Below are 57,671 nucleotides of genomic sequence, written 5' to 3' on the forward strand. Positions count from 1 at the left end.
TGGTTGAACACCAGCGCCGCCGCGCAGGAGCCGGCGTAGTTGACGGGATGAAACAGCGGGGTCGTGGCGTTCAGCAGCCGGGAGAATCCGGACTGCACCCCGGCCGGGCAGCGCACCAGGACGTGGACCAGCGGGATCAGCGCGCGGACTACCATGTAGCCGAAGACCATGTGGAAGAGCAGCTGCTCATTGCTCCAGCCGGTGCCGATGCTGCTCCGGCGCAGGTCGGCCCGGCTGGCGGTGCGCAGCAAGCGCCGCAGGTTTTGCGCATCCTGCCGGTAGCCCCTAACGATCCGGGACTTATTCTCCTCCATCGCAGTTCACCTCACGCAAAGAACTCGAACCGGCGGGCAACCCACCGAACTTCATTGTAGGCCCGTGCGGATTCGCTCAGCGAAGCATGCGCAATTCGATCATTTGCGGCAGCCCTGGATCCGTCTTTTCGGCCCCGTCGAATGCGAATCCGTTGCGCCGATAAAACGCCGTGGCCCGTGGATTGCCCTGGGCCACCCACAGCACCGCCGGCTCGTCTCCCAGCACCGCGTCCAAGAGCCCCTGCCCGATGCCGCTTCCATGGCATTGGGCCAGCAAGTACAGGCTGTACAGCTGCAGCCGGTCTTCGCCATCCAGTCCCGGCCCGGCGAGCGCGAAACCGACCAGTTCTCCTTGCGACTCGGCCACGACCCGGCGCAGCTTGGGGTTCTGGTCGGCGAGCAGGCGCCCCCAGAGGGTGCGCCGTGACTCCAGCTGCTCCGGGGTGAAGTAATCGGCCGGCAGCTGGTTGGCGTAGCTTTGCTTCCAGCAGCGGGTATGCAGCTGGGCAAGCGCCTCGACGTCCGCCGGTTCGGGGGCGCGCAGGGTGTAGTCCATGGGCTAGCCGGCGGTGTATTCGGCCAGGTGCTGGCCGGTGAGCGTGCCGGAGCCGGCCAGCTGCGCCGGGGTCCCTTCGAAGACGATGCTGCCGCCGTCGTGGCCGGCGCCCGGGCCCAGATCGATTACCCAGTCCGCGTGGGCGACCACGGCCAGATGGTGTTCGATCACGATCACCGTATTGCCTTCGTCCACCATTTCATCGAGCAATCCCAGCAGCCGATCCACGTCCGCCATGTGCAGGCCGGTGGTGGGTTCGTCCAGGATGTAGGTTCCCTGCCCCTTGCCCAGGTTGATCGCCAGCTTCAGGCGCTGGCGTTCGCCGCCGGAGAGGGTGTTCAGCGGTTGGCCGAGCTTGATGTAGCCCAGGCCCACCTGGTTCAGCCGTTCGAGCATCGCCTTGGCCTTGGGGACCTTGAGCTGATCGAACGCTTGTTCGATGCTCAGGTTGAGCACCTCGGCGATGTTCAGCCCGTCCAAGCGGTATTCGAGGACCTTCGCGGTGTAGCGCTTGCCTTCGCAGACCTCGCAGCGCAGTTGCACTCCGGCCATGGTGGCCAGATCGGTGTAGGTGAAGCCCACCCCGTTGCAGTTCGGGCAGGCCCCTTCCGAGTTGGCGCTGAACAGCGCCGGCTTGACGGAATTGGCCTTGGCGAAGGCCGCGCGGATCGGGTCCAGGATCGAGGTGTAGGTTGCCGGGTTGCTGCGCCGGGAGCCGCGAATGGCGGACTGGTCCACCACCGCGACGTCCTCGCGCTTGGAGATGGTGCTGTGGATGAGCGTGGACTTTCCGGAGCCGGCCACCCCGGTGATCGCGCACAGCACGCCGCGCGGGATGTCCACGTCGATATTCTTCAGGTTGTGCGTGCTGGCCGCGCGGATCTGCAGCGGATCCTTGCCGCTGCGCACATTTTGCTTCATTGGCACCCGGGCGGAGAAGTGCCTGCCGGTCACCGTGTCGCTGGCCAGCAGGCCTGCCAGGTTGCCCGCGTAGCTGATATTGCCGCCGTGCAGCCCGGCGCCGGGGCCGAGGTCGATCACATGGTCGGCGATCTTGATGACCTCGGGCTTGTGCTCGACGACCAGCACCGTATTGCCCTTGTCGCGCAGGTCGCGCAGCAGGTGGTTCATGCGCTGGATATCGTGCGGGTGCAATCCCACCGTGGGTTCGTCGAAGACGTAGGTGACATCGGAAAGCGCGCTGCCCAGATGGCGGATCATCTTCACGCGCTGCGCTGCGCCTCGCCTCCGGAGAGGGTGCCGGCCGGGCGGTCCAGGGAGATGTAGCCCAAGCCGATCTGGATCATGGACGCGAGAATCGCGCGCAGATTGGCCAGCAGCGGAGCGGCGTCCTCGATCACCAGCTTCGCGAGCTGCGCATGCAGGTCGGTAACCTGCATGGCGGTCATCTGGGCGATGCCCAGGCCCGCAATCTTCGAGGCGCGCGCCTTTTCGCTCAACCGCGAGCCGTTGCAGGCCGCGCAGGGTGCGGTGGTGGAGATCCGCTCGATCCAATCCCGGATATGCGCCTGCTTGATCTCCCGGCCCGAGTGGATGTAGTTGGACTTGATCCGGGTGATCAGCCCGGAGTAGCTCATATTCGCCCCGTTGAGCTTGACCTTGCCCGGCTCCGCGTAGAGCATCCGCTCCAGCATGTCCTTGGGCATGTCCTTGAGCTTCACCTGCAGGTCCGGCTCGGTGCCCGCGGTCAGCGTCTGCCAGAGCCAGGAATCCGGGGCGAAGTTCGGGGCCGTGATGGCGCCCTCGGCCAGCGTTTTATCCCAGTCGAGCAGTTCGTCCAGGTCGATGCTCGCCTCCGTGCCAAATCCCTCGCAGGTCGCGCAGGCCCCCTCGCCGAGGTTGAACGAGTACGCTCCGGCCCCACCGGCGCTCGGCGTGGAATAGCGCGAGTAGAGCACGCGCAGCAGCGAGTACGCGTCGGTGGCGGTGCCCACGGTGGAGCGCGAGTTCGCCCCCATGCGCTCTTGATCCACCACGATCGCCGCCGACAGGTTTTCCAGCACCTCGACATCGGGCCGAGGCATCGAGGGCATGAAGGACTGGACGAAGGAGGTGTAGGTTTCGTTGATCAGCCGTTGCGACTCCGCGGCAATGGTGCCGAAGACCAGCGAAGACTTGCCCGAACCGGAGACCCCGGTAAAAGCCGTGATGCGGCGCTTGGGGATGTCCGCATCCACACCCTGCAGATTGTTCTCCCGTGCTTGGCGGACGCGGATCAGGTCGTGGGTATCTGCAGGATGCTGGGTCATGAGCTAAATCCTACCCAGTTCCCGCAGCAGCTCCCTGGCCCGGGTGCGCAGTTCCTCGCTCAGATTGTGCAACGGGGCCGGCAGGGCGGAGTCCGAGACCATGCCGAGTTCCCGGGCCAGTCCCGCGATGGCGCGGGCGCTGCCGCCGCAGGCGGTGTAGAACTCCCACAGGCTGGCAAGCTGCCCCGATTCGGCGAGCGCACGCTCATGGTCTGACTCGCTGGCCGGCTTGGAGATCCGCAGCGCCAGCTCCGGCAGGGTCCCGGCGAGCACGCTGTACCATCCGTCGCATCCGGCGGCCAGTCCCGCGGCGGCGACGGCATCTCCCGAAATCCCCAGGGTGACCTCCGCCGGGATCACCGAACGGATGGCTGCGACGTGCTCGCGTGCTGCTTGCGGGTTGGCCGGCAGTGGCGGGATCTTGATCGACGCGACATTTGGCAGGGCGCCAATGCGCGCGTAGAGCTCCAGGCTGAAGTTGAAATGGGTGGTGCCCGGGTTGTCATAGAGGATCACCGGCAGCGTGCTCGCCGCGCAGACCGCGGCAAACAGGGCGAACACCTCATCTTCGGTCAGCGGCTGATAGCTGACCGGGGCCAGGAGCAGTCCTTGGGCCCCGGCCAGCTCGGCCGAACGCACATTCGCCAAGACCTGCGAGGTGCGCAGCGCACCGACGCCCACGGCTACCGGCGTTCCGTTGGCGGCAGGCACCGCCAGCTCGGCTGCCCGGGCGCGCTCGCCGGGATCGAGATAGGCGTACATGCCGGTGGAGCCGAGCACGGTGATCGAGTCGACGCCGCTGCCAGATAGCCGCTCGATGAGCGCGGTGAAGCGTGGCTCGTCGAGGCTGTCCTCGACCAGGGGAGTGAGGGGGAAGGCGCTGAGCCCGGAAAACATATCGAGGTGCTCCAAGTCATGGGCGGATAGGTTGGTGTCTCTCATTAAAGCCGGGGGTAGCGCCGTGGCAGAATATGACGCGGTGCAGGTAACCTGGTGTCCCTCCACGGGCTGGAGCGCTAGCGTTTAACCGTTGTTCGGAGACGGAACGCTGCGTGGATTCGCCAAAGCGCGGGATTCTCTGGACAAAAGGCGAGAGTTGGCGGCATTGAGCCACGTCTCATCCATATGACCTGGCTCATGGTTTCTAAGAACCGAGTGTAGGCCATAACATGGTGGATGCATGGCGTGCGCCACAAAACCCGTGGTCTCGACGCCCCTCGGCTCGTCACACATCATTCGTCACCATGAAAGAAGCACATGAACCTGTTGAAAAAGATCCCACTGCTTGGGTGGATCCTTGTTGCTATCGTCCTGGGTATTCTGCTTGGGCCGGTGATGCCGGTGTGGCTGGGCAGCGCGTTCCTCACCTACAACTCGATCTTCTCGGGATTCCTGAGCTTCATCGTGCCGCTGATCATCTTGGGCCTGGTGATGCCCGCGATCGCCGAGCTGGGCAAGGGTGCCGGTAAGTGGCTCGGCGTGACGGCGCTGATCGCTTACTCCTCCACCGTTCTGGCCGGCCTGCTCGCCTACTTCGTGGGCCGCTGGCTGTTCACCGCCTCGCTCAGCGGCGGCGGCGTGGAAACCCTCGGCGAGGACTCCGGATCCGGGTTCGAGGCCTACATCTCGCTGGTGACATCCGCCGGCGACGGGGCCACCGAGATCGTCTTGGAACCAGTCATCGGTGTGATGAGCGCGTTGATCCTCGCGTTCGTGATCGGCATCGGCCTGACCGCATTCCGCAGCACCGTGCTCTTCCGCGGTGCCGTCGAATTCCGCACCATCATCGAGATGGTAATCCGCCGCATTATCGTCCCGGCACTGCCGCTGTTCATCTTCGGAATCTTCCTTGACCTCTCGGCCAGCGGCTCGGCCGTGACCGTGGTGACCAAGTTCCTGCTCGTGGCCGTGGTCTCCTTCGCGCTGACCCTTGTGGTGCTGCTGGTCCAGTACACGGTGGCCGGTTCGATGACCGGGCAGAACCCGCTGAAGGCGCTGTGGAATATGCGTGACGCATACTTCACCGCCCTGGGTACCTCCTCTTCGGCGGCCACCATTCCGGTGACCCTCGCCTCGGCGAAGAAGAACGGCGTCTCCGATTCGGTGGCAGGCTTCGTGGTGCCACTGGGTGCGACCATCCACCTCTCCGGCTCGATGGTCAAAATCACCTGCTTCTCCCTGGCCGTGCTGCTGCTCACCGGCGGCAATGTCTCCTTCGGCGCATTCCTGCCATTCATCCTGATGCTCGGTGTCATGATGATCGCCGCTCCTGGCGTTCCCGGCGGTGCCATCGCGGCTGCCGCTGGCCTGCTGGCGCAGATGCTCGGCTTCGGCGAGGTCGAGGTTGGCCTGATGTTCGCCGCCTACATCGCGCTGGACAGCTTCGGCACCGCCACCAACGTGACCGGCGACGGCGCCATCGCGTTGATCATGCACAAGCTCACCCGCGGCAAGCTCGGCGCGCAGGCACAGGATCCTGCCGATGAGCAGGTCGAGGTCATCGCGGGCAGCGGCAAAGAGTCGCACACCTTGGCCGAGTAGCTTTTCGCTCCACCAAAAAGCACCTGGGACCAACGCGTATGCGTTGGTCCCAGGTGCTTTAAGCGTTCAACCGTTGTCCTTGTCGCGGTGGGGCCGCAGAAGTTGAAGGAACGTCGCTACGGGCTGGGGATGAGGACATTGTCGTGAATCCTGATCCATCCTTCGGATTCCAGCGCCCGCGTGTCAGAGTCATCCCTGACGAGGGAAGCCGCCCTGTTGCTGGGTGGAGCCGACGCGGGCACTATCACGTCGGTTGCTCCCAGCGAACCACAGCCGGAAAACCAATGGGGATCTGCGTCAGGGGGAACAACGATGATGCATCCGATCGAGGAATCAGCTGACCTCGCAGCGAAATAGCGTACCTGTTCGTGGGTAGTCAGGAGCCTTGAACTTTCCCGGTCAATGGTGTCTCCCAAATCAATCGCTGCGGGAAGTGCATCCTCGGAAGCGAATTGTTCCTCCAGTGCCTGAATTCCGCTATGCCCGGAGCACGCGGTGAGGGCCAGTACCCCACCGATGCCAATGACCGCTGCAGACATCCTACGCATACGCATTCTCGAACCTTCCGGGTGGACGTTAACGAAAGGCTACCTCAGTAAAAGGATTCAGATCCCGCGGCTAACATTCGTTGCTCAGCTTTCATACGCAGATTGGGCAAGCAGGGCGGTAGGTTTGGAGCATGACACCGATTCGCAGAGCCGTGTACGGAATTTCGGTAGGTACGCTCGCGGCATTCTTGACTGGATGCACAGTTGACAGCCTGATCTGGGGAAACGATGGGGCCGAGGTGATTCGAACGACCGAGCAGCTTGTGAGCGATTTGGCATCGGGCGAAACATCAGGCACTGTCTGCGAGGATTCCGTTGCGGATCTCGGTGCGCCCAGCGATTGGTCGGGGCTTTCCGCTGGCGAGCCGGAGGAGTTTTTCGCCGGGCATTGGGTTGATCAAGTGGCGCTCGACCCTCAGTGGAGCATCAATCTAGAGGGTCTTCCCGAAGGAGCAGTGCCCGGCACCGACTATCCGGGAGACGTCTTTTATCGCGAAACCGACGATGGGTTATGCGTGATCGACGTGTCTTGGTCGACGCTAATCTCCGTAAACTGAGCAGCTAGGCAGTTGCGCGGAAGCTCGTCTACCGTCTGGTGTCCCGGCCACTGAAGGTGGTTGGTCTCATATGCCGCTTCGGCTGCCTGCTAGCGAAACGCCTTCAGGGGCCAGATCGGGCAGTCCACTGGTTGCCATAACTTGCCGGCGCCTATTCGTGGAGCAGGTTAAATGCCGGTGGCCCGGTGCCTTGGCGCAACTGTCGCTATGCCAAGGCACCGGGCCACCGCAGGGGTCTCAGTGGGGGATCAGATCCACATCGCCGGGTCGATATACTCCGCAGGATCCACCGCGGGCTTATGCTCGTCTGGCTTGCGCGGTCGGTTCTGCGCCGGAATTCCGGTGACGATCGAACCTGCCGGTGCGTCCTTGACCACCACCGCGTTCGCGCCAACGGCCGAGTCGGCGCCGATGGTGATCGGGCCCAGGATCTTGGCGCCGGCACCGATGACCACGCGGTCTTCGATGGTCGGGTGGCGTTTGGTCTTGGCCAGCGACCGGCCGCCCAGGGTCACTCCGTGATAAAGCATCACGTCGTCGCCGATCTCGGCGGTTTCGCCGATGACGATTCCCATGCCGTGGTCGATGAAGAAGCGCCGCCCAATCGTGGCACCGGGGTGGATCTCGATGCCGGTGATTGCACGGTTCGCCTGCGAGAGCAGCCTGGCCGGCCAGCGTAGCGAGGGGTTCTGCCACATCTTATGCGCCAGCCGGTGGATCCAGATGGCATGCAATCCTGAATACACGAAGAAGTTCTCGGTATCGCTGCGTGCTGCCGGGTCATGGGAGCGGGCGTTGGCGAGGTCTTCACGTAACCGGGAGAAAAAACTCATATAAACAACCTTAGTGCGTGCTGCATGCTGAGGTGCCGCTGAATTGGGCACATGACAAATCGGCGCAAACCGCACCGCGGACCTATTAAGATCCAACGACGGGTCACGCCGATTTATTCGCGAAGAAAGAAACTATTTCTTAGCCGCGGATGTCATCGAAGAGCAGGGTGGAGATGTAGCGCTCGCCAAAGTCGGGGATCACGGTGACGATCTGCTTGCCGGCGTTCTCTTCGCGGGCCGCGATCTGCAGGGCGCCCCAGACGGCGGCACCGGCGGAAATGCCGCCGAGGATGCCTTCCTTAACGCCCAGGTCACGTGCCACCGAGACCGAATCCTCGATCGAGGCGTCGAGCACCTCGTCATACAGGTCGGTGTCGAGCACCTCGGGGATGAAGTTCGCGCCCAGACCCTGGATCTTGTGCGGGCCTGGCTTGCCGCCGTTGAGGATTGGTGAATCCTTTGGCTCGACCGCAACGATCTTGAGGTTGGGGTTCTTTTCCTTCAGGTAGCGGCCCGCACCAGTGATGGTGCCACCGGTACCGATGCCGGCCACGAGCACGTCGATCTTGCCATCGGTATCTGCCCAGATCTCCGGGCCGGTGGTGTCCGCGTGCACCTGTGGGTTCGCGGTGTTCGCGAACTGCTGGGCCCAGATGGCGTTCTCCGAGGTGGCCACGATTTCCTTGGCCTTTTCTACCGCACCGCGCATGCCGTCGGCACCCGGGGTCAGCACGATCTCGGCACCGTAGGCGCGCAGCATCACGCGACGCTCGGTGGACATGGTCTCCGGCATGGTCAGGATGACCTTGTAGCCGCGGGCCGCGCCAACCATGGCCAGTGCGATGCCGGTGTTGCCGCTGGTGCCTTCAACGATGGTGCCGCCTGGCTTCAAGCCACCAGACTTTTCGGCGGCATCGACGATGGCTACGCCGATGCGGTCCTTGACCGAGTTGGCTGGATTGTAGAACTCCAGCTTCACCGCGACGCTGCCTGGCAGCCCTTCACCTAAGCGGTTGAGCTTCACCAGGGGGGTGTTTCCGATGATCTCGGTGACGTTGTTGTAGATCTTGCCCATGTATACGCAATCCTTACGTGACTCGATGCAGGCCGCTGATGCCCGGCGAGGGTGGTTGGAGAAGGCCGTGAATACGGCGTTTCGTCCTTAAAGTTTCACTGCTAACCCTAATCGGCTCGCTCGCCGCTTAGCTCTCGTTAAGCCATTGGGCGTAATATTTCCTGACTTTTGCGAGCTTCGGGTCAATAATGACTCGGCAATACCCGACTTCTTGGTTCTCCGAGTAGTAATCTTGGTGCACTTGCTCGGCCGGGTAGAAATCTTTCGACTCCTCGATAGTCGTCACGATCGGTCCCGGGTAGAGTGCCGCGTACTTTTGCATGCTCGCCTCGAAGACCTCGCGCTGGCTTTCATCCAACGGGAACATCGCCGAACGATACTGCGTGCCCACGTCATAGCCTTGGCGGTTGAGCGTCGTCGGGTCGTGCACGGTGAAGAACATGTCCAGGATGACTTCGGCGGGAACCACCTGTGCATCAAAGATGACCGCAACCACCTCGGCGTGGCCGGAGGTGCCGGAACACACCTGCCGGTAATCCGGATTGCTGGTATGTCCGCCCTGGTACCCGGAGAGCACCGCGTGCACGCCACGAGTGCGCTGGTACACGGCGTCGAGGCACCAAAAGCAGCCTCCGGCAAGGACAAAGGTCGTCAGTTCGGTGTCCGCCACGGTCATTCGGGCAGAGAAACGATGGGGCGTGTCTAATCTGAGAATACTCACAGAGTCCATAACGTCGCGGCGTTGCATTATGTTCCTGAGCGGGCTGCACCGCGTAGGGTGGAAGCATGCAGAGCAAGGCTAATACCCCGCAGGATCCGGAGCAGAAGAACCCTGCTTCCCCGTCCGCCAACCTGTCTTCCGTGAGCGATGAAGCGGCAGAGAACGTCGAGGCCGACGCGAGAACCGGTGCCACGACCCTGGGCGAAGTGCTTGAGGCCGCGGAAGAGCTGTGGCCGCAGTCGCTGGCCGAAGATTGGGATGCCGTAGGCCTGGTCACCGGCCGCACCACCGCCAAGGTGACGAAGATCGTCCTAGCGGTGGACCCGACCTTGGAGGTCATCAACGATGCGATTGCACGCGACGCCGATCTGCTGATCACCCACCACCCGCTGTTATTGCGCGGAGTGACCCAGGTGGCGGGCACCAGCTTCAAGGGCGAGGCAATTCACCGGCTGATCGAAACAGGCACCGCCTTGTTGACCGCCCACACCAACGCCGACAATGCGATCGGTGGCGTGAATGATGCCCTGGCCGACGCCTTCGGCCTCACAGACTGCGTGCCGCTGGTCGAAACCAAGGACGGCCTGCCCGAAGAGGGCCTGGGACGAGTTGGCTACCTCGACAAGCCGATGAAGCTCGAGGACTTCGCCGAACGCGTGTATACCGTGCTGCCAGCGGTAGCCGGTGGCGTCCGCGTCGCTGGTGAGCGTCTGGGCATCGTCCGCAAGGTCGCCCTGTGCGGCGGGGCCGGAGATTCCCTCTTTGACGCGGTGCGCGCGCACAAGGCCGATGTCTATGTCACCGCGGATTTGCGCCACCACCCGGCCAGCGAAGCCCGTGAATCTGCCGATGGGGGACACCCTTTCCTCATCGATGTGTCGCATTTTGCCTCCGAATGGGTCTGGCTTTCGGCCGGGGCCCGGGCGCTGCAGAACGTCTTGCAGGATCTGGGCCACGAGGTGGAGATCGAGGTGTCGCAGATAAACTCCGACCCTTGGGACTTCGTGCTCACCCCGTAGCGATGCTGCATCATCTCGAACTCTGGGTGGCCGACCTGCGTGCCAGCACCAGCTCATTGGGCTGGCTGTTGCTGCGCTTGGGATTCGACGTCGAGTCCACGTGGGCCAGCGGCGTCAGCTATCGACAGCAGGACTTCTACATCGTGCTCGAATCCGGGCTGGACGTGATCGATGCGCCGCATCAACGGTGCGCGCCGGGAATGAACCATCTGGCGTTCCATGCCGGAAGCCGCGCGCAGGTCGATGAGCTGACCGCCGAGGCGCTCGAGCACGGCTTCACTCTGCTGTTCCCCGCGGAGCATCCGCACGCTGGGGGAGCCGAGCACTACGCCGCGTACCTGGCGGACGCCGCCGGTTTTGAGGTCGAGCTGGTAGCCCAGGCGGGTTAAGCAGATTGGCCGGTAACCCCTGAAAGGTTACCGACCAAAACTATTTCCTGGCGGTCAATTGCCTAGGTTGCGAGCTCTTCGTGCAAGCTGGCTTTCCTACTTGCAGCTCAATGCATCGTAGGAAACTTCCTTGGCGACTTCAGCTGTACCGCTGGATGCTGTCACGGTGACGCTGCCAGCCTCCAAAGGTGCCTTTCCTGCGTTGAGCGGAGCCGAAGCGGACTTGCCCGGTCCCACATTATTCATCTTCTTGTTTCCGAATTCGCTGGAAACCTGCAGGGTAATCGGCGAATCCTCATTGTTCGTCGCGTTGACGTTAAGCATCGTGTTCTTGCCGATGCATCGGCTCGAAACGCTCAGCTCCACATCGATCGCTTCCTCAACCACGGGAACCTCGACGCCAGCCTCGGTTACCCACTTGGTTCCGGAATCGTTTTTGGTCACGGTGAAGCTGTCGTAGACCTCTCCGATGGCCAGATCGGTGGTGGACGATGCGGTCTTTTCAGCCAAATAGGACTTGTAGGTCAAAGTATCCTCGGCGACATCGATCACCTGATAGGTCGTGAAGTCCTCGCCACGCTTCACCTGCGTGGCATTGTTCTGCGTCCAGACGTTGTCGTTCTCGTCGGCCAAATCGTAGTGCTTAGCGCCAGAGTTCGACACGATGTACACCGGACCATTGGTGACACCAGCGAAATCGGTGACGTTGTCATTGTTGTAGCCACGTGAGTAAACGTGGTCGTGGCCCATCTGGACGAGATCGATGTTGTGCTTCTGGAAGACGGGAACCCATTCCTCGCGAAGTACCGGCTCGTTGCGGCCCGCCGAAGCCGAATAGACCGGCTGGTGGAAGGTGACAACATTCCACTTGGATTTGCTGTTTTCCAGGATGTGATCCATCCACGCGGCTTGGAACTGCACCCAGAGGGTGGAGATTTTACTGGCCGGGCAGTCGTCCCCGGAGCAGGCGGGCAGGTTATCCGGAGTGAGGAAGCCCGCGTCGCGAGTAGCGTTTACAGTGATGAACCGCACGCCTTGATAATCGGTGAAGTACACGGTTTCTTCGGCGAAAGTGGTCCAGTGCTCAAAAAGTGCGCGGTACTGCGCGGCAGCGGCCGTATCGCCAATGGTGAGCTTGGCAAGCTCGCCAGCGGTTTCCACCGACGGGTTGTTCCGTGGGTATTCGAAGTTGGCTTTCCAGGCGGAGAGTTTGTTATCCCCGGAGTATTCGTGGTTGCCCGGTGCCGCCATCACGTTAGCTGTGGCGGCGGACTGCTCCATGCCCTTGAACCAGTTGTCCCATTCGTTCTCATTGCTGCCGGTGTTGATGAGATCACCGGCGTGAACCGATCCGACGGCGTCGGGGGCGGTCTCCTGGGCTTGAGCGACGACCTTTGGCCACGTGGTATCGAGGCCGATCTGCGCATCACCGTAGTAAATATATTGGAAATCGGTGACCGCGGTGTCTGCCGTGGTGAAGGAGTTCCATTCGCTGGTGTTGGAGCCGTTGGCCACACGGTAGGAGTAGCTCGTTCCAGGTTTGAGATCCTTGAGCTCGGCAGAGAAGTGCGGCAGCGGATTACCGTTAACCGGGTCGATGAATTCTGCAGCTACGGTGAGCACGTCTTCGCCTGAGGTCTCGCGGAATTCGACCGTTCCCGTCGCGGCGCCGGCGCTGCCGGCCATCCAAGAAACGTACTGGGACCTATCCGGAGTCTCCGTTGGCGTCAGGATGACCCGCGAGATCGGGTCGATATCCTCGGTGACGTTGAGGCTCAGCTCGGGAACGTCCAGATAGATGTCGGAACTGCCAGCGCGGTCGTTATGCAGACTAATCGCGACCGTGTTGACTCCGTCAACAAGTACATCTGCTGGAACTTCGAAGCTGCTCGATACGGGATTACCGTTGCTGGCACCGGCGTATTCTTGATTGCTTTCGCCGGTGAGCCGGTCATCGAGGAATCCTGCCACCTTGGTGCCGTTGATCCACATGACCAAGGCGTCATCGTAAACTACCTCACCGGTGATGGTCAGGAAATCATCCGCGCCGCCTTCAGGCAATTCGAACTGGGTTCGGAAGAAATATGCCGGGGTAGCGGTGCCGGTTTGCCCGCCGAGGTAATGGTTCAGCAGTGTCTTCGGAGTGTAGGGGCCGACGGCACCCAAAGAACCATGCTTTGCGCCAAAGCTGCCCGTCGCGCTTTTCCAGGTACTATCGTCGAAATCGGTTGCAGTCCAGACATCCAGATTCGGCTGTCCGGCGGCAGGATCGGTGCCATCGTCGAGATATTTCCATTGAGTGCTTTCGGTCGAAACTACCACCGAATTTTCCGATTCCGCAGCTGAATCGATTGGTGCTGCTTGCGCTGGGACGAGTGTGCTTCCCAGCAGAGCTATCACTGCTGCGGCCACCGAGCCGCGGCGTAGCCACGGTGTGGCATTCATCATTGGAGACATGTCTACCTTCAGGCTGTGAGCGTGTGGTCCGGCAGAGAATTTCGCCGATGGACCCAGCTAACGCCACGATAATGTCTCGAAAGAGAACAGCAGGTGAACCTGTGATTCCTAGAATCGAGGCAGGGTGTCGAAACCTCCCCCTGCCTGCGATGGTGCTATGCGCGTGGCGATGACCAACTGTGGTCCAAATGCAGCACCAGAGGAGGGCGACCTGTCGCCAGGACGTGTTCTGCGAATGCGGATTTCCAGCGTCTCTGCTTCGAATCCTCGGCAGCCGTTCAGCAGAGGCAATGATTCGGCGGGACATATCGCCCATCCGTGCCCCTAGCGGCGATGGCGATCAAACGGAACGGCTATTTTGCGGTGGTGAACTGGTGATCCGCGGAAAGCAGGATGTTGAGCGCGAGGCCCTTTTTGTCTTCGACTAGGCTCGCTTCCCATTTGGTCTTGGCCAGCGCGAGTAGTTCCTCCGGGTTCTGCGGGGCAACGGGCTGCTCCACCAAGAAGCGCGCGACCTGGCCACGGGTGTGCTTGGCGAAATGCGAAACCACCTTCGGGACGCCATTGCGCAGCTGGAACACATTCACCGCAACGCAATTGCCATTGCTCGGTTTGTACGCGGCGGCGTAGGTGCTGGAGCGTGCATCCACGATCAGCTGCCCGGCGGCGACCTCGTCAAGCACCGGCGTCAGCCGCTTCTTCCACCAGCTGGCCAGCTTGCCCAGCGGTTCGAGCTTCGCCGACATGGACAACCGGTAGGGCGGGATCCGGTCCGCAAAGCGCACGGCACCCCAGAGGGCGGATACCACGATAATCGATTCGTCGGCGCGCCGCTGCGAGGATTCATCCAGCGAAGCATAATTCAAGGCTTCGAAGAGCACACCCGAGTAGATGTCGTGCGCCCGGGCGGAAGGTTCGGTATGCAGATTAATATTGCGGGCTACCTCTTTGGCCAGCGACGCTCCCACGCCAAGAACTTCCATGGCATCTTCGCGAGCCGACACTTCCGCGAGAGCCGACAGGACCTGACCGCGTTCGGCGACGAGCTCCGGGAAGGAGAGGTCTTCGATTTCAAACACAGCGCCTTCGGCGTGGGCGGTCTTACCTTCGGAAGGCGGCAACAGAATAAGCACGCCTTCCAGCTTATCGGAGATCAACCTCCGTTTCTTTCAGCGGCGCCGGCGCCGGGCGAATCCGGGGCATGTACCAAACGGGCACCGCTGGCTACGCTGGGACCACAAGCCTGCAAGCAGCCACCACAGTGAGGAAAGAGCATGTCCGAATCTCCGGAAACCGCAATGCCTGCTAGCGCCGAGCGGGACTATGACTTGATCGTGCTCGGCGCCGGACCGGCCGGCGAGAACGTCGCCGACTACGCAACCAAACGCGGATTGCGCGTGGCCATCGTCGAAGCCGAACTGGTCGGCGGAGAATGCTCCTATTGGGCGTGCATGCCGTCCAAGGCCCTGCTGCGCAGCGGACACGCGCTGCGTGCGGCACGCCGGCTGCCCGGGGCCCGCGAGGCGATCACCGGCGGCCTCGATGCCGAAGCGGTCCTCGCCCGACGCGATTCTTTCACCAGCAATTGGAGCGACGCGGGTCAGGTCGACTGGCTGGCTTCGGCGGGGATCGAGCTGATCCGCGGCCATGGTTCTCTGGCCGCCCCCGGCCTCGTGCAGGTCGGGGACCGGCAGTTCTCGGCTTGTGCCGTCGCCCTGGCCACCGGATCCGTCCCGGTGCTGCCCGCTATACCCGGGTTGGCCGAAGCCAATCCGTGGGGCACCCGGGAAGCGACGGCAACGGCGCAGGTGCCGCCGCGTTTGATCGTCATCGGCGGAGGCGTGGCGGGCACCGAGCTTGCCTTCGCCTTCTCCAGCCTCGGCTCCGAGGTCACGATGCTCTCCCGCGGGGCCTTATTGAGCCGCGAAGAGCCCTTCGCCGGTGAGCTGGTCTCGGCGGCCCTGAGCGTCGAAGGCGTGCAGGTGCGCTTCGGCGACACGCCGGTGCGCGTGGCGCGAGACGGGCAAGGAATCGTGAGCGTCCACCTGGAGGACGGCACCCAGCTTCGGGCCGAGGAGCTGCTGGTATCAACCGGCAGGCGGCCGAACACGAACGGGCTGGGCTTGGAAGCGCTGGGCCTGGACCCGCACGGTGCGTTGAGCGTCGATGACACGATGCGCGTGGCCGGCACCGATTGGCTGTACGCCGTGGGCGACGTAAATTCGCGTTCGCTGCTGACCCATCAAGGGAAATATCAGGGGCGGGCCGCGGCGGAGGCGATCGCCGCGCGGCTGGAGGGCGCACCGGTTTCGGGCGAACCCTGGGCGAAGCATGCCGCGACGGCCGATCATGCGGCGGTGCCGCGCGTGGTTTTCAGCGACCCGGAGGTTGCGGCCGTCGGGCTGACCGAACACGAGGCGCGCGGCAAGGGGCTGGATATCCGGGTGGTCGAGCTGGTTCTGGGCGCCGTGGCGGGAGCCAGCCTGCACGCGGACGCTACCGCGGGGCGGGCGAATCTGGTCGTCGAGCAGACGCGCCAGGTGGTCATCGGTGCGACCTTTGTGGGGCAGGATGTCTCCGAGCTGCTGCATGCGGCAACGATCGCGATCGTCGGTGAGGTGAGCATGAACCGGTTATGGCATGCGGTCCCGGCCTACCCGACCGTGAGCGAAATCTGGCTGCGGCTGCTGGAGGGGTACCACTATCCGGCCATCACTGTGGCCAGCGGCTCATAGCCGATGTCGGCGCGCGCAAATTAGCGGGGCTAGAATGGTTAACGAATGGGATGACTAGGCGATCGCGTGCCGTGCAAACGGCCCGAGGAACGTCCGGGCTCCACAGAACAGGGTGGTGGGTAACGCCCACTCGGGGCAACCCGCAGGCTAGTGCCACAGAAAATAGACCGCCAGGCTTCCTGGTAAGGGTGAAACGGTGGTGTAAGAGACCACCAGCGTCCCGGGTGACCGGGACGGCTTGGTAAACCCCACTCGGAGCAAGGTCAGACAGACTGCGTTATGAGGGCTGTTCGCCCCATGCAGTCGGGTGGACCGCTAGAGGCTGTCGGCAACGGCAGTCGTAGATAGATGATCGTCACCGCGCAAGCGGACAGAACCCGGCGTATCGGTCATCCCATTCACCATCCGCTCACCTCGGGTGAGATGATTCACAGGCGTCCAGCCCCGCAACCGGGGCGCACCGTCTAGAATGGATACGTACTTGCGGGGATGATCCTGTTACCCCGCGCCACCGCAAAAGCAATGGTGCTTCTCACGGTGCCAACCGACTTTATGGATCTGTAAGTCGGCTGAATTGGAAGGATTTTCTGTGACCCAGCAGTCTGTCGTTGCCCAGGAAGAATGGAGCGGGCGCGAAGAGCTCGCCGAGGCCATGATTCCGCTGATCGGACGTCTTTACCGCAAGAACAATGTGGTGACCTCCATCTACGGGCGCAAGTTGATCAACCAGTCCGCAATTGACATCATCAAGGCCCACCGCGTCGTGCGCCGGATCGATGGCAAGGAACTGGCCTTGACGACCACCATGCCCCTCCTTGAAGCAATTGAGACCTTGAACCTCGGTTCGGTTTCCGTTGACTTGGGGCGCCTGAACAAGAAGTTCATCGAATCTGGTTCGCAGGACCTGAACGCATTCTTGACCGCAGAACTCGGCGACAAGGTCGGCCAGGCCGGCGCTTCGGACGTTGAGCCACAGGACGTAGTCCTCTACGGCTTCGGGCGCATCGGCCGCCTGCTGGCCCGCATTCTCATCGAGCGCGGCGGCTACGGCCTGCGCCTGCGGGCCATCGTGGTGCGCAAGGGCTCGGATGATGACATCATCAAGCGCGCCTCGCTGCTGCGCCGCGACTCTGTGCACGGCCGTTTCGACGGTTCGATCACCGTTGACGAAGCCAATAGCACCATCCAGGCCAACGGAACGCTGATCAAGGTCATCTACTCGAACGACCCAACCACCGTTGACTACACCGAGTACGGCATCAACAATGCCATCGTGGTGGACAACACCGGTCGCTGGCGCGACGAGGCTGGCCTGTCCCAGCACCTGCAGGCCAAGGGCGTCGCCCGGGTCCTGCTCACCGCACCGGGCAAGGGCGATTTGAAGAACATCGTGCACGGCATCAACGATTCCTGGATCACCGCCGAGGACAAGATCGTCACCGCCGCCTCGTGCACCACCAACGCCATCACCCCGGTGCTGAAGGCCCTGAACGACAAGTTCGGCGTCATCCACGGGCACGTCGAAACCGTTCACTCGTTCACCAACGACCAGAACCTGATCGACAACTTCCACAAGGGCGAGCGCCGCGGCCGTTCGGCGGCCCTGAACATGGTCATCACCGAGACCGGCGCCGCCAAGGCAGTGGCCAAGGCCCTCCCGGAGCTGGAAGGCAAGCTGACCGGCAACGCCATCCGCGTACCGACCCCAGATGTGTCCATGGCGATCCTGAACCTGAACCTGGAGAACGGGACCACCAAGGAGGAGCTGAACGCTTACCTGCGTGAAGCCTCGCTGACCTCCAGCCTGCACCGCCAGATCGACTACATCGATTCCCCTGAGGTCGTTTCCTCGGACTTCGTCGGCTCACGCCGCGCGGGCATCGTTGATGGTTTGGCCACCATCGTTTCGGACAAGAACGCCATCGTCTACGTTTGGTACGACAACGAATTCGGCTACTCCTGCCAGGTTGTCCGCGTGATTGAATCAATCGCAGGCACCCACCCGGTAGCAGTTCCAGCAGTGCAGGCACAGGCAGCTAACGCCTAAGCCTCCAGCGCGCAGGGCGAAGCCCCGATCCTTCGGTAAGGATCGGGGCTTCGCCCTTTAATGCGGCTGCCGAAGTTGAGTTGCTATTGTTCGGTGCATGCATTCAAGAATCCGGACCGGTGGTCGATCTAACTTCTTACGTGCCGGCGCACTGCTGGCCGCCGCGCAAATCACCTTGTGCGCGTGCAGCTCTAGCGAAGGGGCCAGTTCCCTGAGCCTGACCTCCGGCACCCCCCGTGCGGTGGTTGATGGGCAGAGCGCGGATGCGCAGGGAGCGCCGGCCGGCGAAGGAGAGGGGGAGTTGCTGGTCGGTCCGGGCGGATGCTTTGCGCTCGATGGCGATGACGGTGCACCGGCACTGCTGGTGTTCCCGGAAGCAACCCAGGTGCTCACCGATGGCTGGCCGGGCCTGGCGCTCGCCGACGAACAATATTTGGTGGGCAACGACGTGCTGTTCAGCGGCGGGTACCGCAAGTTGGATTCGGCCGAGCGCGAGGCGGTGTCCGCATGCCAGCCGCAGGGTGAGGCGTTTTTCGTGCAGGCGCCTGCGGAGAAATAACATCAATCGGCTCATTCGAAACTATGTTCTAATGCTGTTTTTCGGTTTAGGGGCGAAGGACTCAGATTGAGTTCTGCTACGCTCAACGCACCAAGACCGGGGGGACTGCGACCATGCGACCAGAGCTATTATTGCCCGCAAGGATGGCCAGCCAGCTGCTGCTGGAGCCGGCAGAATCGATTCTAAGCGCCGCTGGGCATATGCTGGCTGTCCAGTCCCAGGATTTCACTGCCGGTCGCTACGCGCTGGCTCAGCGCGCGGGGATCGGCGTGACCAGGGCGCAGGTGGACGAACTGTTCAACTCCGGCAAGCTGGTACGTTCCTGGACCATGCGCGGCACCCTGCACATCTGCTTGCCGCAAGACCTCAAGTGGCTTATGGAAAGCACCAAGGAACGCACGCTGCGCGCGAACGCGCCACGGCTGCGCGAATTGCTAATTGATGCCAACGCCATTGAGCAGGCCGCCGGGGTCGTTGCCAGCTATCTGGCAGATCACGGTCGCGCCAGCCGTGACGCCCTGTTCGCCGAATTGAATTCGCACGGTATGCCCACCGCCGGGCAGCGCGGGATCCACTTGCTGATGGTGCTGGTGCAACACGGGCTGATCTGCCTAGGCCCGATTCCGGCCGATGCAAAGCTGGCCGCCCAGGATTTTGTGCTGCTAGAGCGCTGGGTTACCGAGCATCAAGAGCCGGAGAATCCGCTGCATGAGCTATTGCTACGCTACCTGGGCTCCCACGGTCCGGCGACCCTGCGCGACGCCGCTTGGTATACGGGCCAAACGCTCACCACCATGAAACGCACGGCAAGCGAGCTCGGCACGAGCCTTGTGCAGGTAGGCGTCGACGAGCATGGAGATGCTTACTGGGTAGTGACCGGCTCCCGTGCCGAGCAAAGCCTGGAAGCACCAAGCCTCCTCGGCCTTCCACTGCGGCTGCTGGGTGGATTCGATGAGTACTACCTGTCCTATGCCAACAGGAGACCGATTGCTGACGAAGCGATGCAGCGGCAGATCGCTCCCGGAAAGAACGGAATGTTCTTGCCGTTCTGGCTCGAACAAGGGCGAGCAAAAGAGGTCTGGAACGCCAAAGCAGCGCCGGCCGATCCCATCGGTGCGGCGCTGCATCAGCGGTATCTAGAGTTCAGGACCATCCGGCAACCGGCGAAGGATTAGTGTCCGAAAGGGTCTTCGTCGGTCCCAGGTAGCCAGGTAGCGCCCGGAACGCCCCAGCCCAGCGCCTTCTTCGCCTTCAGCCAGCGCTTATCCCAGCGTGGCACGAGCTTGTCCACGTACAGGAATCCGTCAAGATGATCGAATTCGTGCTGCATGATGCGGGCGAACCAGCCATCGGCTTCGAAGGAGACCGGCTTGCCGAATTCATCCACGCCTTCAACCTTGGCGTAATCGGCGCGCTTGAGCGGGAAGTTCAATCCCGGTACGGAAAGGCAGCCTTCGGCTTCTTCGTCCGGATCCGGGTTCGCCTGGGACACCTTTGAGAGGGTCAGTACGGGGTTGATCAGTACGCCGCGTTCCGGCGCGCTGTTCTGATCGGCATAGATGTAGGTGAAGATGCGCAGGCCAACGCCGATCTGTGGCGCTGCCAGGCCAACCCCGTGCGCCGCGTCCATGGTGGCATGCATGTCGGCAACGAGTTGACGAAGCTCGTCATTAAACTCGGTGACTTCAGCGGCGCGCTGATGCAGTACGGGTTCTCCATAAACGGTGATCTGCCGAATGGGCACGTGATCGGTTCCTTTCGAAAGTGCTTAGGGTGCTTGTCCAATAGTTTCACGGCTGATTGGCGTTGTGCCACTGCGTAGGTTCAGCAAAACTTCTCACCCGTGGCCTTGGCGGGGAGCCCGCCGGGCGCTGCTGCCCTCGTGCCTTAGGGCGGTTCCGCGGGATTTCCGCTGATTTACTAGTCAATATCCGTAGTTGCGGCACCACGGTGGTACCTGGGCATGCCTCCGCAAGGTGAAATCCAGGTAGCGCACCGGGCGCAGGTGATATGCGCCTCAGCGCGATATGGCGATGCTTAGCTGTACGGATACAGGTGTGACCGTGAAGCGCCGGAAGATGAACCGGTGTTTCGAATATCGGTTCGAATGTACGTTCGAATGCTTTTGGTTCGACCAGAGTAGTGTGAATGAACGCAGTTAAGCGGGAAAGGCTAGCGCCCCCATGGCGCTAGCCTCCCGCAGAGCTTGTTAGGCGCTCTTGCTGATGCGAGTGTCTAAAAGCTTTGTCCCCAATGAATCGAATTTTGAATCCCCCAAGACTCCTCATGCATAATTCGATCCCCACGCGCACTAGTCTAGGGCGGCAAACCCATGTTGAGCAGTGCAAACCGGACACTAGGTAGTCTTTGGCCCGGATACAGGTATCGTTTTGAAGTCCTCATCGAGGATTTCATCAAAGACCGCCCCCGAATCACTGACCGGAAGCAGCTGGCGACGATCGGTGATGCCTAATTTAGCGTAGGACCGCTGTAGGTGGCCTTCCACCGTACGCGGGGAGAGGAATAGCTCCTCGGCGATTTCTTGATTGCTGCTACCACGCGCGGCCATCACGCAGACTGCGTATTCGCGTTCGGTTAACAGGGAGCGGACGATACGCCCGCGCCCCAGCGAGGGAGTGTTGACTGCTGCCAGCGGGGCAGCCAGTTCCACGCAGAGCCCGAGCAACCGCGTGGCGAGCGCTCGCCGACCAAGATTCCGCGCCCGCGAAGAGGCGCGATGAGCAAATTCCGCCGCATAGAGCGGGCGGCCGGCTGAGGCATGCACTTCGCAAAGCCGCTCAATGCCCTCCTCGCTCAGCGAGTCCAGAACCCCCGCGTATCCGGCAATTGCCCGTGCCAGGGGTCCCTGGACCTGCTCAGCGGCAGCTTGGAGCTGTGCCTCGTCCTCGGAAAGCTCCAGTCGCCATGCGTCATGAAGCAAGCGCATCCTCAGCAGCTTGCGGCCGAACTTGTCCGCATGGGCCAAGCACCGCTGCAGATGCTCCAGCGCGGCCTGCCGGCCTTCGAGCTCAAGGATCACCGGCAGTAGGTAGCGTTGGGCCAGCGGGCGCATGATCTGCCCAGCCACGTCGGGGGCCGAACGAGCCATATCGTAGTGGAGACGAGCCCTGGGGATATCTCCAATCATTACCGCGGCCGCCGCCGCGAATGAGGAGGTAAACCCGGCAACCAGATAGGGATCGGACACCGAAATGAGGGCGAGCGCCTGCTCAAAAGACCCAAGGGCCTCAACGGCCAGTCCCTGTTCCAAGAACTCAATGCCGATGCCGGTCAAATAATTTGACGGGTTCAAGGCCAGAGTCGTGAAATCAATGTCGCCCAATATTGAAGCCAGCGCCTCACCGCCGCCGCCCAAGGCCGACATCAATGCCGGTAGTGCAAAAACTATCTCCGACTGCACCGCCGGGGTGGCGCTTTTCCAGAAGCCGTCCGCGACCACGTCCAAAACTTCTTCGAGCGCGTCAACCGGTCTGCCGGCATAGCAATCTTCGATAATCGCATGAGCTAGGCAAGCGGTGCGCAGTTCGGGCGAGATCCTCTCATCACGCGCATATTCACGAAGCTTGGAGGAGTCCACAATTTGCTGCGCCCGGGCGCGGAGGATCAATCCGAACGCGCGGCTCTCGACCGGATCCTGCGGTCCCGATTCAATGATTTCCAGAGCTAGGTCAGGACGCGCCAGACCGGAAAAAGCAATCCTGGCTGCCACGCCTCGTACCTCGGCACTGCCGGTCCGGAGCAGGGGCTTGAGTACCGCTAGGGCGGCCTCTGACTTCGCTAGTTCATACAGGGCATCTGCCCGAAGCACCAAGAGCTTCTCCAGCATCCGCTTGTCCGTGAAGGATTCGTGCCTCACGGAATCCGTCAATGCGACCACCTGCGCGAAACGGCGCGCATCGGCCGACCCCACAACGTCTTCGAACAACTCGGACGCCGGAACCTCGATCCCCAGCTGCACGCGGTGAGTGGTGAATCGTGCGCGCGCTTGCGAAGTCAACACCTCGCGGGGAAAAGCGCTGTCGGCGCGCTGCAGATAACCGCGAAGCTTCGTTGGGGACAAGGTGCTCAAGACGCTTTGCGCGGATAGCCCCGCACTCAGCTCAACCGCTAGGTCGCGCTCGCCGGTAGCCTCATCCAGGGAAAGCACAATGAGTTTGGCCAGCCGGGAGTCCAATAGGTTCGATAGCAAGTCGCCGAATAAACGCTGTGCCAGCGGATAAGGCAGCCTTCCGGTGACCGACAGCAGTTCTACGGCCTCGCGGATTTCTTCTGGCTGGTCTTTGAGTCGCGACGAAATGAGGTCGGTAATTCGCGAACCTTGGGGATTCCATTGCCGGTCGAGGGTCCAGTAGCAGCCCTTCAGCGTCAGCGCTCGCGCAGTTCGCGCATCAAGGGTGAGCTCGCGCAGATGCAGCGCGTTGCCGCCGGAAAACTCTAGCAGCATCTCAACGGTGGCGGAATTGACCTGGCCGCCGAGCACATGCTTGAGAATGGCTTCGGTGTCTTCGAAGGTCAGTGCGGAGAGCCCGATGCGCTTTGAATGAGAATCGGAGCGGAGGCCCCGCAGCGGCTGTGGCAGTTCATGGACGGCAGTGGTTGCCATGACCAATTGGATGCTTCGGGTCACCGACAGATGGGCCAGTACCGCTGCGCTTTGTTCATCGGCGAATTCGGCTTGATCCAGAAGAATGCACAGTTTTTCATTCGTGGTGTATTGAACCAGCGAAGAGATCATTTCACCCGGTGTAGAACCGGCGTTCTTCAACGGCAGCTGCGCGCAGAGAGTTGTTAGCAGTGCGAAAGGAACAAGCTCAAGAGCCTTCGCCGCGGTGAGCCAATACAACTTCTCCTCGGTACCCAAGAGGATTTGACGGGCAAGCGTCGTACGCCCGGTTCCCTGCTGGCCAACCACAAATATCGCGGCTCCTTGCGCTGTTGCCGAGCGGGCTTCCCGAAAACTGCTTTGGAGCGAGGGAAGCACCGTCGGTAGTGCGCTGCGGAGACCAGCCATAGGCACCAGTGTGTACTTCGCTCCGTGGCCGGTCAAGTAGCGAAGTTCCTAATACAGGTAGAGATCGCGCTGTACAGCAGGCGCTTGACTGGAATACTCTACGCATGCGTTGCTCGCATCAATTTACTATTGCAGTGGACCAGGGCTAATTCCAGTGGATATTAAACTTTGCGTGTGGAATTATGGGGAAATTTGCAAGCGGTGCCGCGAGCGGCGTGCAGCAGTTTAAAAAGAAAAACAAAATCGGCCTGATCCGTAACTTTCGTTTTGGATCAGACCGATAATCAGGGGTGAGTAACGGGGCTTGAACCCGCGACCTTCTGGACCACAACCAGACGCTCTACCAACTGAGCTATACCCACCATGTTTACTTAGCTACTAGTCGGAACGTCAGAGACGCTCGAACTGATTTCAAGCAACGAGAAATACTATACACGCATCCGGTCCGAAAATTACAATCGGAGGATAGTTTGAGCGGGGGAGTCCAGCGATTACGAAAAATCGGCCTGATCCGTAACTTTCGTTTTGGATCAGACCGATAATCTGGGGTGAGTAACGGGGCTTGAACCCGCGACCTTCTGGACCACAACCAGACGCTCTACCAACTGAGCTATACCCACCATAATTGCTTCGTTACTAGTCAGTTCGCTTTTGCGTCCCGACTTCGTATCTGGCAACGAGAAATACTATACACGCACCCGGGGGGTGAGTGCCAACTCGAAAGGGCCCTATTGTGCTGTGTTGTGCATCACCCGCTTTTTAGGGCCCTGACTAGTCGTTACTTTTCGGCTGCCGGGGAGAGTTGTGAAGCGATCTTGCGCGCTTGATCGGTGCTCGGCCCCGGTGCGGGGACCATGATCGCAGCCCGGTAATAGCGCAGTTCATCGATCGAGTCCTGAATGTCACCCAGTGCGCGATGGTTGCCGGTTTTGGCCGGAGCTGCGTAATGAGCCTTGGTGTACCAACGCCTGCTCAGTTCCTTCAAGGTGGATACATCAATGATTCGGTAATGCAGGTGCTCGATAATTTCTGGCATATCGCGTGCCAAGAAGTTCTTATCGGTCCCGACCGAGTTACCGCCCAATAAAGCCTTGTTGGGTTCTGGAACATGCTTACGGATGTAGTCCATGACCAGGCGTTGGGCTTGATCCATCTGCATTCCGCCATCGAGCTCTTCCAGGAGTCCGGAGACCTGATGCATATTGCGCACGAAGTCATCCATCTGGGCCAGGGCGGCATCCGCTGGCTTGATCACCACCTGGATGCCCTCATCGGCGATATTCAGTTCCGAATCGGTGATCAGCACAGCTACTTCGATCAACGCATCGTTGGCCAGGTCCAAGCCGGTCATCTCGCAGTCGATCCATACAATTTTTTCTGAGTTACTAGACACGTGACCAATCTACCCGTTGTGCGCGGTGTGGGGGAGCGCACGGGGCGAAAGCTTGGTGGATGCTGGTGTCACACCTGAACCCCGGTCTTGCTCAATGCTAAAATCATCTGAGATTTCCGGACGTTGAATTATGGGCTCTCCAATGATTTCCCGGACTTGGCGTCGATTTTTTTAAACGAACTTTTTGTCCGATCCAGCACGAGGTGTCATGGTGTCCGCTAGCAAACCAGAAGTGCTGGAATCCCAGCCGTACCCTGGTGTCAATAAGACGTTGCTCAGCGGCATCGTCGGTTCGTCCATGATCCTCTTCGGGTCCTTCGGAACGGGCTGGCTTGCCAGCGTTTCACCGCTTAACCGTGATCCGTTCTTCATCATGGTCCGCACCGAAGCCACCGGTGTGACCATCAGCGTGATCTTGCTGGCGCTCGGTTGCTGGCTGCTGTTTCGAGCCTGGTGGCGGTTGGGGCAGAAGCTCAAGGGCTGGGACGCGGGTTCGCTGAAGATCGTGCGCCGCGCGGTCTGGCTGTGGAGCATTCCGATGCTCATCGCGTTGCCGATTATGAGTCGCGACGTCTTCGCATATATTGGCCAAGGCAGACTCGTCGACGCGGGGCAGGACCCCTACGTCGACGGCATCTCCAGCTTGAACAATTGGTTCCAGCTGGGAGCCGACACGATGTGGGCACAGGACGGCACTCCCTACGGCCCGCTCTTTCTGACCATTGAATACATCGTGGTCAACATCGTGGGTGGATCCACCGATGCGGCAGTTCTCGCCTTCCGCGGGATTGCGCTCATCGGCGTACTGCTCTGCCTGCGCTACGTTCCCAAACTGGCCGAATTGCATTCCGTCTCGGGTGCCAAGGCAGCCTGGATGACGGTGGCCAATCCGTTGTTCCTGGTGAACTTTGTGGCCAGCGCGCACAACGATGCGCTGATGACCGGACTGTCGGTCTGGGCCGTCTACCTCGCCTGCAAGCGCCACGGATTCTGGGCCATCGTGGTGCTCGCCGCCTCCATCGGCGTCAAGCCAATCACCCTGGTGCTGCTGCCATTTATCGGCTTGCTCTGGGCCGGGCCGATGGCCAGCTGGCCCCGGCGTATTTTGTACTGGGCCTACTCCGGATCGATTTTCCTGGCGCTCATGACGCTCGTTGGTTGGATGAACGGCTATTGGTTCGGCTGGCTCGACGTGCTGCTGAACTACAAGGGCGTCGGTGTGTCCATCATCGCGCCACTGGGCATGCTCACCGTCGGACTTTCTGGCATCTTCAATTCCTTCGGCCTGGAATCGGGCTGGGTGCTTCCGGTGGTGAAGACCGGTGGCCAGCTGCTCGCCGTGGGTCTGGCCATCATGCTGATGTTCCGTGGCAAATACTCGCATCTGGTCCAGCGCATGGGCATCGCCTATGCGGGGATCGTCGTGCTATCCCCGGTGATCCAACCGTGGTATCTGCTGTGGTTGCTGCCGTTCTTCGCCGTCACGGGACTGCGTGACGACTGGCAGATGCTCTGGCTGCATCTGACCACGATCTTCTTCTTGGCTTATCAGGCCGCGGACCAGATTTTCGTCTGGCAGTTCCTGCAAGAGAGCCTGGTGCCCCGAGTTCAGCTGATCTCTTGGAGCATTTCGATTATCTGCGCCTTGTACCTGGTCTTCCTTGATCCGAAGACTAAAACGATCTGCCCCGAATTGCTTAGCTCCACCAACTGGCTGAAAAAGAAAAAGAAAGCCTAGTGAGCGTGCAAGTGCGAAATTATGAGCGGCATGCCACGCCGCTGAGAACCCTGGGGTGGCAGGGATTCGCCGCCTCGGCGTTGATCACCGTGGCTTCGTGGGGGATCGGCTGGTTTCCCCGCAGCCAGCTCTCCCCGCTGGCACGCAGCGGCTTCTTTATCGAATTCCGCACCGAAGTTTGGGGCGTGATTAGCTGCATTATCCTGATGGCGCTGGGGCTGGCGTGGCTGACTCGATCTTGGATCTTGGCTCGGCCGCTAGTCGAAACCGCAGATACGATCCACCCAAAGCAGTTGGGCAAGTTGATCGCCATGTGGTCCGCGCCGCTGATGTTCAGCTTTCCCATCCTCAGCCGTGATGTCTATTCATATTTGGCCCAAGGGCGGATGCTGCACGCGGACAAATCGCCCTACCATGAGGGTATTTCTGCACTTCCTGGCTGGTTCGATGGCGGATCCGATGGGCTCTGGGCTCAGTCGCCCTCGCCATATGGGCCCTTTTTCCTGGTCTTATCGCGCATCATCTACTTCGTCTCCAACGGCGTGCCGGAGATCGGTGTGGGTTTGCTGCGCGTCGTCGCGCTGCTCGGGGTCATTGGCTGTTTCCATTTCACCGCGAAACTCGCCCAAAAAATGGGGCAGAACCCGAACTGGTCCAACTGGGCCATCGTGGGCAACCCACTGTTTTTGCTGACCATGATCGGTGGCGCGCACAACGATGCGTTGATGATCGCCGGAGTGTTCAGCGCCTTCGCCCTGGCCTATGACCGCCGCGCCATCGCGTCGACCTTTGCGCTGGCCATCGCGGTTTCCGTCAAACCAATCGTGCTGCTGGTCCTGCCCTTCATCGGGTTGATCCTGCTCGGTCAGAACCACCGGCTGCGTGCGCGCTGCGTCGTCTGGCTGAAGGTTTCCTGCTATTGCCTCGCCTGGCTTTCGGTGATCGGCGCGGTGACCAACCTCTGGTTCGGCTGGCTTCCGGCGATGTTCACCGCCGGCGACGCGGCATTCCCCTACGCCCCGGTGGGACTGATCGGCTGGTCCTTCGGCAATCTCGTAGGGCTCCTCGGTGGACCGGTAGCGCTGACTCAGTCGATCGTGGTGACACTCTTTCAGGCCTTCTCCCTGCTGATCGTCGCCCGGCTCGCCTTGGCGAAGGATATTTCTCGGCCCGTCCGCCTGGCCGCCTGGGCGCTGTCCGCGGTGGTTTTGCTCGCCCCGATCATCCAGCCCTGGTACATCTTGTGGATGATCGCCCTTTTCGCGATCTCGCACCGAGTCTCGTGGTCTTCGGAGAAGCTCATGATCTACCTGTCCAGCTTGATCCTGCTGGTGGTATTCGTCGACCAGCTATCCATCGAACAGTGGCATATCGTCTGGCTGATGCGGGTCCTGGCGGCGGTGATCGCGGTGGGACTGATCGCCGGGCTTTTCCGATTCGATCCGAAGACGCGCACCGTGCTCAGCGGAAACACCGGTCCTGCCACCATCCCGGAATCTCCCACCGGGCGTTAACGAAGCTCACACCTGGCATCCCAGCTTCTTGGTATCTTTCTCCGCTTAGATAGAAATATGCAAACGATGTTCTGGCCCGCAACGATAGCCATGCTCGGCGCTGCTCTGTTCCTTGGCGCCGCCGGTATCTTCCTGCTCGCAATCCAGTACCACCGCCACGGTCGCTTATCGTGGCGGCGCACGCTGACCACCGGCGCCGCGGTGATTTATGGTTTTGGATTATTCAGCTACACGATGCTTCCGCTGCCCGAAACACGTACCGCATTCTGCCGGCCCGGGGTGGCCATCCCGCAACTAAATCCATTGAACTTTCTCAACGACTTCGCGCTGTCCTACGAACTGGGCATGCGTCACTTTTTGACGAGTTTCACGCTGTGGCAGGTCTTATTCAATGTGATCTTGTTCATGCCCTTAGGTATTCTGGCGGTTCGCTGGCTGCGCGGCAACATCTTCCTCGGCACGCTCATCGGACTCACCGCGAGCCTAGCAATCGAGCTGACCCAGTACACCGGCATCTGGGGACTCTACACCTGCGCCTACCGCGTGGCGGACGTGGACGATGTGCTGACCAACACCCTCGGCGCCCTGATCGGTTCGATCGTGGCATACCTGCCTATCTTCAGCTGGCTGACCGGACCCCGCGAATCGAGCGCTGCGAATGCCGCGCCGCGCGAGGTCACCCGGCTGCGCCGTTTTATGGCCAACGCCTTCGATATAGCTTTTGTGCTGGCGCTGGTCATGCTCACCACCTTTGTCCTGGAAATCGCCGAAAAACTGGGCGCACCGCAGGCCTCCTACAACCTGACCGAGCGGTGGATTCCTTCCATCTCCGTGCTGCTGGTCTTCCTGCTCCCCACCCTCGCGCCGGGACGCGCAAGCCTGGGTCAGCGTTGCGCCTGGATCCGTATCGCCGGAAAGCAGCGGCGCGAAGCCTCCGCGTGGCAAGCCTTGCTGCGCAGCCTTTTGGGGCTCGGCGGAATTTCCTTCGCCTTCCAAATCGCCGACAGCATCTGGGCGGTCAGCCCCTGGGCCTGGCTGAGTTTGCTGGTCCTGGGCTACGTGGTGCTCAGCTCGCTCTTCTTGCTCTTTGATCGTTCCGGCCAGGGTTTGGCCGGGCGGATCACCGGCACCAGATTTGTCGATCGCCGAATGCGCTAAGCGCGCACCGCACAACGCCCAGCCGATGAGGCTAAAATAGTTCCGGAGCCGGTGCCCGATACCGCTGGTAACTACATTCGCTTTGTTGACGTTCCTATTCATTTCTCGAAAGTAAGGTCTGCCCCGCAGCATGGATAACAAGCCAGAAATTCCGCGCGAGCCTCACCGCGCCGTCCTAGGAACCGCCGTGGGTGCCACGGTCTTGATCGCGATCGGTGCATTCGTCCTATCTTTTGCGGCCCTGACCGACCTCGCCGAACGCTCCGGCATCGACTCAAGCCTGGCCTGGATCTGGCCAATTATCATCGACGGTATGATCGTGGCCGCTACGGTTGCGATCGTGGCGCTGAACGGGTTCAACCGCAAGGCAATGATTTACCCGTGGTCGCTGCTGTTCTTCGGCGCCATCGTGTCCACGGCGGCCAACTCCACCCACGCGATCCTTACCGTGGACTCGATAGTCAACGGCGTGCCACCGCTGGTCTCGGCGCTTGTCGCGGCCATGCCGCCAATCGTGCTGCTGGCCATCACCCACCTGACCGTACACATGTACCAGAAGAAGTCCGAAGCCTCGAAGCTTCGCGCCGAATACGAATACGATGAAGATGCGGCCAACGCCGAGAAGTACGGCGTCGCCTACGATGACGGTTACAACGCCGCGCTGACCGACTCGCAGCAGGCCGAAGCCGAACGCGTAGCCCAGCTGGAGCAGGATCACCAGGATGCCATCGCCAGGGCCCGTGCCGAGGCGATTGCCCAGTCGCGTGCCGAAAAGGTCACCCCGCTGAAGCAGGCTCCGGCGGCCAGCGCACCAGCCACCGCGGCCAAGCCGAAGAACGATGACAAGGCGCCATTGTACGAGGATATGGCCAAACGGCTTTCGCGTCCGCAGTCCTAAGGCTTCCACCCGTTTAGCAGCATACGAAGGACTTATTGCATTTCACCGCACTAGGAGGCAAGACTATGGATCAATCGACCAGCAGCACCGAACCGGCACAGTTCAGCGACCAGATCGACGAGGCAGTTACTCGTTTCGAAGCGGTCGGTGCCGAGCTCGACGAGGTGCTCAGCGCGATGAAAACCAAGATCCGTTCGTTGTTCCACGGCAGTGAAGTCCAACCCTTGTTCGTGACCGGAAGGGTGAAGACTCCGGAGTCCTTCCGGTCCAAGGCCTCGCGCCAGCTGCAGGAAACCCCGGAAACAAACCCGGTGCTCGAATTCCCCAACCCGTTGCGCGAAATCCACGACATGGTGGGGCTGCGCATCATCGTGATGCTGCCCCACGAAATCCAGCAGGTCGCTACGCTGATCAAGGCCCACCGCGAGGACTTCGATTGCCGTAGCGACCGGGAGAAGGACATCGGTTCGGTGGAATCCGGAACCTACGGCTACTCCTCACGCCACCTGCTGCTCAAAACCCGCAATGAACCGAGTGTTTCCAAATTCCAGGAGGCCCTGGGCAAGCCGGTGGTTCCCAGCGGCAACTTCGTCTTCGAGGTGCAAATCCGCACGGTGCTCCAGCACGCCTGGAGCGAGATGGAGCACGATATTCGCTTTAAGCATCCCGGCGAGGCGGCCTGGAACCCGCAGATCGACCGGCATTTCACCGCGACCTCCGCGATGCTCGAAACCGTGGAGAACTACTTCACCGACATCGACGATCTCTACCACCGGATGAATGGCTATCACGACCGGCAGGGGCTGGGCGCCGAGAAGCTCTCGGGGGAGAAGATCGGTGAAATCTGGCAGACCCTGCTGCCCCATGTGGACCGCAAACGCGATGACGACTGGTCCTGGGCTGCCGAACTGCTCGGCGCGCACGGCATCGACGCGACCTGGCAGCTGGCCGAGCTCCTGGACGCGAACGTGGTCACCGAGGTCCGCGCGGCGCTGGACCACCGGTATTCTCCGGGGCCGGACCGGCTGCTCGACGACGTGCTGCTGTGGCGCTTCGGCAAGGAGCATATCGAAAAGACCAGCGGCTCGGATCTGCGCCGCGAGGCGTCGCTGCGCCGCCGGCTGATTCAGATGAAGGACTTCCGCTCCACGCAGCGCGGCTAAGCCACCTGCCTCCGCCCGCCACCAAGACCCGGTGGCGGGCGGCGGCTTTTTGCTTCCGATGTCGATTCGCACACAGTAAGGCATAACCCAGCTGGGCGACCGGTAGGATAGTAAAGTTGCCCTTGATAGGGCCAATAGATTTTCCTTACCCCGTTTCGAAAGGGCCACACCATATGATTTCCGTAGCCAACCTTGAGCTACGCGTCGGCGCCCGCTTGCTGATGGACGAAGTAAACTTCCGGATTGACAAGGGCGACAAGATCGGACTGGTGGGTCGTAACGGTGCCGGTAAGACCACCATGACCAAGGTTCTGGCCGGGGAAACCCAGCCAACCGGCGGCGACGTGTCAAACAAGGGCTCCATCGGCTACCTGCCGCAGGACCCGAAGACTCCGGACATGGAGCAGCTCGCGCGCGACCGCATCCTGGCGGCCCGCGGGCTGGATATCGTGCTGAACAAGCTGGCCAAGAACCGCGAGGAGATGGCCAGCGAAGACGCCAGCATCTCCGCCAAGGCCATGCGCCGCTACGACCGACTGGAAGCCGAGTTCATGGCCGCCGGCGGTTATGCCGCAGAATCCGAAGCCGCCGCGATCTGTTCGAATCTGGATCTGCCAGAACGCATCCTGGACCAGCCGTTGAGCACGCTCTCCGGTGGTCAGCGCCGCCGTGTGGAGCTTGCCCGCATCCTCTACTCGGACGCCGAAACGCTGCTGCTTGACGAGCCGACCAACCACTTGGACGCCGACTCCATCACCTGGCTGCGCGACTTCATCAAGAATTATGCCGGCGGCGTGCTGATGATCAGCCACGATACCGGCCTGCTGGACGCCACCGTGAACAAGGTGCTCTTCCTGGACGCCAACCGCGCCACGGTGGATGTCTACAACATGAATTGGAAGCGCTACCAGGTCCAGCGCGAAACCGACGAGCGCGCCCGCAAGCGCGAGCGCGGCAACATCGAGAAGAAGGCCTCGGTCTTGACGGCGCAGGCCAACAAGATGAAGGCCCGTGCCTCCGGTGCCTCCGCCGCCCAGTCGATGCTCAAGCGTGTGGACCGCATGCTCTCGGGACTCGAGGATGTGCGTGCCAACGATCGTGTCGCGGCGCTGCGCTTCCCGGATCCTGCCCCTTGCGGCAAGACCCCGCTGATGGCCGAGGGCCTGTCGAAGGCCTATGGTTCGCTGGAAATCTTCACCGACGTGTCCTTGGCAATCGACCGCGGTTCCAAGGTAGTCATCCTGGGCCTGAACGGTGCCGGTAAGACCACCTTGCTGCGCATGCTGGCCGGTGTCTCCGAACCAGACACCGGTGAGATCGTTCCGGGCCACGGCCTGAAGATCGGCTACTTCGCCCAGGAGCACGACACCCTGGATACCGAAGCCACCGTGCTGGAGAACATGCGCCGCAACGCGCCCGATCACCTCAACGATGCAGACGTGCGTTCGATCCTCGGCTCGTTCATGTTCGTCGGCGATGATGTGTCCAAGTCCGCCGGGGTGCTCTCCGGCGGCGAGAAGACCCGTCTGGCCCTGGCGACCATCGTGGCTTCCAGCGCGAATGTGCTCTTGCTCGATGAGCCGACTAACAACCTCGACCCCGCCTCGCGCGGAGAGGTGCTTGGCGCGCTGTCCACCTTCCCGGGTGCCGTGGTCATGGTCAGCCACGATGAGGGCGCGGTGTCGGCCCTGAAGCCTGAACGCGTGGTCATCTTGCCCGATGGCGACGAAGACCTGTTCAACGACGGCTACCTGGAATTGGTCTCACTGACCTAAATCAGCGACTGCACATTCATCGCGGGCCGGCACACTTGCACAGTGTGCCGGCCCTTGGTGTTATATCCAGCCGTGAGGTTAAGTCTGCACTGTCTGCCGTCGGCTCGTGAAAATTCGTCCAAAGACGGGGATATTAGAAAATCCGGAGGCGGTGCACGCTTCCGGGAACTTGAGCACCTGGCTAAAACTATCGGAATTAACAGGTTCTGGCTCGAAGTAGCCGGTTGAAGTGCTGATCCATATCCACTTTCCAAGGAGAAAGTTCCTGCTATCTTGGAAGTATGGATAGTTCACCTGCTGACGATGGTCTTGATGGGTGGCCGCACCCCGACCCGAAGACTGCCGCTCGAATGCTGGAGGAGGCCAAACGGGTAGATGCTCGCACACAGGAACTAGTGGCCCAGAACCTCCAGTCCGCCCGTAGCAAATGGAAACCGGCGGTGTTCTTTACATATATAGCAACTTTTCTGTTGGTATTTACCGGACCTCTAGGGCATCTTGGCATTTCGGATGCATACGCCGGGCGGCTATGTGCGACATTGCTAATCCTGCCCATGCTTATGTACACGTTATTGATTCAGGGTGCTAATCATCGGGAATCGGCCTCAGCAGTTATTGTGTTGAAAGGTCGCAAGTTGGTTAGTGTCTTATTCGCCGTCCTTTTATTTGCGGCATTGCCGACTGCAAGTATGTTGGGAATCGCCATACCGTGGTGGATGTGTCTTGTAACCGCAGCGCTCATAGTCTTACCGATGGCTGCGAGCACGTTGGCCGGGCGCCGGCGCACCGGGAACCAGGTGCAGCAGAGTCGCAGAGCATGGAATCTCGCGCCGCTGAACCTCCGTACTCGGCTTGGCACTCTCGCAGCGGCCCTCTACTTAGGAATCGCGATTTTCTCGCTCTATTTTTCCTGGTTCGCTCTCGCCCAGTTCGTAATGAGCATGTTAATGTTGGCGCTGGTCATTTTAGGTGCCTCCAGCAGAGGATTGGTCAAACTCGGTGCCCACTGGAGAGATCAAGAGTGGTTCGCTTTCGGATTGTCGTTTTTCTTGTACCAGTTGTCCATGCTGGTCGCTATACGCACGACATGGGACTCTCCTGTAGTTGGAGTCGTAAGCGCGATCGTTGTTGCGCTTCCCATGGCTCTCGGCGCGTTACTTAGCAAGCAACGATCATGAGCGGCGGAGAGAATGAGAAACAGCATCCACGACACCAACTGGATGATGCTTTGCTCACACCAGTTCGGTTTTCGCTCATGGCCGCGGTGCGAGAAGACGCAGAATTCGATTTTGCAACATTGCGGGACATGATTGAAACAGAAGATTCAACCCTTAGCAAAGCGATCAGCTACCTGCAAAAAACTGGCTATGTTGTGCCGCGAAAAGGGTATGTCGCAAATAAACCACGTACTTGGGTGCGTGCGACTCCGGCAGGAACTGCCGCATTTAGGCGTCATCTCGCAGCGCTTCAAGAAATTGCAGCTGGGCACGGCGAAGATCTGAGCTAATTCAGCAGCAGTGGATCGTCCGTTATAAAATTGTTCGGTTCCAGCAGGTTCACAATCTAACTCGTCTGGCGTGCCGCACTCTCGGAATCGCATACAGTTTTCACCAATTGTAAGAACGTCAGTTGATCAGATGCGACCATCACGGTAGCTGATTCGTTGTTCAGAATCTCTAGCCACTGGATTTGGAGTAGCTTCACAATTTTGAACCTGTTCTGATGGTTACCCAATCGCCCCAACCGCAAATTAATGCAGGGGGGTATAGATTGGTCTCACCGCAGTACGGTTCAATCCGCTCAAGATAGGACAGCGCAAGCTGCCGGAACGACTGGTTCCGCACACAGCGCTCCGCGCCTTCCTGCGATTCAACAGATTCAACTGACTTGAACCGGCCGCCGAACCAACGTTTTGTAAATTATCGGTAGCCTGACGCAATCCCGGGCAAAATTTTCCAAGATATTCCGGGTCGCTAAATCACTGGCGAAATGGCTAGGGCACCGAGATATCTCGTTGGAGCTCGGATACCAGCCTGCGATGTGGAGACGATCCCTGGACGCAAGCAGCAACCCGGGGGGCTGATCCAAGATGCCGACGCACCTCGCTTGGGGGCAGATTCTCAGCTGAAACAACTGACCCTAACCGAGTTCCGGTTAGGGTCTGAAGTTTTGCTGTACTCAGCGCGATTCGCTGGAGGAGCCGGCGTCGCGCGGTTCATCGAGCATCGCGTCCTCGTAGGCCTCGTCGGTCAGCGTGCCGTCGCGCCTGAACTTCTTCTCCTGCTTTGCGCGCAGCTTGCGCACCCGGTGCACCGGTTCGTCGAAGCCCAGTGCCTTCGCCTCGGCCAGCTCGGCGGCGTCTTCGGCGTTGATCTTTCGCTGTTGCTTCACCGCGTACCAGAAGCCGACGAAGGCAAGCACGCCGAAGGCGTACCACTGGTAGGAGTAGGACAGGTGCGGGCCTTCATCGGTGTCTGGCTTGTCCAGCGCAAGCGGCGTCGTGGCCGGCGCCGGATCTTCCGCGTACATGATGCCGTAGGCGCCTTCGGCGATTGGGTAGCCAAGATCCGCGGCATAGCCCGGCAGGAAGATGGAGGCTAGCTGGCCCTCGGGGGCACCACGATCCAGTTTGACTTCGGTTGGCTTCAGCCGAGCCTCCAGCGTGACGGTGCCCGTTGGGGGAGCCGGGACCTCATCGGGGCGACCGTTTTCGGAGTTGCCGATGGGCAGGTAGCCGCGGTCGATAATGACCGTGGCGCCGGTTTCGGTGCGGAAAGGCACCAGCACCTCATAGCCCGGACGGGCCGCCTTGATGCGGTTGCGCACGATACGTGTGTCCTCGGCGAGGTACTGGCCGGTGAGCTTCACCGTCATCCAGGTATCTTCTTCGGGCAGCGCGTCGAACTTGGCCAGGGCCGCATTCCCGGAGACCGGTTCGGCATCGTAGTTGTTGTTCACGTGGGTGATCGCGGTGAGCACTTCGGCGCGGCGATCAGCCTGCCATTTGCCAAGACCCGTGCAGGCTGCGGCGAAGATCACGACGAGCAGCAACCAGCCCACCCAGCGGGTGCTGGCCAAAAAACGGTACATTTACTGATTGGCTCCTTCGCCCATTGGCAGGGTTTCCTTATAGAGCAAGCGTTCCTTGAGGTAGGTCTCCAGCCATTCGCGATGCTCTTGGCAGGCCAACCAGATCTTGCGTCGTTCCGGGGTGTGGATTTTGGGGTTATTCCACAAAAGCTGGAATTCGGCTGGCTGGCGGCATCCCTTGCGGGAGCACTGCACCGGGGCCGGGGCGGAATTTGCGCCACCAAGCGAACCTAGCAGATCCATTTACTGCTCCTTCGGAGTCTCGGTTGGCGGGGCGGGCTCGATAAGTGTGCCGTCGATGATGACCACTTCTGGTTCCTCGACCCCGGTGGCCTGGACCTTGTTTTCAAGCTGTTCCGGTTCGGTGCCCGTGAAGAACTCCGCCGGCGGCTCACGCTTGGTCAGATCTGCACCGCCATTGGCGATGACTACCGCGATATAAGGAAGAACGATCGCCCCGGCCAGCATGACCCAGCGAATCCAGCCCTCAAAAAAGAAAGCCAGGATGAAGCACACCATGCGCACGGTCATGGATATCGTGTATTTGCGTACACGCAGATCGCGCTCGGAGCTATGGGACTCGTGCGCTTCGGTAATGCGATGAACCGGCTGGTCCTTGGGACCGGGGTTCGAGTGCTGGTGTGACATGGCTTTCGAACTTCGCTCAACGGGGTTATTTCTGCCCCTATTCTCTCACTTGAGCCTGTGAGAACCGAATTTCTACATGCCGTCGAAGCGGTAATACTGCGGGGTAGCTAATAGGATTGTTCTCGGAGTAGCTACTGACCTAAGCAAAGTGCCTGATCCTTCGCCCGCAAATCGACGGCGTGCAGGAGATGCATGGATGGAGAAAAACATTGAGCACGGATACCACCAACGGCCGCAGCGTACTGGTCACCGGCGGAAACCGCGGAATCGGCCTGGCCATTGCGCGTTCTTTCGAAGCTAACGGCGACAAGGTAGCGATCACTTACCGCAGTGGAGAGGTGCCTGCCGGGCTGCTGGGCGTGAAGGCGGATGTCACCGACGCGGAGTCGATCGACGCGGCCTTCAAAGAGGTCGAAGCGGCTCACGGCCCGGTCGAGGTGCTTGTCGCAAACGCCGGTGTTACCAAAGACACCCTCCTGTTGCGCATGAGCGAAGACGACTTCACCTCGGTGATCGATACGAACCTGACCGGCGCCTTCCGTGTGATCAAACGCGCAACCAAGGGCATGCTGCGCCTGAAGCGTGGGCGCATAGTGCTCATCTCCTCGGTGGTGGGGCTCTACGGCTCGCCGGGCCAGATCAACTACGCCGCGTCCAAGGCCGGACTGGTGGGTATCGCCCGTTCGCTGACCCGCGAGCTGGGTTCGCGCAATATCACCGCCAACGTGGTCGCCCCGGGCTTCATCAATACCGAAATGACCGCCGTGCTTCCGGAAGAAACCCAGAAGTCGTACCTGCAGTCCATCCCGGCCAACCGCTTCGCCGAACCCGAAGAGGTTGCCAACGTGGTCCGCTGGGTTGCCAGCGACGAAGCGGCCTACATCTCCGGTGCCGTGATCCCGGTCGATGGCGGCTTGGGCATGGGCCACTAGAACTACCCCCAATCTTCAATCATCCTAAGGAGTAAGAAAAGTTGAGCGAATACAAGGGTGCAATTGTCACCGGTTCTTCCCGCGGCATCGGCGCTGTCACCGCACAGATCCTCGCCGAACAGGGTGTCGGCGTGGTGATCAACTACCGCGCTAAGGCGCCACGAGCCAACAAGATCGTGAGCACCATCGAGGAAAAGGGCGGCAAGGCTGTCGCCGTCGGCTCGGACCTGACCACCGTCGAGGGCCCGCAGGCCTTGGTCGACGCAGCGGTCGAAAACTTCGGTTCCCTCGACGTGCTGGTGCTGAACGCCTCCGGCGGCATGGAAACCTCCATGGGGGAGAACTACGCGCTGCGCTTGAACCGTGACGCGCAGGTCGCAATGCTCGAGGCGGCCCTGCCAAAGCTGAGCGAGGGCGGCCGCGTGGTCTTCGTGACCAGCCACCAGGCGCACTTCATCAAGCAGGTCTCCACCATGGATGCCTACGACCAAGTCGCGCAGTCCAAGCGTGCGGGTGAAGACGCCTTGCGCGAGTTCATCCCGAGGCTGGCCGAGAAGAATATCGACTTCGTTGTCGTCTCCGGCGACATGATCGAGGGCACCATCACCGCGACCTTGCTCAACCGCGTAGAACCAGGCGCCATCGAGGCCCGCCGCGAGGCCGCCGGCAAGCTGTACTCCGTCGAGGAGTTCGGCGCCGAGGTTGCCAAGATGGTCTTCGCCGAGGTGGAAACCGGTCACACCGAGTACGTTGGCGGCGCCGAGGACTTCCTGAAGCAGGCAGGCCAGTAACTACCTGCTGATCAGCTGATCAACTCCAAAGCCTGTTGCCCGCCCCCATAGTTGGGGGCGGGCAACAGGCTTTTTAAGCATCCTATCGAGGGGGCATGCCGTCGTGGCTGGCCAGCGAAGAATCCGCTGAGGTTAGCATGTCCACTGATAGGGGGTGGTTGCGGAGACCTTCAGCAGACCATAGCGTTCGAGGATGGGACGGGAGTACTCGGTAGAGTCGCTATGGATCAGCGTTTTGCCCAACTTCAGCGCGGAGCGGGCCCGGGCAGCCGTCAGCGCACGGTAGATCCCTCTTCCGCGCCATTGCTCAAGGGTTCCGCCGCCCCAGATGCCTGCAAATTGCGTTCCGGGAACGGGTTCAAGCCTTCCGGCACTGACGATCTGCCCATTGGCTTCGGCAACCCAGAGTTCCATCCCGTCATCGGTGGCCAGGCGCTGCAACACCGCCTCGGCGTGATGCTCCGACACCGGATCGCCGAAGGCCTCATCCTGCATCGCACACATCGCGCGCACTTCTGTCTCGGTTGAAACTTGGCGCAGCCGAACGCCCGCCGGCAACTCGACGTCCACCGCGAGATCCGCTGCCGGCCCAATCATGATGGACTCGGATTCTTCGGCAACGAATCCATGGGCTAGCAACTCGTCGTGCAGTCCGGGTGCATGATCGTGGCCGCGCGTCTTCCACTCAACCCGGGTGATCTCGGGCGCTAGTTCGTAGTGGGTCAATGCCTCGCCAACTAGGCTGGAAAGATCAATCCCGCTGGCCCGGTCAACGTGCGGGTAGGTGATGAACCCTCGGCCCTTCGCGAAGCTCACCAGGCGCAGTGGACCGAGCCGTGCCACGTTGAGCGCGCTCGGCGTTTCTGCATCGGTGCGAAGCTGCTCGTCGTATAAACCAAGAAATTCTGCGGCCAATGCTGTGCCCATGGTTGGTTCCCGCCTGCCGGATGGATCAAAAGGGCGCCTCCTGAATAATCAGAAGGCGCCCTGGGAAGTTGTGCGGTTACGGCTTCTCGCCGCAGACCACCTTGTGCCATGGCTGGTAGGTCCAGCTCTTGACATCCGGTGGCAGGGTTTTCGAACCGTCAACCGTCGTGCGATTGCGCGTGATGTCGATGGTGAAGCCCTTCTGCCCGCCGCTTTCGGAAACACATTCCTTGGCGGTGTTGTACTTGATCTCCGGGTTCGTCTGGTTGTACTTGCCCGAGCTCTTCTGCGAGACCTTCCAATAATCGGTGCTCCACAGCCGAGTGTGCACCCGGTCCCCGGATACCCAGGCCTGGATCATCACACCATAGGGGGAGTTGTTCTTCCAGATCATGTCGACCGAGCCTTCCCACAGGGTGGCTTCGCGCCCCGCCGGGTAGCGTTCGAACCAGCGGGAGTGCGGCTTGTGGGTGACGTCGTCGTAGCCGGCAAGGAAGCCGACGTTGTACAACTGGGTAGAGATCTGCGACAGGCCGCCGCCAACTGCTTCAGTGGAGAAGCCGTCGACCACCACACCGGAACCGAAGTAGCCGTTGGCCACGGTGATTGGGCCCAGGGCCTCGAGCAGCGAGAAGTTCTCCCCGGGCTCGATCACGGTTCCGTTGATGCGTGCCGAGCCCGCACGCAGGTTCTTGGTGCGGACCGTGTCATTGGCCGGGTAGGGGGTCGAGAATTCGACGATCTCTTCCTTGATGCCCAGCTTCTTGGCGTCTTCGGTGGTGAAGTCGGCTTCCGAAGCACTCAGCACCACCTTTGCGGTGCGTTCCTTGGTTTCGGTCGCGGCCAGTACCTTGGCACCGAGGCCCTTGGTCTCGAGCGCGACACCGGGCACCGATTTCTTGATGGTGGGCTTGCCGTTTGCCAGCGTGATGCGGGCGTTCTTGGCCGTGCTGCTCAGCTCGGAATTCTTGGTCGCCGCGTTGAAAAGCTTCTTGTCGTCCAGGGTGATGGCCGGGGCGCCGTCCTTCGGCGTGTAGCTGGCCGCGGCGGCGATCGAAGCGGTCGAAATGTCGACTTTCTTCTGATCTGAGGTCAAGGTGACCTTGTCCTTGAGCAAGGACTTCACCTGGTCGTCATAGAAGGACTGCAAGGCATCGGGGGAAATCTCCGGCTTGGTGACCTCGCTGGGCAGCTCAATCCCGGCGGCGCCGATGCGCCATTCTTCGCTCAGCAAGCTGGCGGCCTCATCTTGCTTCAATACGACGCCATCAACGGGCGCGACGAGCGTTGCCTTGCCCTCGGCGAAGGTGACATCTCCCTCGGCGACCTCGGCGTTTGCCTTCTTGGCCAGCGCCTGAAGTTCGGTGTTGAGCTTGTCGTTGTCTACGTCGATGCTCGCGGTGGCGGTGTATTTGCCGGTTAAGCGATCGAGCAGATCGGCCGGGTTTGCTTCGTATCCGGTCAGGTCCGCGACCGTGTCATCGATGTTGAGCGTCAGCCCCGCCTTGGCCGGATCAATTTTGTAGCTCTGGGCATTTACCAGGACCTCGAAGGGCTCCTCCGCCAAGGGCGCCACGGATTCACTCAGGGCAGCTCGTGCTTCGTCCTGGCTCATCGAACCGATGTTCACCCCGGCGATGCTCGTATTAGCCGGGATCTGGGCGCTCACGAAGGCTGCACCGCCGAAATAGAGCGCCGCGGCAGCCACCACGCACGAACCGGTAATGATCCAGGGCTTGGCCTTGCTCTTGGCCTTGCCCTTGGAACCGTTGCGAGCGGAGGGTGAGGATGAACTGTCCGGGGAGGGAGTCTGCACTTGTCTGTTAGCTCTTTCGAAAAGCGATTGGGGTCGGGCACGGTACGTGAATTATTACTTCCAAGTACAGCAATGCACCAAAAGAAATACTAACGGGTGGAGCAACCGACACGCGGTGTTGTGTGAGCAATCGCCTGAATTGTTATCGAGTTGTTGGATTTCAGGCCGCCAGGTCATTCAATACTAGGTCGGCGATCACATCCAGGCGGCCAAAATCGATGCGCGCGCCCGCTTGCTCACGCAGCGCCGGCTTCGCGTTGAAGGCTACACCCAGTCCTGCGGCGTTGACCATGTCCAAATCGTTGGCACCGTCCCCGGCGGCGATGGTTGCCTCCATGCCGATGCCGTGTTCGGCCGCCCAGGCGCGCAGCATCTTTTCCTTCATGGCGCGATCCACGATCTGGCCATGCACGGTGCCGTCGAGCAGACCCGCGGTGATGCCCAGGGTATTTGCCAGCGCGTGGTCCAGCTTGAGCTCTGCCGCCAAGGGGTCCAGGATCTGTTGGAATCCGCCGGAGACCACGCCGACCAGGTGCCCGGCTGCATGGAAGCGCTGCACCAGTTCGCGTGCGCCGTCGGAGTAGACCACGCGCGCAATGACTTCGCTCAAGACGGTTTCCGGCAGGTCTTTGAGTGTGGCCACACGCTGAACCAGCGATTGGGCGAAGTCCAATTCCCCGCGCATCGCAGCTTCGGTGACCGCGGCGACCTCCTCCTCGCGCCCGGCATGGGCCGCAAGCAATTCGATGACTTCCTGCTTGATCAGGGTTGAATCGACATCCATCAGCAGCAGCATGCGCGGCGCATCGGTCAGCGCGGAATCCACCACGGTCACGCAGGCGTCCGCAGCCGCAAGCGCACCGGTTGCGACGTAGGCGTCAAAGGCCTCTTGCGCCTCGATTCGCAATGCGGTCGAATCAGCATTCTCGATGCGCACCCTTGCCACCATGCGCTCGGCTGAATGCTGCACGCTCAAGGCGGCGTCGGCGGCGAGGGGCAGGGCCTTGCCCACATGGTCGATGAGCGAATCGAAAGTTTCGCGGGGTAGTGCCGGGCGGGAGACGAGGGTCAAAGTTGAAGCCATGAAACTATTTTCGTCTCTGGAGCCAAGTACGACCAAACATGACGGTCGGTTCCTTTCCGCTGGCGGTAGAGCCAATGCACTTGTACACGTTGGTTCAATGAGTTTCGGATGGCCAATCTGCCAGCAGGCCTGATGGGCGCGAGCGATCCGTTGCCGGGATTACCCAGCTCGGCGCGCACCATCTGCTCGGGTGAGTCTGGTTTCTTGTCCTTGACCACCGAGCGAGTGAGGATTTCCGCAGCAGAATTCGGCTCACCGATGCCGAAAGCGAGAAACTGCCCGGTGCCGGGTTAGCTTCTCGCCGCGCACTCAGCGGGAAGCCTGCCGGTGATCCGCGTCCTTGACAAGCGGGGTACGCGCCACGGCTAGACTGCTATTCGGTGCTCGGCCGGTCCACCACCGGCTGTGGAGTCATATTGCACAGCTGCAGCGGTGTTTTCAATTAGTGAATCAGAGAACGAAAGTCTAGGCTTAAAAACCATGAGCGAAGTGCTAACTTTCAACGATGTCAGCGTGGTGCGCGGGGGTAAAGACCTGCTCAAAGACGTGTCCTGGGAAGTCACAGAAGGCCAGCGGTGGATTGTGCTGGGCCCCAATGGCGCCGGCAAGTCAACCCTGATGAACATTGCAGCCACCCGTCTGCATCCCTCCCGCGGCACCGCGGGCATTTTGGGCGAAACCATGAGCAAGGTCGATGTTTTCGAACTGCGGCCGCTGATCGGCTTGAGCTCGGCACTGGTCGCCAACGCCATTCCCGGCAACGAGACCGCGCTGAACGTGGTCCTCACCGCCGCGTACGGGATGACCGGGCGCTGGCGCGAGAAGTACGAACGCCTCGACGAACGCCGGGCCTTCTCGATGCTCCACCAGTGGGGCATGTCCACCTTCATGAACCAGCCATTCGGCAAGCTATCCGAAGGCGAGCGCAAGCGCGTACTCATCGCCCGTGCGCTGATGACCGACCCGGAACTGCTGATTCTCGATGAACCAGCCGCAGGCCTGGATCTCGCCGGGCGCGAAGAACTGGTGACCAAGCTCACCGAGCTGGCCGCCGATGAAGACTCCCCGGCCTTGGTGCTGGTGACCCACCACCTCGAGGAAATACCGCCTGGCTTCACCCACATCTTGATGCTCAAGGACGGCGAAGTGGTTGCCTCGGGCGATATCGCCTCCACCCTGACCGAGGAAAACCTCAAGGCAACCTACGGGATGGAGCTGAGCATGCGCGAAGACGCCGGCCGCTACTCCGCCGTCGCGCGCCGCCAAGGCTAAGGACGCGCTGAACTGTGATCGAATTTTGGCGTGAAGCGTTAATCCTGCTCGGCGGACTGTGGGCGGGAACCATCAACACGGTGGTGGGGTCGGGCACGCTGGTGACCTTCCCCATCCTGGTCGCATTGGGAATCACCCCGGTCAACGCGGTCGTCTCCAACGCCATGGGCCTGATCGCCGGAGGCTTCTCCGGCGCCTGGGGCTACCGCCGCGAAGCGGCCAGCGTGAAGAAGACCCTGCTGAAACTGGTGCCGGTCTCCCTGATCGGCGGACTGATCGGTTCGCTGCTGCTGCTGAACCTGCCCGAATCGGTGTTCGGTGTGGTCGCCCCGGTGCTGCTGCTCTGCGCCTTGGTGCTGGTCATCTACCAGCCGAAGCTCGCCGCCTGGGCCAAAACCCGGCAAGCGCAGCGCGGCGGAAGCGACCCGGACGACGCGGACCGCGCGAAGATCCCGCTGATCCTCTACGTGCTGGTCTTTGTCATCGGCGTCTACGGCGGATACTTCACCGCCGCCCAGGGCGTGCTGCTCATGGCGGTCTTCGGCGTCTTCCTGCAGGCTTCCCTGCAGCAGTCCAACGCCATCAAGGTGATCCTTTCGCTGCTCGTGAACCTGGTCGCCGCCGGGATTTACCTGCTGATCGCACCGGAACGCATCCACTGGCTGATCGTCCTGCTGATCGCCGTCGGCTCGCTGATCGGCGGGTTCATCGGCGCGAAGGTGGGACGCAAGCTCTCCCCGGGATGGCTGCGCCTGGTCATCGTCATCCTCGGCGTCGTCGCCTTGGCGAATATGCTCTACAAGCTAGTAGCCGGTGCCTGAGATCACCAACCCCGAACGCATCCTGCGGGTCGAAGATCTGCATGATGATGCGCGTTTGGACGAATACCTGCGCCTCTCCGAAGCCCACCTGCGCATGCGCACCGACGTGGAAAACGGCCTGTACATCGCCGAAAGCACCACGGTGGTCACCCGCGCCATCAACGCCGGCCACGTGCCGCGCAGCTTCCTGCTGGCCGAAAAGCACCTGGACCAGCTGGCCGAAGAGTTCGAACGCTTCCCCGAGGTGCCGATCTTCATCGGCAACGACCGGCAGCTGCAGGACCTGGTCGGCTTCCACCTGCACCGCGGCGCGATGGCTTCGATGAACCGTCCGGCACCGCTGGACCTGGGCCAGGTGCTCACCGCCAGCTCGCGGATCGCGATCCTCGAAGACATCGCCGACCACACCAATCTCGGCGCGATCCTGCGCTCGGCCTCCGGACTGGGCGTCGACGCGGTGCTGATCACCCCGAAGTGCGTAGACCCCTGGTATCGGCGCAGCGCGCGCGTGTCCATGGGCACCGTCTTCGACCTGCCCTGGGTGCGGCTGAACTCCTGGCCAGAGGATATCGCGATCCTCAAGGACCATGGCTACACGATGCTGGCCATGGAACTGACCGAGGACGCGGTGGCGCTCAACGAGGTCGAGATGACCGAAGGAAAGAAATTTGCGATGATCCTGGGCAACGAAGGCAGGGGAGTGGCAGAGCAGACCCTGGCCTTGGTTGACCAGGCGGTGATGATCCCGATGCGCCGCGAAGTCTCCTCGCTGAACGTCGGCGCGGCCAGCGCCATTGCCTTCTGGCACCTGTGCTCCGCGCCACGCAATTGAGTTTCGCAGAACTTGGTTTTGTGGGATAGGATGGAATGTCTGTGTATCGACCCTGGTCGAGGTCGCAGGCTAATTTTCCGAGCAAGTAGCTGCTGGCAAAATCCAGTGGCCATAAACCAAAAGGTGTATAGCTATGAAGGCTGATATTCATCCACAGTACGGTCCAGTTGTCTTCAACGACCTGGCTTCCGGCGAGCAGTTCCTGACCCGTTCGACCCGTTCGTCGGACAAGACCATCGAGTGGGCAGATGGCAACACCTACCCAGTGATCGACGTCGAAATTTCGGCTGCATCGCACCCGTTCTACACCGGTAAGCAGCGCATCATGGACACCGCTGGCCGTGTCGAGCGCTTCAACGCCCGCTTCAAGGGCTTCGGCGGCAAGAAGTAATTCTTCGCCCCTCGCAAGCTTAAAACGGCGCGATTCCAGTTTGACTGGAATCGCGCCGTTTGCTTTTTAACCGGCAGCACACCGCCGGTCGATTGGCCTGCGCAGCCGAGGTGTCACAGATCCGGCGCGGGCGGTGTCTTCATGTCATAGGACCCAGAACCGACCCGCAGGAGGAGTCATGACCAGCAGGATCCCGGCCACAGAAATCACCGGTCTCTACGGTGCACTCATCAAGAAATTCAGCGCGAAGATGTTCGGCAAAGTCCCGGAATCCCTGGGCGTGATGTGGCACAACAAGCCCGTGCTCAAGGCATCCATGGGCATCGGGCAGAAGGTGCAGAAGTGGGACAGCTGCGATGAGTCGCTGAAGTCTTACGCCCATATGGCCGTGGCCTCTTTCATCGGCTGCACGTGGTGCCTGGACTACAACTACTTCATGGCGCACAACCACGGCCTGGACCTGGACAAGGCCCGGCAGATCCCGTGCTGGCGCGAGTCCGAGGTCTTCACCCCGACGGAGCGCGACGTCCTGGAGTATGCAGAGGCCATGAGCGCCACGCCCGTCTCGGTGACCGACGAACTCTCGGCACGGCTGCTCGAGCAATTGGGCGCGCCGGCGCTAGTCGAACTGACCAGCGTCATCGGCTTCGCCAACCTCACCACCCGCAGCAACGTCGCCCTCGGCATCGAATCCGAGGGATTCGCCGATTCCTGCGGGCTGAAACCGCTCGCGGAGCGCGGCGGCCGCGGAGTAGCATAGGCGGCATGAGCAACCTCGGCGCCGCTGACCTGCAGGATCCGTTCCTCGTGCACCGCGGCCTGCTCTTCACCGTCGCCTACGAGATGCTCGGCTCCGCGGCGGATGCCGAGGACGTGGTGCAGGAAGCCTGGCTCCGTTGGGCTGAACTGGACCCCGGCGTCCGCGCGGCCGTCCGCGACCCGCGGGCCTACCTCGTGCGCACCGTCAGCCGCCAGGCGCTCAACCGCCTGCGCACGCTGTCCAGGCGGCGGGAGGACTACGTCGGGCAATGGCTGCCCGAGCCCCTGCTCACCGTGCCGGATGTCGCCGAGGACGTGGAGCTGGCCGAAAGCGTCTCGATCGCCATGCTCACCATCCTCGAATCGCTCGCCCCCGTGGAGCGTGCGGTATTCGTGCTGCGCGAAGTCTTCGACGTGCCTTACGCGGAAATTGCCGAGTCCGTGGGCAAGTCGGCGGCCGCCGTGCGCCAGATCGTCAGCCGTGCACGCTCTCATGTGGCCGCCCGGCGCCCCCGCATGCGCGTGGATCGCAGCGAGCAGCGGGAAGTCGTGGAAAGCTTCCTGGCGGCGGTCACCACCGGGGATGTGCAGGGGCTGATGGACGTGCTAGCCCCCGAGGTCATACTCATCGCCGACGGCGGCGGCGTCGCCCAGGCCGTTCGGGTGCCGGTGTACGGTGCGAAGAAGGTGACCAATCTGCTGCGGCTCTTCCCGGAGGCCGCGCAAAACCCGAAGATCGCGCTTCTCTGGCTCAACGGGGCCCTGGGCATCCGCATCGACGATGAAGCAGGCGGTCCCTCACTCATAAGCCTGGTGGTGGAGGAAGGCAGGGTCGCACGGATTTTCGCCATGCGGAATCCGGACAAGCTCGGCCGCGTGGAGGCGGAAACCAGGCTGGAGCGCTAGCCGCTGAACAGCCGCGGTGATCGCCGCCGGCAAGGAGCAATTAGTCACCCCTCGCGCCCTTTGCGCTTTAACTCCCCGCCAACCTCAGACGATAGAATCGTCCCATGAAGCATCATGGCGAATACAAGGTAGTCGGCGGCAAATTAGTCGTCGTAGATCTCGAAAGCAGCAACGGGGTGATCGCCAATGCTTCGGTGAATGGCGACTTCTTCCTGGAACCGGACGAAGCCCTCGAAGACCTCAATACGGCTCTCGACGGGCTGCCCACCGAAGCCAGCCACGGCACCATCCGCGACGCGATCAACGCGAATCTGCGCGAAGGCGCGGTGCTGTTCGGCTTCGACGCCGATGCGGTGGCCCGTGCGGTACGCCGGAGCCTGGGCCACGCGACCAAATGGGAGGACCACCAGTGGGAAATCCTCGGCCCGCAGATCATCCCGGTAGCCGAACAGGTGGCACTGGATGAGGTGCTCACCCGGCAAATCGCCGCCGGGGAACGCAAACCCACCATCCGCTTCTGGGATTGGGACGAATCCGCGGTGGTTATCGGTTCCTTCCAGTCCCTAAAGAACGAGGTGGACATGGAACAGGCCAAGCACCACGGCATCAAGGTGGTCCGCCGCATATCCGGCGGCGGCGCGATGTTCATGGAGGCTGGCAACTGCATCACCTATTCGCTGTACGCCCCGGACTCCCTGGTCGATGGGATGAGCTTCGCAGACTCCTACCCGTTTCTCGACGACTGGGTAATGCAGGCCCTGGAATCAGTGGGCATCAAGGCGTACTACAAGCCGCTCAACGACATTGCCACGCCCAGCGGGAAGATCGGCGGCGCGGCGCAAAAACGCCTGGCCAACGGCGCGCTGCTGCACCACGTGACGATGAGCTATGACATCGATGCGCAGAAGATGGTCCAGGTGCTGCGCATCGGCCGCGAAAAGATCTCCGACAAGGGCATCACCTCGGCGGTCAAGCGCGTGGATCCGCTCAAGTCGCAAACCAGCCAGGACCGCTCCCAGCTCATCACCACGATGATGGACACCTTCGCCAAGCGCACCGGCGCCACCCGGGCGCAGCTCGATGCGCAGACGCGAAAGGCCGCCCAGGACCTGGCCGAATCGAAATTCGACACCGAGGCCTGGACGGCTCGCGTTCCGTAAAGCCGGGTAATCTAGCGGCTGATCCGACTGAAGGACTGCGCCTGCAGGCTGCGCTGAAGCTCCGCACGTTCCTCGATGAGGATGCGTTGCAGGGCGGCCGGCGCCGACTGGTTGGCCTCGAGCCAGGCGTTGGCCGCAAGCAGTGTCGGGTTCTGCGCAGGGTCGCCGGTCAGATCCTGGATGCCCGGATAGAGCCCCTCGATCACCCGCGTGGCGAATTCCATGCTCATCGTTTCGAAGACCGGCAGGATGGCCGCCCAGTAGCGCCGCTGGCAGTCGGCCAGGAGGCTGGGAGATCCCATGGCGAAACCTTGGGCGATCGCCGAGAGCGCGTCGTTGGACAGCGAACCGTTGTCGTCGTGGCCCATCAGCACCGTGTCGAAAGCGGCTTCCTTGACCGCGGCATCCGGGCGGGCGGCCAGGGCGGTGCGCACCGAGTTCTGCGCGACGCTGGTCGGGTTGGCCTTCGCCGCCTCATGCATCCGCTCCTGGGCGGCGGAGTCCAACCGGCCGGAGGCCGCGAGGGCAATATAGCTGGCCCAGCGCAGCTGCTCGTCGACGGTGACTCGATAGGGATTCGGTTCCTCGGCGAGGAAGGAATCGATGATCTCCGGCGCCACTCCGGAGCGCGCCAGACGGGCCAGCATGCGCGCGGTGGTGGTTTGCTGGTCGCTGCCGGAAGCGAAATCCGTGAGCCAACCGGTGAGCACCCGAGCCGCCTGCTCGCGCAGTGCCGCGCGAAGTTCCGGGGCGACATACTTGGAGATCGAGGTGGCCAGCTGGTCCAGCAGCACCGAGAACACCCCCGAGTCCTCGATGGTGTGGGCGTGCTCCAAAATCGCCGCCACATAGCTTTGCGCATCGAGTTTTCCCTGGCGGACCGCATCCCAGAGCGAGGCCCAGCAGGTGGCACGCGGCAAGGAATCGCGCAGCGCGCCCAGGTGCTCCAGCAGGGTCTGCAGCGAGCGCTGGTCGAATTCGATCAACGCGTAGGTTTCATCCCCGTCGTTGGGCAGCAACAGGTCCGGGGCGCGCTGGCCAACCAGGAAATCCAAGTCGACGCTGGCTCCCAGAAGTTCCACGCGTTGGGATTCGCTGCGCTCCAAGATGCCGGCGCGCAGCGTGTAGGCGGCCACGCTCAGCACGTGGGGGCGGATGATCGGCTCGCCGCTGATCGGGTCGGTCCCGCGCTGCTCCAATTGCGCGGCGGTGATCAGGCCCGATTCGTCCACCGTGTAGTGCGCCGCGAGCTTCGGCACCCCGCTGGTCTTCAGCCAGGCATCGGCCCAACCGCGCATATCGCGCCCGCTGGCCTTTTCCAGGGCCTGCAGGAAGTCTTCCAGCGTGGTGTTGGCGTACGCGTGCTCGCGGAAGTAGGCGCGCGCCGCATCGCGGAACGCCTCCGCGCCGACGAAGGCGGCCAGCTGCTTGAGCACGGACGCGCCCTTGGCGTAGGTGATGCCGTCGAAGTTCTGGTCTGCGGCCAGCAGATCCGGAATATCCGCCACGATCGGGTGGGTGCTAGGCATCTGGTCCGCCACATAGGCCCAGGCCTTGCGGCGGGCCGCGAAGGTGGTCCAGGCGGTGGTGAAGTCGGTGGCCTCGTCATTGGCCAGCGTGCCGATGTAGTCCGCGAAGGACTCCTTGAGCCACAGATCATCCCACCATCTCATGGTGACCAGGTCGCCGAACCACATATGCGCCATCTCGTGCATCAGGGTGTTGGCGCGTTGCTCGTGCTGGGCCTCGGTGGCCTGCGAGGTAAAGACATAGCGTTCGGTGAAGGTCACCAGTCCGGGGTTTTCCATGGCGCCGAGGTTGTATTCGGGGACGAAGGCCGAATCGTATTTGCCCCAGGGGTAGGGGAAGTCGAAGAGTTCGTGGAAGTAATCCAGGCCCTGGCTGGTCAGCTTCAGGATCTCTTCGCCGTCGAAGTGCTCGGCCAGCGAGGCCCGGCAGGTGGCCGCCATCTCGATGTTCAGCTCTTCGCCGTCGGCCAATTTCTGCAGGTGCGTTCCGCGCACGACGTGGTAGGGGCCGGCGAGCACCGCGGTGATGTAGCTGGAGATCGGCGCGGTCGGCGCGCAGGAAACGGTCTTGCTGCCGTCGCCGTTGTTGACCTCGTCGAGGATCTGCTGGTTGCTGGCCAGATGCCAGCCTTCCGGGCCGGTGAGCGTGAAGCGGTAGCTGGTCTTCAGATCCGGCTGCTCGAAGCAGGCGAAGACGCGCCGCGCCTCGGAGGGCTCGAACTGCGTGTAGAGGTAGGTCTGCCCATCTTGCGGATCCACGAAGCGGTGCAAGCCCTCGCCGGAGCGGGAATAGCTCGAGCGTCCGGCGATCCGCACGGTGTTCGGTGCGTCGGTGCGCAATCCGCGCAGATAGATGCGGGCGTCGAGCACCGCATCGGCCACCGGGATTTCGGACCCGTTGAGCACAATGCTCTGGATCGACTCGTGTATGTAGTCGATGAAGGTTTCGGGGGAGGCCGAGGTGAAGTTCAGCGTCGTCACCGCGGCGAAGGACGTTTCCGCTCCGGCGGTGGCATTGCTCAGATCAAGCTCGACTTCTGCGAAGTGCCAACTGATGTTGGCGGCGCGCCAAGCTGCCTCGTCGCGTCGCAGGTTCTCATTGGGTGCATAGCGTTCTAATGTGTCCACCCTTACAGCTTAGCTGTGAAATAAATGTTTGATAATGCCTCAGGGGATGGCAGTTATTTCGCCGCGGCGTGCATTCGGGCTAGCAGTTGGCGAATTCCCTGGAAATGCTCGGCCAGCAGCAGGCGGGCCTGCTCGATGTCCTTGGCGCGAACCGCCTCGAGAATCGCGCGGTGGGCCGCCGCGGTCTCCAGCAGCGCCGGCTTATCCGGCTCGGCCTGTCCGATCACGTCGTGGATCGAATGGTAGACCTCCCAGAACACGCCAAGCAGATTGCTGAGCAGGGTGTTATTCAGCGGCTCGAAGAGGATTCGATGGAAGTCCCGGTCCGCGTCGGTGAACATGTCGCCATCGACCGCCGATTGCTCCATGCTCACCACGCTGGCCTCCAGCGCAAGCAGATGCTCCTCGGTCACCGCGCGGATGGCCTGGTCGATCAGCCCGGTCTCCAGGGCCTGGCGCACATCGACCAGCTCTCCGGCCTCGTGGCCGCGGTGGCGCAGCGACATCTGCCCGCGGAAGGAGAGCGAATCGTGCAGCGCGCTGAGCGTATTCTCCGCGACGAACATGCCAAAACCGTGCCGGGTGTCGATGATGCCCAGCGCCTGGAGCACCTTCACCGCTTCGCGCAGCGAATTGCGCCCCACGCCCAGCTCGGCCATCAAATCCTGTTCGGTGGGCAACGGGTCTCCGGGAAGCAGATTCCGTTCCAGGATCAACGCGGTGATATCGGAGGTCAGCGCCCGCAGGCGTGACTTTGCATCGGTGCGGCGTGGCCCGTTAGTTGTCATGAACTTCTCCAATTTTCCAATTCGCGGTTGTGAGCTAGTTGACCACCGCTAGTGATTACCATTACAGTCTAGGCTATAGATCGGACATCCTACGTCCGATGAACTGACTTTATTTCCTTGGAGGTGGCATCGATGGCACTTAACGAAGTGGCAAGTAAGCCCTATGCTCGTCGAGACTTTTTGAAGATTACCGGCATGGTCGGCGCGGCCGCTGCATTCTCCGCCAGCCTCGCCGCTTGCTCATCGGGCAGCAGCGCCGAAGGATCCGGCGGATCCGGGTCAGCTGCCGCCGCAGGCCTGCTCACCGCCGGCATTTCCTATGCCCTGTCCACCGGGTTTGACCCGATGACCTCCTCGGGGGCCACGCCCTACGCGGCGAACATGCACATTTTCGAAGGCCTGGTCGATCTGCACCCGGCCACCCGCGAACCGTATCTGGCGCTGGCCGCCGCCCAGCCGGTCCAGGTCGACGACACCACCTGGGAAGTGGCGCTGCGCAAGGACGCGACCTTCCACGATGACAAGCCGGTCACCGTCGAGGATGTGGTGTACTCCTTCGAACGCGTGCTGGACACCAAGAATGCCTCGCTGTTCGCGCAGTTCATCCCGTTCATCAAGTCGGTCAAGGCCAAGGATGCGAACACCGTTTCCTTCACCCTGAACTACGCCTTCCCGCTGTTCCCCACCCGGATCTCGGTGGTCAAGGTCGTCCCGAAGGCCATCGCCTCCAAGGACCAGCTGGCCTTCGACGCCACCCCGATCGGCTCGGGCCCGTACAAGTTCGTTTCCGCCACCAAGGACGACAAGATCGAATTCGCCAAGCACGCGGGCTACAACGGCAGCCAGGTGGCCACGGCCGAAAAGATGACCTGGTTCCTGCTCTCCGATGCGGCTGCCCGGGTGACCGCCATGGAATCGGGCCGCGTCCAGGCCATCGAAGACGTGCCCTACCTGGATATGGAGCGCCTGAAGGCAAAGGCCAGCGTGGAATCGGTGCAGTCCTTCGGCCTGCTCTTCTTGATGTTCAACTGCGCCGAGAAACCCTTCGACGATGCCAAGGTCCGCCAGGCCCTGCACTACGGGCTGGACACCGAATCCATCATCCAGACCGCGCTGCTGGGCAATGCCAAGGCCGCGACCTCCTATGTGCAGGACACCCACCCGGAGTACCTCAAGGCGGACACCGTCTACAACTACGATCCGGCCAAGGCCGAAGCGTTGCTGAAGGAAGCCGGAGTGGGCAACCTGAGCTTCGAGCTGAAGACCACCGACACCTCCTGGGTGAAGGACATCGCCCCGCTGATCCTCGAATCCTGGAACAAGATCCCGGGCGTCTCGGTGACCATGCAGAACCTGCAGTCCGGTGCCCTGTACGCAGACAATGTGGACTCCGGGAAGTTCACCGTGGTCGCCGCCCCGGGCGACCCATCGGTGTTCGGCAACGATCTGGACCTGCTGCTGTCCTGGTTCTACCGCGGGGATGTCTGGCCTAAGTCCCGCTTCCGCTGGAGCGGAACCAAGGAATACAAGGACCTGCAGACGCTGCTCGACCAGGCGGTCAAGGCCGAAGATGCGTCCAAGGCCAAGGAAGCGTGGGGCAAGGCCATCAACCTGATCGCCGCCGAGGTGCCGCTCTACCCGGTGCTGCACCGCCAGCTGCCCACCGCCTGGAACCCCGATGCGGTCGAGGGCTTCGCGCCGCTGCCGACCACCGGGGTGTCCTTCGTCGGCGTATCGCCTAAGGCCTAGCCGCACCGCCTGGCCGGGCACCGCCTTCGCGGGCGGAGCCCGGCCGGAGACGAGCCACATTCACTTCCCAACCCAACGGAGTCCTTGCGTGGGAAATTTCCTCAACCTGCTGCTACGCCGCCTCGCGGCACTGCCCGTGATGATTCTGGGCATCTCGCTGCTGGTCTTCATCATCCTCAAACTCGCCCCCGGCGACGAGGCAACCAGCGCCCTGGGCGAAGGTGCCTCGGCGGCCGCCAAGGAAGCCTACCGGGAAGAACGCGGACTCAACGATCCGATCTTCATCCAGTACTTCGCCTTCCTCGCCCGGCTGATCCGGCTGGACTTCGGCAACACCACGCCGCCCGCCCAGTCGGTGAGCACCATGATCCAGGGCGCCTTCCCGCTGACCTTGCAGCTGACCTTCCTCGGGGTGGTCATCGCCGTGGTGATCTCGCTGGTCTTCGGTGTGCTCGGCGCGCTCTACCGCGACAAGTGGCCGGACCAGCTGGTGCGCATCTTCTCCATCGCCGCGATCGCCACCCCATCCTTCTGGCTGGGCATCCTGCTCATCCAGTGGTTCGCCCTGGGCGCGAACCCGCTCTTCCCCTCCGGCGGCGCCGCCCCGGCTGGCGGCGGCTTCGGCTCCTGGCTGAGCCATATGGCCCTGCCCGCGCTGGCCCTGGCCATCCCGGTCTCCGCCTCGCTGACCCGCGTGGTGCGCACCTCCATGGTCGAGGAGCTGGACCGCGACTACGTGCGCACCGCCATCGGCAACGGCGTGCCCCGCAACGAGGTGGTCAGCCGCAACGTGCTGCGCAACGCACTGGTCACCCCGGTGACCGTGCTGGGGCTGCGCATCGGCTACCTGCTCGGCGGCGCGGTGGTCATCGAAATGATCTTCTCGCTGCCCGGCATGGGACAGCTGATCATGAACGGCATCACCAATCAGGACACGAACCTGGTCCAGGGCGTGGTGCTGACCATCGCGATGACCTTCGTGCTGGTGAACATCGCCGTCGACCTGTTGTACCTGCTGATCAACCCACGTATTAGGACGGTGTAGCGATGACCATCATGGCCCCACGCAACAATCTGGTGCAACGCCTCAGCGCGGGCGGCAGCCGCTTCCGCGCGCTGACCCTAGGCTCCAAGATCTCCTTGGCTTTCCTGGTCCTGGTGGGCCTGCTCGCGCTGCTGGCCCCGGTGCTCGCCCCGCACGATCCGCTAGCCACCGGCACCCCGGCCCAAGCCCCGGGGGCCGAACACCTCTTCGGCACCGACCGCCTGGGCCGCGATATCCTCTCCCGGCTGCTGCACGGCGCGCAGGCCTCGCTGCTGGTGGGCCTCGGCTCGGTGGCGCTGGCCCTGGTGCTCGGCGGGCTGCTCGGCGCCCTGGCCGCCACCAGCAGCAAGTGGGCCAACGAGACGATCATGCGCATCATGGACATGCTGATGGCCTTCCCGGGCATCGCCCTGGCCGCCGCGCTGCTGGCCTCGCTGGGCAACTCGCTGCCGGTGATCATCCTGTCGATCGCGATCATCTACACCCCGCAGATCGCCCGCGTGGTCCGCGCCAACGTGCTCGCCCAATGGGGCGAGGACTATGTGCGCGCCGAACGCGTGATCGGCGCCGGACGCTTCTTCATCCTCGGCACCCACGTGCTGCGCAACTGCGCCGCCCCGGTGATGGTCTTCGCCACCGTGATGGTCGCCGACGCGATCATCCTCGAAGCCTCGCTCTCCTTCCTCGGCGCGGGCATCCAGGACCCGGCCCCGAGCTGGGGCAATGTGATCTCCTACGGCCGCACCCTGGTGCTCAACGGCGCCTGGTGGGCCACCACCTTCGCCGGCCTGACCATCCTGCTCACCGTGCTGGCGCTGAATATCCTGGCCGAGGGCATGACCGACGCGCTGGTCAACGTGAAGGGCGCGGGCAAGCCGCGCGCCAAGAGCGCAGAGCGCTCGGCCGTGGCCAAGGCGGCCACCGACGAGCACGCCCACGAACGGCTGCGCCGCGAACTGGACCTGCTGGCGCGCACCGAATCCCAGCGCACCGACCGGCTCGTCTTGGATGAGGCGGATCCGCGCACCATCCTGGAGGTCAAGAACCTCTCGATCCGCTTCCCGGACCGCTACGGGGATACGCAGATCGTGCAGGACGTGTCCTTCACCGTGCGCGAAGGCGAAACCATGGCGCTGGTCGGCGAGTCCGGCTGCGGCAAGTCGATCACCTCGCTGGCGATCATGGGCCTGCTCGGCCCCGGCGCGCAGCTGTCCGGATCGATCAGCTTCGAAGGCAGGGAACTGCTGCCGGCCACCGCCGACGGCGGCACGCTGGCCGGGGACGACAAGGTCTACAAGGGATTGCGCGGCGAGTCGATCGCGATGGTCTACCAAGACGCGCTCTCCAGCCTGAACCCCTCGATGCTCATCGGCGAGCAGCTGCGCCAGCTCACCCGCCGCGGCGGGCGCAAGAGCCCCGAAGAGCTGCTGGCGCTGGTGAAACTGGATCCGCGGCGCACCATGCGCTCCTACCCGCATGAGCTCTCCGGCGGGCAGCGCCAACGCGTGCTGATCGCCATGGCCCTCTCGCGCCGCCCGAAACTGGTGGTCTGCGACGAGCCGACCACCGCGCTGGACGTCACCGTGCAGAAGCAGGTGGTGGACCTGCTCAACGAGCTGCGCGAGCAGCTCGGCTTTGCGATGGTCTTCGTCAGCCACGACCTGGCCCTGGTGGCCTCGCTGGCCCACCGGGTCACCGTGATGTACGCCGGGCAGGTGATCGAGGCCGGCCCGATCCGCGCGGTGCTGGCCAACCCGCAGCACGAATACACCCGCGGCCTGCTCGGCGCGGTGCTCTCCATCGAATCGCAGGCCGAGCGCCTGCATCAGATTCCGGGCACCGTGCCCAGCCCGTACGACTTCGTGCCCGGGGACCGCTTCGCCGAACGCAGTCAGCGTGCCGACGCGGACCCGCACCGGGCCACCAGCTTCGTGCCGGTCGCCGAGAATCCCGAACACCGCTGGGCCAGCCACGAGAATGCAGGAGTTAACCGATGAGCACCGACAACGCACCTGTGATCGAGCTGCGCGGCATCCACGTGCACCACAAGATCCGCGGCGGCAAGCTGTTCTCCCCGCGGCTGATCAAAGCGGTCAACGGGGTGGACTTCTCCGTGGCCCGGGGCGAAACCGTGGGCATCGTCGGCGAATCGGGCTGCGGCAAGTCAACCCTCGCCTCGGTGCTGGTCGGCCTGCAGGAACCCACCGGCGGGCAGGTGCTCTTCGCCGGAAAGCCGGTGGGCAAGCGCAACGCCGCCGGGCGCAAGGCATTCGGCCGGGCCGTCGGGGTGGTCTTCCAGGACCCGGCCACCGCGCTGAACCCGCGCATGAGCATTATGGACACGCTCACCGACCCGTTGCGCGTGCACGGCATCGGCAACGCCGCCTCGCGCACCGCCCGCGCCCTGGAGCTGCTCTCCGTGGTCGGCTTGCCGGCCTCGGCCGCCACCGCCCTGCCCAGCCAGGTCTCCGGCGGGCAGCGCCAGCGCGTGGCCATCGCCCGGGCGCTGGCCCTGGAGCCGGAGGTGATCGTCGCGGACGAGCCCACCAGCGCGCTGGACGTCTCGGTCCGCGCCCAGGTGCTCAACCTGCTCACCGACCTGAAGGCGCAGCTGAACCTCGGCATGGTGTTCATCTCCCACGATATCCAGACCGTGCGCTACGTTTCGGACCGCATCTGCGTGATGAACTCCGGCGAGCTGGTCGAGGAAG

The 57,671-nt window shown here is 62.1% G+C and carries 48 protein-coding genes, 2 tRNA genes, 1 other RNA gene and 2 pseudogenes (1 of these 53 running past the window's edge); 30 read left to right on the plus strand and 23 right to left on the minus strand.

Translation table 11 applies throughout. The features are described from left to right. The 4 genes and pseudogenes from ACT3UQ_RS07425 to ACT3UQ_RS07440 form a co-directional block, all read right to left on the minus strand. A pseudogene (locus tag ACT3UQ_RS07425) lies at window positions 1-314 on the minus strand (DinB family protein); the annotation flags it as partial. A gap of 76 nt (window positions 315-390) precedes the next feature. After that, window positions 391-870: a GNAT family N-acetyltransferase gene (locus ACT3UQ_RS07430; RefSeq protein WP_444636847.1), complete on the minus strand. Its 480-nt coding sequence runs from the start codon at window positions 868-870 to the stop codon at window positions 391-393. Between the two features lie 3 nt (window positions 871-873). After that, window positions 874-3,140, minus strand: a pseudogene (locus ACT3UQ_RS07435) (ATP-binding cassette domain-containing protein). Window positions 3,141-3,143: 3 nt separating this feature from the next. After that, window positions 3,144-4,082 (minus strand): dihydrodipicolinate synthase family protein, encoded by a 939-nt coding sequence (locus ACT3UQ_RS07440; RefSeq protein ID WP_444636848.1) that lies wholly within the window; start codon window positions 4,080-4,082, stop codon window positions 3,144-3,146. A 315-nt stretch (window positions 4,083-4,397) separates the two neighbouring features. On the opposite strand from ACT3UQ_RS07440, the gene ACT3UQ_RS07445 reads away from it, so the two are divergent. Further along, window positions 4,398-5,681 carry a dicarboxylate/amino acid:cation symporter gene (locus ACT3UQ_RS07445; protein ID WP_096286954.1) on the plus strand — a complete coding sequence of 428 codons (1,284 nt, stop codon included), beginning with the start codon at window positions 4,398-4,400 and terminating at the stop codon, window positions 5,679-5,681. Between the two features lie 116 nt (window positions 5,682-5,797). Here ACT3UQ_RS07445 and ACT3UQ_RS07450 read toward each other — a convergent pair whose 3' ends face one another. Next, window positions 5,798-6,235 (minus strand): hypothetical protein, encoded by a 438-nt coding sequence (locus tag ACT3UQ_RS07450; protein WP_444636849.1) that lies wholly within the window; start codon window positions 6,233-6,235, stop codon window positions 5,798-5,800. 125 nt (window positions 6,236-6,360) lie between these two features. Between ACT3UQ_RS07450 and ACT3UQ_RS07455 the strand changes: the two genes are divergently transcribed. Continuing rightward, window positions 6,361-6,786, plus strand: coding sequence for a hypothetical protein (locus tag ACT3UQ_RS07455; protein WP_105552054.1), 426 nt, complete (start codon window positions 6,361-6,363; stop codon window positions 6,784-6,786). 248 nt (window positions 6,787-7,034) lie between these two features. Here the strand turns inward: ACT3UQ_RS07455 and epsC are convergent, their stop codons facing one another. The 3 genes from epsC to msrA all read right to left on the minus strand — a co-directional run bounded on the left by epsC (window position 7,035) and on the right by msrA (window position 9,349). Further along, on the minus strand, window positions 7,035-7,619 hold the full coding sequence (epsC, locus tag ACT3UQ_RS07460) for a serine O-acetyltransferase EpsC (RefSeq protein ID WP_096288809.1): 585 nt from the start codon (window positions 7,617-7,619) through the stop codon (window positions 7,035-7,037). 139 nt (window positions 7,620-7,758) lie between these two features. Then, the gene (gene cysK / locus ACT3UQ_RS07465; protein WP_444636850.1) at window positions 7,759-8,694 is read right to left on the minus strand and encodes a cysteine synthase A; all 936 of its coding nucleotides are present in this window, start codon (window positions 8,692-8,694) and stop codon (window positions 7,759-7,761) included. A 127-nt stretch (window positions 8,695-8,821) separates the two neighbouring features. Continuing rightward, window positions 8,822-9,349, minus strand: a complete 528-nt coding sequence (gene msrA / locus ACT3UQ_RS07470) for a peptide-methionine (S)-S-oxide reductase MsrA (RefSeq protein WP_105649265.1) — start codon at window positions 9,347-9,349, stop codon at window positions 8,822-8,824. 131 nt (window positions 9,350-9,480) lie between these two features. On the opposite strand from msrA, the gene ACT3UQ_RS07475 reads away from it, so the two are divergent. Both ACT3UQ_RS07475 and ACT3UQ_RS07480 read left to right on the plus strand, forming a co-directional pair. Continuing rightward, a complete protein-coding gene (locus ACT3UQ_RS07475) occupies window positions 9,481-10,434 on the plus strand; it encodes a Nif3-like dinuclear metal center hexameric protein (protein ID WP_105569100.1) in 954 nt (317 codons plus the stop codon). Beyond that, window positions 10,410-10,823, plus strand: coding sequence for a VOC family protein (locus ACT3UQ_RS07480; RefSeq protein ID WP_444636851.1), 414 nt, complete (start codon window positions 10,410-10,412; stop codon window positions 10,821-10,823). Before ACT3UQ_RS07475 ends, ACT3UQ_RS07480 begins: the two co-directional genes overlap by 25 nt. A 96-nt stretch (window positions 10,824-10,919) precedes the next feature. On the opposite strand, the gene ACT3UQ_RS07485 is transcribed toward ACT3UQ_RS07480, so the two are convergent. Both ACT3UQ_RS07485 and ACT3UQ_RS07490 read right to left on the minus strand, forming a co-directional pair. Further along, complete coding sequence (locus tag ACT3UQ_RS07485) at window positions 10,920-13,280, minus strand: fibronectin type III domain-containing protein (protein ID WP_444636852.1); 2,361 nt, start codon at window positions 13,278-13,280, stop codon at window positions 10,920-10,922. Between the two features lie 353 nt (window positions 13,281-13,633). Next, complete coding sequence (locus tag ACT3UQ_RS07490) at window positions 13,634-14,413, minus strand: YaaA family protein (RefSeq protein ID WP_444636894.1); 780 nt, start codon at window positions 14,411-14,413, stop codon at window positions 13,634-13,636. A 141-nt stretch (window positions 14,414-14,554) separates the two neighbouring features. Here ACT3UQ_RS07490 and ACT3UQ_RS07495 point away from each other — a divergent pair, with 141 nt between their 5' ends. The 5 genes from ACT3UQ_RS07495 to ACT3UQ_RS07515 all read left to right on the plus strand — a co-directional run bounded on the left by ACT3UQ_RS07495 (window position 14,555) and on the right by ACT3UQ_RS07515 (window position 19,796). Beyond that, window positions 14,555-16,015: a dihydrolipoyl dehydrogenase family protein gene (locus ACT3UQ_RS07495; protein ID WP_444636853.1), complete on the plus strand. Its 1,461-nt coding sequence runs from the start codon at window positions 14,555-14,557 to the stop codon at window positions 16,013-16,015. A 46-nt stretch (window positions 16,016-16,061) separates the two neighbouring features. Then, an RNA gene (rnpB, locus tag ACT3UQ_RS07500) (RNase P RNA component class A) lies at window positions 16,062-16,416 on the plus strand. Window positions 16,417-16,604: 188 nt separating this feature from the next. Further along, window positions 16,605-18,062, plus strand: coding sequence for a glyceraldehyde-3-phosphate dehydrogenase (locus ACT3UQ_RS07505; protein ID WP_096288801.1), 1,458 nt, complete (start codon window positions 16,605-16,607; stop codon window positions 18,060-18,062). 97 nt (window positions 18,063-18,159) lie between these two features. After that, the gene (locus tag ACT3UQ_RS07510; protein ID WP_096288799.1) at window positions 18,160-18,621 is read left to right on the plus strand and encodes a hypothetical protein; all 462 of its coding nucleotides are present in this window, start codon (window positions 18,160-18,162) and stop codon (window positions 18,619-18,621) included. 113 nt (window positions 18,622-18,734) lie between these two features. Then, window positions 18,735-19,796, plus strand: a complete 1,062-nt coding sequence (locus ACT3UQ_RS07515) for a winged helix DNA-binding domain-containing protein (RefSeq protein ID WP_444636854.1) — start codon at window positions 18,735-18,737, stop codon at window positions 19,794-19,796. On the opposite strand, the gene def is transcribed toward ACT3UQ_RS07515, so the two are convergent. The 5 genes from def to orn all read right to left on the minus strand — a co-directional run bounded on the left by def (window position 19,793) and on the right by orn (window position 25,046). Beyond that, a complete protein-coding gene (gene def, locus ACT3UQ_RS07520; RefSeq protein ID WP_444636855.1) occupies window positions 19,793-20,365 on the minus strand; it encodes a peptide deformylase in 573 nt (190 codons plus the stop codon). The genes ACT3UQ_RS07515 and def overlap by 4 nt on opposite strands. A gap of 612 nt (window positions 20,366-20,977) precedes the next feature. Then, entirely contained in the window at window positions 20,978-23,653 is a 2,676-nt protein-coding gene (locus ACT3UQ_RS07525) for a response regulator transcription factor (RefSeq protein WP_444636856.1), read from the minus strand. Between the two features lie 289 nt (window positions 23,654-23,942). Beyond that, window positions 23,943-24,015, minus strand: a tRNA-His gene (locus ACT3UQ_RS07530). Window positions 24,016-24,197: 182 nt separating this feature from the next. Continuing rightward, window positions 24,198-24,273, minus strand: a tRNA-His gene (locus ACT3UQ_RS07535). A 158-nt stretch (window positions 24,274-24,431) separates the two neighbouring features. Beyond that, entirely contained in the window at window positions 24,432-25,046 is a 615-nt protein-coding gene (orn, locus tag ACT3UQ_RS07540; RefSeq protein ID WP_096288791.1) for an oligoribonuclease, read from the minus strand. Window positions 25,047-25,254: 208 nt separating this feature from the next. On the opposite strand from orn, the gene mptB (ACT3UQ_RS07545) reads away from it, so the two are divergent. The 8 genes from mptB (ACT3UQ_RS07545) (at window position 25,255) to ACT3UQ_RS07580 (ending at window position 34,799) form a co-directional block, all read left to right on the plus strand. Then, window positions 25,255-26,784: a polyprenol phosphomannose-dependent alpha 1,6 mannosyltransferase MptB gene (mptB, locus tag ACT3UQ_RS07545; protein WP_255248528.1), complete on the plus strand. Its 1,530-nt coding sequence runs from the start codon at window positions 25,255-25,257 to the stop codon at window positions 26,782-26,784. Then, the gene (gene mptB, locus ACT3UQ_RS07550; RefSeq protein WP_096288789.1) at window positions 26,784-28,298 is read left to right on the plus strand and encodes a polyprenol phosphomannose-dependent alpha 1,6 mannosyltransferase MptB; all 1,515 of its coding nucleotides are present in this window, start codon (window positions 26,784-26,786) and stop codon (window positions 28,296-28,298) included. Before mptB (ACT3UQ_RS07545) ends, mptB (ACT3UQ_RS07550) begins: the two co-directional genes overlap by 1 nt. 66 nt (window positions 28,299-28,364) lie before the next feature. Then, window positions 28,365-29,456: a VanZ family protein gene (locus ACT3UQ_RS07555; protein WP_176484295.1), complete on the plus strand. Its 1,092-nt coding sequence runs from the start codon at window positions 28,365-28,367 to the stop codon at window positions 29,454-29,456. A 130-nt stretch (window positions 29,457-29,586) separates the two neighbouring features. Continuing rightward, window positions 29,587-30,354, plus strand: a complete 768-nt coding sequence (locus tag ACT3UQ_RS07560) for a DUF2637 domain-containing protein (RefSeq protein WP_444620936.1) — start codon at window positions 29,587-29,589, stop codon at window positions 30,352-30,354. A 65-nt stretch (window positions 30,355-30,419) separates the two neighbouring features. After that, a complete protein-coding gene (locus ACT3UQ_RS07565) occupies window positions 30,420-31,517 on the plus strand; it encodes a GTP pyrophosphokinase (RefSeq protein ID WP_096288783.1) in 1,098 nt (365 codons plus the stop codon). Window positions 31,518-31,690: 173 nt separating this feature from the next. Beyond that, window positions 31,691-33,292, plus strand: a complete 1,602-nt coding sequence (locus tag ACT3UQ_RS07570) for an ABC-F family ATP-binding cassette domain-containing protein (RefSeq protein WP_096288781.1) — start codon at window positions 31,691-31,693, stop codon at window positions 33,290-33,292. Window positions 33,293-33,687: 395 nt separating this feature from the next. Then, on the plus strand, window positions 33,688-34,470 hold the full coding sequence (locus tag ACT3UQ_RS07575; protein ID WP_141393608.1) for a hypothetical protein: 783 nt from the start codon (window positions 33,688-33,690) through the stop codon (window positions 34,468-34,470). Next, on the plus strand, window positions 34,467-34,799 hold the full coding sequence (locus ACT3UQ_RS07580) for a transcriptional regulator (RefSeq protein WP_096288777.1): 333 nt from the start codon (window positions 34,467-34,469) through the stop codon (window positions 34,797-34,799). Before ACT3UQ_RS07575 ends, ACT3UQ_RS07580 begins: the two co-directional genes overlap by 4 nt. Before the next feature lie 671 nt (window positions 34,800-35,470). Here the strand turns inward: ACT3UQ_RS07580 and ACT3UQ_RS07585 are convergent. Genes ACT3UQ_RS07585 through ACT3UQ_RS07595 form a run of 3 tightly spaced genes read right to left on the minus strand, consistent with a single transcriptional unit; the run spans window position 35,471 to window position 37,030 of the window. Next, a complete protein-coding gene (locus ACT3UQ_RS07585; protein WP_444620937.1) occupies window positions 35,471-36,382 on the minus strand; it encodes an SURF1 family cytochrome oxidase biogenesis protein in 912 nt (303 codons plus the stop codon). Next, on the minus strand, window positions 36,383-36,625 hold the full coding sequence (locus ACT3UQ_RS07590; RefSeq protein ID WP_444620938.1) for an acetone carboxylase: 243 nt from the start codon (window positions 36,623-36,625) through the stop codon (window positions 36,383-36,385). After that, window positions 36,626-37,030: a DUF3099 domain-containing protein gene (locus ACT3UQ_RS07595; RefSeq protein WP_444620939.1), complete on the minus strand. Its 405-nt coding sequence runs from the start codon at window positions 37,028-37,030 to the stop codon at window positions 36,626-36,628. Between the two features lie 209 nt (window positions 37,031-37,239). On the opposite strand from ACT3UQ_RS07595, the gene ACT3UQ_RS07600 reads away from it, so the two are divergent. Both ACT3UQ_RS07600 and ACT3UQ_RS07605 read left to right on the plus strand, forming a co-directional pair. Beyond that, window positions 37,240-37,962, plus strand: coding sequence for a beta-ketoacyl-ACP reductase (locus tag ACT3UQ_RS07600; protein ID WP_096288768.1), 723 nt, complete (start codon window positions 37,240-37,242; stop codon window positions 37,960-37,962). A gap of 41 nt (window positions 37,963-38,003) precedes the next feature. Next, window positions 38,004-38,753: an SDR family oxidoreductase gene (locus ACT3UQ_RS07605; protein WP_096288766.1), complete on the plus strand. Its 750-nt coding sequence runs from the start codon at window positions 38,004-38,006 to the stop codon at window positions 38,751-38,753. A 132-nt stretch (window positions 38,754-38,885) separates the two neighbouring features. Here the strand turns inward: ACT3UQ_RS07605 and ACT3UQ_RS07610 are convergent, their stop codons facing one another. From ACT3UQ_RS07610 to serB, 3 genes are all read right to left on the minus strand, one after another. Next, entirely contained in the window at window positions 38,886-39,680 is a 795-nt protein-coding gene (locus tag ACT3UQ_RS07610) for a GNAT family N-acetyltransferase (protein ID WP_096284293.1), read from the minus strand. A 76-nt stretch (window positions 39,681-39,756) separates the two neighbouring features. Next, window positions 39,757-41,496 (minus strand): VanW family protein, encoded by a 1,740-nt coding sequence (locus tag ACT3UQ_RS07615; RefSeq protein WP_444636857.1) that lies wholly within the window; start codon window positions 41,494-41,496, stop codon window positions 39,757-39,759. A gap of 160 nt (window positions 41,497-41,656) precedes the next feature. Further along, window positions 41,657-42,580 carry a phosphoserine phosphatase SerB gene (gene serB / locus ACT3UQ_RS07620; protein WP_444620942.1) on the minus strand — a complete coding sequence of 308 codons (924 nt, stop codon included), beginning with the start codon at window positions 42,578-42,580 and terminating at the stop codon, window positions 41,657-41,659. A gap of 480 nt (window positions 42,581-43,060) precedes the next feature. Here serB and ACT3UQ_RS07625 point away from each other — a divergent pair, with 480 nt between their 5' ends. The 7 genes from ACT3UQ_RS07625 (at window position 43,061) to ACT3UQ_RS07655 (ending at window position 48,721) form a co-directional block, all read left to right on the plus strand. After that, entirely contained in the window at window positions 43,061-43,852 is a 792-nt protein-coding gene (locus ACT3UQ_RS07625) for an ABC transporter ATP-binding protein (protein WP_444636858.1), read from the plus strand. A gap of 14 nt (window positions 43,853-43,866) precedes the next feature. Further along, window positions 43,867-44,673, plus strand: coding sequence for a sulfite exporter TauE/SafE family protein (locus ACT3UQ_RS07630; protein WP_096284302.1), 807 nt, complete (start codon window positions 43,867-43,869; stop codon window positions 44,671-44,673). Next, on the plus strand, window positions 44,666-45,505 hold the full coding sequence (locus ACT3UQ_RS07635; protein WP_255248360.1) for a TrmH family RNA methyltransferase: 840 nt from the start codon (window positions 44,666-44,668) through the stop codon (window positions 45,503-45,505). Before ACT3UQ_RS07630 ends, ACT3UQ_RS07635 begins: the two co-directional genes overlap by 8 nt. Window positions 45,506-45,638: 133 nt before the next feature. Further along, window positions 45,639-45,896 (plus strand): type B 50S ribosomal protein L31, encoded by a 258-nt coding sequence (locus ACT3UQ_RS07640; RefSeq protein ID WP_096284304.1) that lies wholly within the window; start codon window positions 45,639-45,641, stop codon window positions 45,894-45,896. A gap of 178 nt (window positions 45,897-46,074) precedes the next feature. After that, window positions 46,075-46,656 (plus strand): carboxymuconolactone decarboxylase family protein, encoded by a 582-nt coding sequence (locus ACT3UQ_RS07645; RefSeq protein WP_096284306.1) that lies wholly within the window; start codon window positions 46,075-46,077, stop codon window positions 46,654-46,656. A 5-nt stretch (window positions 46,657-46,661) separates the two neighbouring features. Beyond that, entirely contained in the window at window positions 46,662-47,561 is a 900-nt protein-coding gene (locus ACT3UQ_RS07650) for an RNA polymerase sigma-70 factor (RefSeq protein WP_444636859.1), read from the plus strand. A gap of 104 nt (window positions 47,562-47,665) precedes the next feature. After that, the gene (locus tag ACT3UQ_RS07655; protein ID WP_444636860.1) at window positions 47,666-48,721 is read left to right on the plus strand and encodes a lipoate--protein ligase family protein; all 1,056 of its coding nucleotides are present in this window, start codon (window positions 47,666-47,668) and stop codon (window positions 48,719-48,721) included. An 11-nt stretch (window positions 48,722-48,732) separates the two neighbouring features. On the opposite strand, the gene pepN is transcribed toward ACT3UQ_RS07655, so the two are convergent. Together pepN and ACT3UQ_RS07665 are read right to left on the minus strand one after the other, a co-directional pair. Continuing rightward, the gene (gene pepN / locus ACT3UQ_RS07660; protein WP_444636861.1) at window positions 48,733-51,378 is read right to left on the minus strand and encodes an aminopeptidase N; all 2,646 of its coding nucleotides are present in this window, start codon (window positions 51,376-51,378) and stop codon (window positions 48,733-48,735) included. Between the two features lie 53 nt (window positions 51,379-51,431). Further along, a complete protein-coding gene (locus ACT3UQ_RS07665) occupies window positions 51,432-52,166 on the minus strand; it encodes a FadR/GntR family transcriptional regulator (RefSeq protein ID WP_444636862.1) in 735 nt (244 codons plus the stop codon). A gap of 132 nt (window positions 52,167-52,298) precedes the next feature. On the opposite strand from ACT3UQ_RS07665, the gene ACT3UQ_RS07670 reads away from it, so the two are divergent. From ACT3UQ_RS07670 to ACT3UQ_RS07685, 4 genes are all read left to right on the plus strand, one after another. Beyond that, window positions 52,299-53,915: an ABC transporter substrate-binding protein gene (locus tag ACT3UQ_RS07670; RefSeq protein WP_444636863.1), complete on the plus strand. Its 1,617-nt coding sequence runs from the start codon at window positions 52,299-52,301 to the stop codon at window positions 53,913-53,915. Window positions 53,916-54,003: 88 nt separating this feature from the next. Then, window positions 54,004-54,960, plus strand: a complete 957-nt coding sequence (locus ACT3UQ_RS07675) for an ABC transporter permease (protein ID WP_444636864.1) — start codon at window positions 54,004-54,006, stop codon at window positions 54,958-54,960. Window positions 54,961-54,962: 2 nt separating this feature from the next. Continuing rightward, window positions 54,963-56,957: a dipeptide/oligopeptide/nickel ABC transporter permease/ATP-binding protein gene (locus ACT3UQ_RS07680; protein ID WP_444636865.1), complete on the plus strand. Its 1,995-nt coding sequence runs from the start codon at window positions 54,963-54,965 to the stop codon at window positions 56,955-56,957. Next, a protein-coding gene (locus ACT3UQ_RS07685) for an ABC transporter ATP-binding protein (RefSeq protein ID WP_105649153.1) crosses the window boundary here: on the plus strand, window positions 56,954-57,671 show its 5' portion. The gene runs 86 nt beyond the window's last position; the window shows 718 of its 804 coding nt (coding positions 1-718); its start codon is at window positions 56,954-56,956; its stop codon lies beyond the right edge, outside the window. The genes ACT3UQ_RS07680 and ACT3UQ_RS07685 overlap by 4 nt, the downstream gene beginning before the upstream one ends.

This window comes from Glutamicibacter sp. AOP12-B1-11 (assembly GCF_052379245.1).
GTDB lineage: Bacteria > Actinomycetota > Actinomycetes > Actinomycetales > Micrococcaceae > Glutamicibacter.

What these genes read in the sequence shown, in the direction of transcription:
- ACT3UQ_RS07555 (WP_176484295.1), top strand. Translation starts at nt 28,365, where the DNA reads ATGTTCTGGCCCGCAACGATAGCCATGCTCGGCGCTGCTCTGTTCCTT.
- ACT3UQ_RS07585 (WP_444620937.1), bottom strand. Translation starts at nt 36,382, where the DNA reads ATGTACCGTTTTTTGGCCAGCACCCGCTGGGTGGGCTGGTTGCTGCTC.
- serB (WP_444620942.1), bottom strand. Translation starts at nt 42,580, where the DNA reads ATGGCTTCAACTTTGACCCTCGTCTCCCGCCCGGCACTACCCCGCGAA.
- ACT3UQ_RS07560 (WP_444620936.1), top strand. Translation starts at nt 29,587, where the DNA reads ATGGATAACAAGCCAGAAATTCCGCGCGAGCCTCACCGCGCCGTCCTA.
- ACT3UQ_RS07665 (WP_444636862.1), bottom strand. Translation starts at nt 52,166, where the DNA reads ATGACAACTAACGGGCCACGCCGCACCGATGCAAAGTCACGCCTGCGG.
- ACT3UQ_RS07625 (WP_444636858.1), top strand. Translation starts at nt 43,061, where the DNA reads ATGAGCGAAGTGCTAACTTTCAACGATGTCAGCGTGGTGCGCGGGGGT.
- ACT3UQ_RS07525 (WP_444636856.1), bottom strand. Translation starts at nt 23,653, where the DNA reads ATGGCTGGTCTCCGCAGCGCACTACCGACGGTGCTTCCCTCGCTCCAA.
- epsC (WP_096288809.1), bottom strand. Translation starts at nt 7,619, where the DNA reads ATGAGTTTTTTCTCCCGGTTACGTGAAGACCTCGCCAACGCCCGCTCC.
- ACT3UQ_RS07430 (WP_444636847.1), bottom strand. Translation starts at nt 870, where the DNA reads ATGGACTACACCCTGCGCGCCCCCGAACCGGCGGACGTCGAGGCGCTT.
- ACT3UQ_RS07455 (WP_105552054.1), top strand. Translation starts at nt 6,361, where the DNA reads ATGACACCGATTCGCAGAGCCGTGTACGGAATTTCGGTAGGTACGCTC.
- ACT3UQ_RS07595 (WP_444620939.1), bottom strand. Translation starts at nt 37,030, where the DNA reads ATGTCACACCAGCACTCGAACCCCGGTCCCAAGGACCAGCCGGTTCAT.
- ACT3UQ_RS07650 (WP_444636859.1), top strand. Translation starts at nt 46,662, where the DNA reads ATGAGCAACCTCGGCGCCGCTGACCTGCAGGATCCGTTCCTCGTGCAC.
- ACT3UQ_RS07445 (WP_096286954.1), top strand. Translation starts at nt 4,398, where the DNA reads ATGAACCTGTTGAAAAAGATCCCACTGCTTGGGTGGATCCTTGTTGCT.
- ACT3UQ_RS07485 (WP_444636852.1), bottom strand. Translation starts at nt 13,280, where the DNA reads ATGTCTCCAATGATGAATGCCACACCGTGGCTACGCCGCGGCTCGGTG.
- ACT3UQ_RS07670 (WP_444636863.1), top strand. Translation starts at nt 52,299, where the DNA reads ATGGCACTTAACGAAGTGGCAAGTAAGCCCTATGCTCGTCGAGACTTT.
- ACT3UQ_RS07590 (WP_444620938.1), bottom strand. Translation starts at nt 36,625, where the DNA reads ATGGATCTGCTAGGTTCGCTTGGTGGCGCAAATTCCGCCCCGGCCCCG.
- ACT3UQ_RS07645 (WP_096284306.1), top strand. Translation starts at nt 46,075, where the DNA reads ATGACCAGCAGGATCCCGGCCACAGAAATCACCGGTCTCTACGGTGCA.
- ACT3UQ_RS07655 (WP_444636860.1), top strand. Translation starts at nt 47,666, where the DNA reads ATGAAGCATCATGGCGAATACAAGGTAGTCGGCGGCAAATTAGTCGTC.
- ACT3UQ_RS07580 (WP_096288777.1), top strand. Translation starts at nt 34,467, where the DNA reads ATGAGCGGCGGAGAGAATGAGAAACAGCATCCACGACACCAACTGGAT.
- ACT3UQ_RS07515 (WP_444636854.1), top strand. Translation starts at nt 18,735, where the DNA reads ATGCGACCAGAGCTATTATTGCCCGCAAGGATGGCCAGCCAGCTGCTG.
- ACT3UQ_RS07610 (WP_096284293.1), bottom strand. Translation starts at nt 39,680, where the DNA reads ATGGGCACAGCATTGGCCGCAGAATTTCTTGGTTTATACGACGAGCAG.
- ACT3UQ_RS07440 (WP_444636848.1), bottom strand. Translation starts at nt 4,082, where the DNA reads ATGAGAGACACCAACCTATCCGCCCATGACTTGGAGCACCTCGATATG.
- cysK (WP_444636850.1), bottom strand. Translation starts at nt 8,694, where the DNA reads ATGGGCAAGATCTACAACAACGTCACCGAGATCATCGGAAACACCCCC.
- ACT3UQ_RS07495 (WP_444636853.1), top strand. Translation starts at nt 14,555, where the DNA reads ATGTCCGAATCTCCGGAAACCGCAATGCCTGCTAGCGCCGAGCGGGAC.
- mptB (WP_255248528.1), top strand. Translation starts at nt 25,255, where the DNA reads ATGGTGTCCGCTAGCAAACCAGAAGTGCTGGAATCCCAGCCGTACCCT.
- ACT3UQ_RS07680 (WP_444636865.1), top strand. Translation starts at nt 54,963, where the DNA reads ATGACCATCATGGCCCCACGCAACAATCTGGTGCAACGCCTCAGCGCG.
- ACT3UQ_RS07640 (WP_096284304.1), top strand. Translation starts at nt 45,639, where the DNA reads ATGAAGGCTGATATTCATCCACAGTACGGTCCAGTTGTCTTCAACGAC.
- ACT3UQ_RS07570 (WP_096288781.1), top strand. Translation starts at nt 31,691, where the DNA reads ATGATTTCCGTAGCCAACCTTGAGCTACGCGTCGGCGCCCGCTTGCTG.
- ACT3UQ_RS07450 (WP_444636849.1), bottom strand. Translation starts at nt 6,235, where the DNA reads ATGCGTATGCGTAGGATGTCTGCAGCGGTCATTGGCATCGGTGGGGTA.
- ACT3UQ_RS07475 (WP_105569100.1), top strand. Translation starts at nt 9,481, where the DNA reads ATGCAGAGCAAGGCTAATACCCCGCAGGATCCGGAGCAGAAGAACCCT.
- ACT3UQ_RS07565 (WP_096288783.1), top strand. Translation starts at nt 30,420, where the DNA reads ATGGATCAATCGACCAGCAGCACCGAACCGGCACAGTTCAGCGACCAG.
- ACT3UQ_RS07510 (WP_096288799.1), top strand. Translation starts at nt 18,160, where the DNA reads ATGCATTCAAGAATCCGGACCGGTGGTCGATCTAACTTCTTACGTGCC.